Source organism: Heyndrickxia ginsengihumi (assembly GCF_011008565.1).
Classification (GTDB): Bacteria; Bacillota; Bacilli; order Bacillales; family Bacillaceae_C; genus Weizmannia; species Weizmannia ginsengihumi.
Map to the genome: position 1 here is coordinate 57672 of NZ_JAAIWK010000001.1, position 57671 is coordinate 115342.

52 protein-coding genes, 1 pseudogene and 2 riboswitches (2 of these 55 cut by a window edge) are annotated in these 57671 nt (G+C 37.0%); of the genes and pseudogenes, 11 read left to right on the top strand and 42 right to left on the bottom strand.

Going from position 1 to position 57671, the window contains the following annotated elements; translation table 11 throughout:
• The 6 genes from rho to G4D61_RS00325 all read right to left on the bottom strand — a co-directional run.
• Positions 1–393 carry the beginning of a transcription termination factor Rho gene (rho, locus tag G4D61_RS00300; protein ID WP_025727635.1) on the bottom strand. It extends 888 nt beyond the left edge of the window, so 393 of the gene's 1281 nt are visible here — the first part of the coding sequence; its start codon is at positions 391–393; its stop codon lies beyond the left edge, outside the window.
• Positions 394–822: 429 nt separating this feature from the next.
• Positions 823–1788 (bottom strand): class II fructose-bisphosphatase, encoded by a 966-nt coding sequence (gene glpX, locus G4D61_RS00305; protein WP_025727634.1) that lies wholly within the window; start codon positions 1786–1788, stop codon positions 823–825.
• 153 nt (positions 1789–1941) lie between these two features.
• The gene (gene murA / locus G4D61_RS00310; protein ID WP_025727633.1) at positions 1942–3228 is read right to left on the bottom strand and encodes a UDP-N-acetylglucosamine 1-carboxyvinyltransferase; all 1287 of its coding nucleotides are present in this window, start codon (positions 3226–3228) and stop codon (positions 1942–1944) included.
• A gap of 187 nt (positions 3229–3415) precedes the next feature.
• The gene (fsa, locus tag G4D61_RS00315) at positions 3416–4060 is read right to left on the bottom strand and encodes a fructose-6-phosphate aldolase (RefSeq protein WP_025727632.1); all 645 of its coding nucleotides are present in this window, start codon (positions 4058–4060) and stop codon (positions 3416–3418) included.
• A 311-nt stretch (positions 4061–4371) separates the two neighbouring features.
• Positions 4372–5229: a class II fructose-bisphosphate aldolase gene (locus G4D61_RS00320; RefSeq protein WP_025727631.1), complete on the bottom strand. Its 858-nt coding sequence runs from the start codon at positions 5227–5229 to the stop codon at positions 4372–4374.
• Between the two features lie 201 nt (positions 5230–5430).
• A complete protein-coding gene (locus G4D61_RS00325) occupies positions 5431–5805 on the bottom strand; it encodes a response regulator (protein WP_025727630.1) in 375 nt (124 codons plus the stop codon).
• 263 nt (positions 5806–6068) lie between these two features.
• Here G4D61_RS00325 and G4D61_RS00330 point away from each other — a divergent pair, with 263 nt between their 5' ends.
• Positions 6069–6590 (top strand): DUF2529 domain-containing protein, encoded by a 522-nt coding sequence (locus G4D61_RS00330; RefSeq protein ID WP_035352666.1) that lies wholly within the window; start codon positions 6069–6071, stop codon positions 6588–6590.
• A 258-nt stretch (positions 6591–6848) separates the two neighbouring features.
• The gene (locus G4D61_RS00335; RefSeq protein WP_163172978.1) at positions 6849–8108 is read left to right on the top strand and encodes a glycosyl hydrolase family 18 protein; all 1260 of its coding nucleotides are present in this window, start codon (positions 6849–6851) and stop codon (positions 8106–8108) included.
• Positions 8109–8163: 55 nt separating this feature from the next.
• Here G4D61_RS00335 and pyrG read toward each other — a convergent pair whose 3' ends face one another.
• The 10 genes from pyrG to G4D61_RS00385 form a co-directional block, all read right to left on the bottom strand.
• Positions 8164–9765 carry a CTP synthase gene (gene pyrG / locus G4D61_RS00340; protein WP_025727627.1) on the bottom strand — a complete coding sequence of 534 codons (1602 nt, stop codon included), beginning with the start codon at positions 9763–9765 and terminating at the stop codon, positions 8164–8166.
• 243 nt (positions 9766–10008) lie between these two features.
• Positions 10009–10575, bottom strand: coding sequence for a DNA-directed RNA polymerase subunit delta (gene rpoE / locus G4D61_RS00345; RefSeq protein ID WP_163173069.1), 567 nt, complete (start codon positions 10573–10575; stop codon positions 10009–10011).
• Positions 10576–11300: 725 nt separating this feature from the next.
• Positions 11301–12440, bottom strand: coding sequence for an acyl-CoA dehydrogenase (locus G4D61_RS00350; RefSeq protein ID WP_035352669.1), 1140 nt, complete (start codon positions 12438–12440; stop codon positions 11301–11303).
• Between the two features lie 27 nt (positions 12441–12467).
• Entirely contained in the window at positions 12468–13586 is a 1119-nt protein-coding gene (locus tag G4D61_RS00355; protein WP_163172980.1) for an acyl-CoA dehydrogenase family protein, read from the bottom strand.
• 23 nt (positions 13587–13609) lie between these two features.
• Positions 13610–14461 (bottom strand): 3-hydroxybutyryl-CoA dehydrogenase, encoded by an 852-nt coding sequence (locus G4D61_RS00360; protein WP_025727624.1) that lies wholly within the window; start codon positions 14459–14461, stop codon positions 13610–13612.
• Positions 14462–14471: 10 nt separating this feature from the next.
• Positions 14472–15650 carry an acetyl-CoA C-acetyltransferase gene (locus G4D61_RS00365; RefSeq protein WP_163172982.1) on the bottom strand — a complete coding sequence of 393 codons (1179 nt, stop codon included), beginning with the start codon at positions 15648–15650 and terminating at the stop codon, positions 14472–14474.
• Between the two features lie 307 nt (positions 15651–15957).
• Positions 15958–18063 (bottom strand): 4Fe-4S dicluster domain-containing protein, encoded by a 2106-nt coding sequence (locus G4D61_RS00370; RefSeq protein ID WP_163172984.1) that lies wholly within the window; start codon positions 18061–18063, stop codon positions 15958–15960.
• Positions 18064–18321: 258 nt separating this feature from the next.
• The gene (locus tag G4D61_RS00375; RefSeq protein ID WP_205603167.1) at positions 18322–19680 is read right to left on the bottom strand and encodes an ABC transporter ATP-binding protein; all 1359 of its coding nucleotides are present in this window, start codon (positions 19678–19680) and stop codon (positions 18322–18324) included.
• Between the two features lie 8 nt (positions 19681–19688).
• Positions 19689–20729, bottom strand: coding sequence for a FecCD family ABC transporter permease (locus G4D61_RS00380; protein ID WP_025727620.1), 1041 nt, complete (start codon positions 20727–20729; stop codon positions 19689–19691).
• Entirely contained in the window at positions 20695–21639 is a 945-nt protein-coding gene (locus tag G4D61_RS00385; protein WP_163172986.1) for an ABC transporter substrate-binding protein, read from the bottom strand. The genes G4D61_RS00380 and G4D61_RS00385 overlap by 35 nt, the downstream gene beginning before the upstream one ends.
• 102 nt (positions 21640–21741) lie before the next feature.
• Positions 21742–21921, bottom strand: a riboswitch (cobalamin riboswitch).
• Positions 21922–22185: 264 nt separating this feature from the next.
• Between G4D61_RS00385 and cls the strand changes: the two genes are divergently transcribed.
• Entirely contained in the window at positions 22186–23382 is a 1197-nt protein-coding gene (cls, locus tag G4D61_RS00390) for a cardiolipin synthase (protein ID WP_163172988.1), read from the top strand.
• A 158-nt stretch (positions 23383–23540) separates the two neighbouring features.
• Here cls and argS read toward each other — a convergent pair whose 3' ends face one another.
• The 4 genes from argS to speE form a co-directional block, all read right to left on the bottom strand.
• Entirely contained in the window at positions 23541–25211 is a 1671-nt protein-coding gene (argS, locus tag G4D61_RS00395) for an arginine--tRNA ligase (protein WP_025727617.1), read from the bottom strand.
• Entirely contained in the window at positions 25208–25648 is a 441-nt protein-coding gene (locus G4D61_RS00400; RefSeq protein ID WP_025727616.1) for a YwiB family protein, read from the bottom strand. Before G4D61_RS00400 ends, argS begins: the two co-directional genes overlap by 4 nt.
• A 179-nt stretch (positions 25649–25827) precedes the next feature.
• The gene (gene speB, locus G4D61_RS00405; protein ID WP_025727615.1) at positions 25828–26700 is read right to left on the bottom strand and encodes an agmatinase; all 873 of its coding nucleotides are present in this window, start codon (positions 26698–26700) and stop codon (positions 25828–25830) included.
• 21 nt (positions 26701–26721) lie between these two features.
• Positions 26722–27552 carry a spermidine synthase gene (speE, locus tag G4D61_RS00410; protein WP_025727614.1) on the bottom strand — a complete coding sequence of 277 codons (831 nt, stop codon included), beginning with the start codon at positions 27550–27552 and terminating at the stop codon, positions 26722–26724.
• 355 nt (positions 27553–27907) lie between these two features.
• On the opposite strand from speE, the gene G4D61_RS00415 reads away from it, so the two are divergent.
• Positions 27908–29965, top strand: a complete 2058-nt coding sequence (locus G4D61_RS00415) for a transglycosylase domain-containing protein (RefSeq protein ID WP_025727613.1) — start codon at positions 27908–27910, stop codon at positions 29963–29965.
• 250 nt (positions 29966–30215) lie between these two features.
• On the opposite strand, the gene G4D61_RS00420 is transcribed toward G4D61_RS00415, so the two are convergent.
• The 5 genes from G4D61_RS00420 to G4D61_RS00440 all read right to left on the bottom strand — a co-directional run bounded on the left by G4D61_RS00420 (position 30216) and on the right by G4D61_RS00440 (position 36966).
• On the bottom strand, positions 30216–31370 hold the full coding sequence (locus G4D61_RS00420; protein ID WP_025727612.1) for a mannitol-1-phosphate 5-dehydrogenase: 1155 nt from the start codon (positions 31368–31370) through the stop codon (positions 30216–30218).
• A gap of 7 nt (positions 31371–31377) precedes the next feature.
• Positions 31378–33465, bottom strand: coding sequence for a BglG family transcription antiterminator (locus G4D61_RS00425; RefSeq protein ID WP_025727611.1), 2088 nt, complete (start codon positions 33463–33465; stop codon positions 31378–31380).
• Between the two features lie 94 nt (positions 33466–33559).
• Complete coding sequence (locus tag G4D61_RS00430) at positions 33560–35473, bottom strand: PTS mannitol transporter subunit IICBA (protein WP_025727610.1); 1914 nt, start codon at positions 35471–35473, stop codon at positions 33560–33562.
• Between the two features lie 292 nt (positions 35474–35765).
• A complete protein-coding gene (locus G4D61_RS00435) occupies positions 35766–36284 on the bottom strand; it encodes a YwhD family protein (protein WP_025727609.1) in 519 nt (172 codons plus the stop codon).
• Between the two features lie 19 nt (positions 36285–36303).
• On the bottom strand, positions 36304–36966 hold the full coding sequence (locus G4D61_RS00440) for a site-2 protease family protein (protein WP_367613755.1): 663 nt from the start codon (positions 36964–36966) through the stop codon (positions 36304–36306).
• 154 nt (positions 36967–37120) lie between these two features.
• Here G4D61_RS00440 and thmT point away from each other — a divergent pair, with 154 nt between their 5' ends.
• On the top strand, positions 37121–37306 hold the full coding sequence (gene thmT, locus G4D61_RS00445; RefSeq protein ID WP_025727607.1) for a 2-hydroxymuconate tautomerase: 186 nt from the start codon (positions 37121–37123) through the stop codon (positions 37304–37306).
• 29 nt (positions 37307–37335) lie between these two features.
• Here thmT and G4D61_RS00450 read toward each other — a convergent pair whose 3' ends face one another.
• Both G4D61_RS00450 and G4D61_RS00455 read right to left on the bottom strand, forming a co-directional pair.
• On the bottom strand, positions 37336–37848 hold the full coding sequence (locus G4D61_RS00450; protein WP_025727606.1) for a YwgA family protein: 513 nt from the start codon (positions 37846–37848) through the stop codon (positions 37336–37338).
• Positions 37849–37869: 21 nt separating this feature from the next.
• Complete coding sequence (locus G4D61_RS00455) at positions 37870–39171, bottom strand: HD domain-containing protein (protein WP_025727605.1); 1302 nt, start codon at positions 39169–39171, stop codon at positions 37870–37872.
• A 186-nt stretch (positions 39172–39357) separates the two neighbouring features.
• Here G4D61_RS00455 and G4D61_RS00460 point away from each other — a divergent pair, with 186 nt between their 5' ends.
• Positions 39358–40098, top strand: a complete 741-nt coding sequence (locus tag G4D61_RS00460) for an RsfA family transcriptional regulator (RefSeq protein WP_025727604.1) — start codon at positions 39358–39360, stop codon at positions 40096–40098.
• Between the two features lie 176 nt (positions 40099–40274).
• Here the strand turns inward: G4D61_RS00460 and G4D61_RS00465 are convergent, their stop codons facing one another.
• The 3 genes from G4D61_RS00465 to pta all read right to left on the bottom strand — a co-directional run bounded on the left by G4D61_RS00465 (position 40275) and on the right by pta (position 43705).
• On the bottom strand, positions 40275–41612 hold the full coding sequence (locus tag G4D61_RS00465; RefSeq protein ID WP_035352687.1) for a TrkH family potassium uptake protein: 1338 nt from the start codon (positions 41610–41612) through the stop codon (positions 40275–40277).
• 69 nt (positions 41613–41681) lie between these two features.
• Complete coding sequence (gene lipL / locus G4D61_RS00470) at positions 41682–42521, bottom strand: octanoyl-[GcvH]:protein N-octanoyltransferase (protein WP_025727602.1); 840 nt, start codon at positions 42519–42521, stop codon at positions 41682–41684.
• Between the two features lie 212 nt (positions 42522–42733).
• Positions 42734–43705: a phosphate acetyltransferase gene (gene pta / locus G4D61_RS00475; protein WP_025727601.1), complete on the bottom strand. Its 972-nt coding sequence runs from the start codon at positions 43703–43705 to the stop codon at positions 42734–42736.
• A gap of 297 nt (positions 43706–44002) precedes the next feature.
• Here pta and hemQ point away from each other — a divergent pair, with 297 nt between their 5' ends.
• Both hemQ and gerQ read left to right on the top strand, forming a co-directional pair.
• Positions 44003–44761, top strand: a complete 759-nt coding sequence (gene hemQ / locus G4D61_RS00480; RefSeq protein WP_163172990.1) for a hydrogen peroxide-dependent heme synthase — start codon at positions 44003–44005, stop codon at positions 44759–44761.
• 166 nt (positions 44762–44927) lie between these two features.
• A complete protein-coding gene (gerQ, locus tag G4D61_RS00485; protein ID WP_025727599.1) occupies positions 44928–45377 on the top strand; it encodes a spore coat protein GerQ in 450 nt (149 codons plus the stop codon).
• A gap of 228 nt (positions 45378–45605) precedes the next feature.
• On the opposite strand, the gene G4D61_RS00490 is transcribed toward gerQ, so the two are convergent.
• The 8 genes from G4D61_RS00490 to G4D61_RS00525 all read right to left on the bottom strand — a co-directional run bounded on the left by G4D61_RS00490 (position 45606) and on the right by G4D61_RS00525 (position 52344).
• The gene (locus tag G4D61_RS00490; protein ID WP_025727598.1) at positions 45606–45977 is read right to left on the bottom strand and encodes a DUF423 domain-containing protein; all 372 of its coding nucleotides are present in this window, start codon (positions 45975–45977) and stop codon (positions 45606–45608) included.
• Between the two features lie 65 nt (positions 45978–46042).
• Entirely contained in the window at positions 46043–46327 is a 285-nt protein-coding gene (locus G4D61_RS00495; RefSeq protein ID WP_035352693.1) for a YwdI family protein, read from the bottom strand.
• Between the two features lie 252 nt (positions 46328–46579).
• Positions 46580–47578, bottom strand: a complete 999-nt coding sequence (locus G4D61_RS00500) for an ABC transporter substrate-binding protein (RefSeq protein ID WP_035352695.1) — start codon at positions 47576–47578, stop codon at positions 46580–46582.
• 17 nt (positions 47579–47595) lie between these two features.
• Positions 47596–48366: an ABC transporter permease gene (locus G4D61_RS00505; RefSeq protein WP_035348391.1), complete on the bottom strand. Its 771-nt coding sequence runs from the start codon at positions 48364–48366 to the stop codon at positions 47596–47598.
• Entirely contained in the window at positions 48353–49126 is a 774-nt protein-coding gene (locus G4D61_RS00510; RefSeq protein WP_051476249.1) for an ABC transporter ATP-binding protein, read from the bottom strand. Before G4D61_RS00510 ends, G4D61_RS00505 begins: the two co-directional genes overlap by 14 nt.
• Positions 49110–49781 (bottom strand): thiaminase II, encoded by a 672-nt coding sequence (tenA, locus tag G4D61_RS00515; RefSeq protein ID WP_025727593.1) that lies wholly within the window; start codon positions 49779–49781, stop codon positions 49110–49112. Before tenA ends, G4D61_RS00510 begins: the two co-directional genes overlap by 17 nt.
• 2 nt (positions 49782–49783) lie before the next feature.
• A complete protein-coding gene (locus tag G4D61_RS00520; RefSeq protein ID WP_371316448.1) occupies positions 49784–51070 on the bottom strand; it encodes an acetylornithine deacetylase in 1287 nt (428 codons plus the stop codon).
• 262 nt (positions 51071–51332) lie between these two features.
• Positions 51333–51436: riboswitch (TPP riboswitch) on the bottom strand.
• A gap of 227 nt (positions 51437–51663) precedes the next feature.
• A complete protein-coding gene (locus tag G4D61_RS00525) occupies positions 51664–52344 on the bottom strand; it encodes a uracil-DNA glycosylase (RefSeq protein WP_035352744.1) in 681 nt (226 codons plus the stop codon).
• A gap of 188 nt (positions 52345–52532) precedes the next feature.
• On the opposite strand from G4D61_RS00525, the gene pdxK reads away from it, so the two are divergent.
• The 3 genes from pdxK to bshB2 all read left to right on the top strand — a co-directional run bounded on the left by pdxK (position 52533) and on the right by bshB2 (position 54527).
• Complete coding sequence (gene pdxK / locus G4D61_RS00530; protein ID WP_163172992.1) at positions 52533–53357, top strand: pyridoxine/pyridoxal/pyridoxamine kinase; 825 nt, start codon at positions 52533–52535, stop codon at positions 53355–53357.
• Between the two features lie 130 nt (positions 53358–53487).
• Positions 53488–53826: a YojF family protein gene (locus G4D61_RS00535; RefSeq protein ID WP_422723619.1), complete on the top strand. Its 339-nt coding sequence runs from the start codon at positions 53488–53490 to the stop codon at positions 53824–53826.
• 17 nt (positions 53827–53843) lie between these two features.
• On the top strand, positions 53844–54527 hold the full coding sequence (gene bshB2, locus G4D61_RS00540) for a bacillithiol biosynthesis deacetylase BshB2 (protein WP_025727588.1): 684 nt from the start codon (positions 53844–53846) through the stop codon (positions 54525–54527).
• Positions 54528–54731: 204 nt separating this feature from the next.
• Here bshB2 and ltrA read toward each other — a convergent pair.
• From ltrA to recQ, 4 genes and pseudogenes are all read right to left on the bottom strand, one after another.
• Positions 54732–55866, bottom strand: a pseudogene (gene ltrA / locus G4D61_RS00545) (group II intron reverse transcriptase/maturase); the annotation flags it as partial.
• Positions 55865–56323, bottom strand: a complete 459-nt coding sequence (locus tag G4D61_RS18650; RefSeq protein ID WP_496196985.1) for a helix-turn-helix domain-containing protein — start codon at positions 56321–56323, stop codon at positions 55865–55867. The pseudogene ltrA and the gene G4D61_RS18650, both read right to left, overlap by 2 nt.
• Positions 56324–56648: 325 nt before the next feature.
• The gene (locus G4D61_RS00550) at positions 56649–57530 is read right to left on the bottom strand and encodes a Cof-type HAD-IIB family hydrolase (RefSeq protein WP_025727462.1); all 882 of its coding nucleotides are present in this window, start codon (positions 57528–57530) and stop codon (positions 56649–56651) included.
• 42 nt (positions 57531–57572) lie between these two features.
• Positions 57573–57671 carry the 3' end of a DNA helicase RecQ gene (gene recQ / locus G4D61_RS00555; protein ID WP_035352699.1) on the bottom strand. Its footprint extends 2043 nt past the window's final position, so the window shows 99 of its 2142 coding nt (coding positions 2044–2142); its start codon lies beyond the right edge, outside the window; it ends in the stop codon at positions 57573–57575.

Genomic DNA, 57671 nt, shown 5'->3' on the forward strand with positions numbered 1-57671 from the left:
TTCCTTTGCCGTTTCTGGATTATCACCATTGACAGCTTCAACATGTAATAGTCCGTAATAACGTTCATTTTCTTTTGGAGGACGAACCTTTCCTGAAACTTTATCACCATTCCGTAAATCAAACCGGCGGATTTGCGAGGCAGATATGTAAATATCTTCTGAGCTTGGCGAATAATTAATTGGTCTTAAGAAACCAAATCCCTCAGATTGAATGATCTCAAGTACACCTTCCATAAAAAAATAACCTTCTTGTTCTGCACGCGCTTTTAAGATCGCAAAGATTAATTCCTTTTTCGTGAGTTTGCTATAATACGAAATTTTAAACTCTCTTGCCAACGCATATAGCTCTTTTAATGTCATATTTTCTAAACTCGAAATTGATACACCTTCCATAAATACACCACACTTTTCAATTTTCCACACTAAAACATAAAATTAATTAATAAAATAAAAAGAGTTTTTTAACGTTTTCAAAACTTATTTTTTTATTGGCAAGATAGCATTCTCACGGTATTTCTTCAGAGTAGGCATAACAAGAAAATCGCTGCTACAAAGGGGAAGCACTTGTAGCATCATTATCTAAGGAGCCGCACATGATACGCGGAATCAAAGTGAAGAAAAAATAATGAATGTCAAACTATTATATTGGTCCATTTAAACCATATTTATTTTAACTCTATTATAATAAAAGAATCAATACAAAAAATGGAAGGATGCACATAAATTTGTTTAAATTTCACAAAAAATAAACAAATTTATGTGCATGTGCAGAAGGATGTGAATTTTAATCCATTCCATATTATTTAATGAACTAGAATGATTCTACGCTTTTATAACAAGGTTTGGTTTCTTTTTCAAACTATGCTGGCCTTCTACGAAGCGCACAGTTCCTGATTTGGCACGCATAACAAGTGAATGAGTTGACCCATGTGAACCTTTAAATTGCACCCCACGCAATAGTTCACCATCGGTTACACCTGTAGCTGCAAATATTGCATCATCGCCCGACACTAGATCATCCATCATTAAGATTTTATCAATATCCAACCCCATTTGCAGACATCGATTAAATTCTTCATCGCTTTGCGGTAAAAGTTTTCCTTGGATTTCACCACCAAGACATTTTAAGGCAACAGCAGCTAAAACCCCTTCTGGCGCTCCCCCTGATCCAAATAAAATATCAACACCCGTATGATCGAAAGCAGTATTAATGGCTGCTGCTACATCGCCATCATTAATTAGTTTTATTCGCACTCCTGCTTCACGAAGTTGAGAAATAATTTCTGCATGCCGCGGGCGATTTAAAACCGTTGCTACAACATCTTCAATATCTTTGTTTTTTGCCTTCGCAACAGCTTTTAGATTATCAATAATTGGCGCTTCAACATTTACTTGTCCTACTGCTTCAGGACCTACTGCAATTTTCTCCATATACATATCTGGCGCATGGAGTAAGTGCCCATGATCTGCAACCGCAAGAACACTGAGCGCATTCCAGCCCCCGCTAGCCAAAATATTCGTTCCTTCTAACGGGTCAACTGCAATGTCTACACGCGGTCCGAAACCATTTCCTAATTTTTCCCCAATATATAACATCGGAGCCTCATCCATTTCGCCTTCTCCAATTACAACAGTGCCTTTCATAGGAATTGTATCGAAGACATCACGCATTGCAGATGTTGCAGCATCGTCCGCTTCATCCTTTTTACCTCGCCCCATCCATCTAGCAGAGGCAAGGGCTGCTGCTTCCGTCACACGAACTAGCTCCATTGATAAACTTCTCTCCATTTTTATTCCCCCAGATTAAAATCATTTTCATAATTAGTATAGCACAATTCATTTATGTTGTAACACAATAAAAGAAAATTATTTATTGTGTTACTCTAATGTCTGGAAGAATTCAATATTAAGAAGTTCAAAATGTGCAATCTCTTCAGGCTATTATGAGCTCTCTAAATGTTCTATTTCCGACTGTGATAAGTTTTCCCGCCAAATTGTCGCACCTAAACCATTTAGTTTTTCCACAAGACAACTATAGCCACGGTCTATATGTTCAACACCTGTCACCTCAGTGATTCCTTCAGCCATTAACCCCGCAATAACGAGGGCGGCGCCAGCACGTAAGTCGGTCGCTTTTACTTTGGCGCCTTGTAAAGAGACTGGTCCGTTGACAATCGCTGAACGGCCTTCAACCTTGATGTCAGCATTCATTCTTCTTAACTCATCTATATGTTTAAAACGTGCAGAATAAATCGTATCCGTCACAACTGACGACCCTTCTGCTCTTGTTAACAGCGTTGTAAAAGGCTGTTGGAGATCAGTTGGAAATCCAGGATATACAAGTGTTTTAATATCAACTGCCTTTAATCCTTCCGCTTTGCCAATAAACATTTGTTCATCACCAGCATCAATTGGCACACCCATCTCTCTTAACTTAGCCGTTAAAGATTCCAAATGATGTGGAATGACATTGTCAATCGTCACCCCTTCTCCAACTGCTGCTGCTAAAATCATATAGGTACCCGCCTCAATCCTATCTGGGATAATCGTATGCCTACAACCATTTAGGTGATCAACGCCCTCTATTCTAATAATATCTGTACCGGCACCTTTTATTTTTGCACCCATATTATTTAAAAGAGTAGCGACATCAATAATTTCTGGTTCTTTAGCCGCATTCTCAATAATCGTTTTTCCTTTTGCACGCACAGCCGCCAACATAATATTAATCGTTGCACCAACACTTACAACATCTAAATAAATTCTTGCACCATGCAGCTCATCAGCACGTAGATAGATAGCACCTTGCTCATTTGTAATTTTAGCTCCTAAAGCTTCAAAGCCTTTAATATGCTGATCAATTGGTCTTGGTCCTAAATAGCAGCCTCCCGGTAAACCAATCACCGCTTTTTTAAAGCGTCCAAGCATTGCTCCCATTAGATAATAAGAGGCTCTTAACTTTTTAACTCTACCATTTGGAAGTGGCATTGAAATCATATGGCGTGGATCGACCGTCATGTCACCATCATGAGTAGTAACAGTACCTCCAATTTCTTCAAGCAATGCCTTTAACGTCTCTACGTCGGAAATGTCGGGTAAACCTTCTATTGTTACAGGAGATTCAGCCAGGATCGTAGCAGGAATGAGAGCAACTGCACTATTTTTTGCTCCACTCACTTTAATCGTTCCTTTAAGAGGATAGCCTCCTGCAATTTTAAGCTTATCCATTTTTAACTCCCTTCCTTAGTCTGATTATGGGAAAGTATTCCAATCAATAAAAAGATACTCTGATAAAGTTAGTATAAACTACTTTTCGAAAAACATGTAATCATTTTTATCTTATCCCATAATGGTCCATTTCCATAAGTAGGTTTTAGCCACAAATTGGATTTAATCGCAATCAAACTTAAGGAGATTATTGTTGTCTACCTTCCCAATCCTTCAAAAATTGAGCAATCCCTTTGTCTGTCAGTGGATGTTGAAATAATTGCTGGATTACTTTGTAAGGAACAGTTGCAATATGTGCCCCTGCTAATGCAGCTTGTGTAACGTGTTGTGGATGGCGAATCGAAGCTGCAATGATTTCTGTTTCAATTTGATGAATCGAAAAAATTTCAGCAATTTCAGAGATAAGATGAATACCATCAGTACCAATATCGTCTAAACGTCCTAAAAACGGTGATACATATGAAGCTCCTGCTCTAGCAGCAAGCAATGCTTGATTTGCACTAAAAATGAGGGTTACATTTGTTTTTATTCCTTCTTTTGAAAAGATATTTACTGCTTTTAATCCATCAGGCGTCATCGGTACTTTAATTGTTATATTTGGAGCAATTTTGGCAAGTTCTCTTCCTTCACTAACCATGCCATCTACTTCTGTTGAGATAACTTCAGCACTGACAGACCCAGGAATAATATTCGTAATCTCTTTAAGGCGATCATGGAAAGAAACATTCTCTTTAGCAACTAGTGAAGGATTTGTTGTAACTCCCGATAAAATTCCTAATGCATTCGCTTCTTTAATTTCTTCAAAGTTTGCAGTATCAATAAAAAATTTCATGTGTATTCCCTCTCCTTAAGTATCTAGTATATGTATCTGTTTCCCTATCAAATATATCACGATATTTAAATAAATGCGAAAAAAGGATATTTTTCAAAAATAGAAAACGATATCTTATATTATTAGACATCTCCACCAGCATTTCCTTCTCATAAAGGGACTTTTAAAAGAACAAAAAGAATACAATTGTTTAACATACGACTGAGGTGACTTCAGTATGAAACATGTCCATAGTAAATGCTTTATAATCGATAAAGCAGCAAAAAGCCCAAAGCAGTTGCTTTGGACTTTTCAAATATAAAGATAATATATTAAGCTTTTTGTGTTGAACCGAATTCTTTGATTTTGCCAATAACAGTTTCTTTAATTGTTTCGCGAGCAGGTCCTAAGTATTTACGTGGATCGTATACATCAGGATTTGCAGCTAATACTTCACGAACTGTTTTAGCAGAAGCAATTTGGTTTTCAGTGTTAACGTTGATTTTAGCAGTTCCTAAAGAAATCGCTTTTTTAATGTCTTCAGTTGGGATACCAGTACCACCGTGAAGTACTAAAGGCATTCCTGTAATAGCGCTGATTTCTTCCATTTCTTTAAAACCAAGATTTGGTTCACCGTGGTAAGGACCATGTACAGAACCAAGTGCAGGAGCTAATGCATCAATTTTTGTAGCGTCAACAAGTTTTTTACATTCTTGTGGATCAGCATAAATGATACCTTCTCCTACAACATCGTCTTCTTGTCCACCAACAGTACCTAATTCAGCTTCAACAGAAACTCCTTTTGAATGTGCATATTCAACAACTTTTGAAGTAATTTCAACATTTTCTTCAAAAGGATGGTGAGAAGCATCGATCATAACAGAAGTGAAACCTGCATCAATCGCTTTTTTACAGCTTTCGAAGCTTGAACCATGATCCAAATGTATAGCAACTGGAACAGTAATATTATAATCTTCCATTAATCCTTCAACCATTTTTACAACAGTTTTAAATCCACCAATATAACGTCCAGCACCTTCAGAAACACCAAGAATAACAGGTGATTGTTCTTCTTGAGCAGCTTGTAGGATAGCTTGAGTGTATTCAAGGTTGTTGATGTTGAATTGACCTACTGCGTATTTACCTTCTTTTGCTTTGTTTAGCATATCAGTCATAGAAACTAAAGGCATTGTTGTTTTTCCTCCTTAATCATGAGCCAAAAAAATTGTTACAAAGAGAGCTCTATTTATATAATAAACAATCTTCTTGACTTCATACAAGTTTAATTACATGATTACCCTCATTTATGATAACAAACAAAGCAACTTTTTACCAATGAACATTATGCGTCTAAAAAAAGAAATAAAATTTTCAAAATTTGCAAATTATTATTAATCCGCTTTCATTAGAAGGCTTTCCTTCACAGCTTTACGAATATCATCAATATCAAAAGGTTTGGCAAAATGGGTAAGGGCGCCCAATTTTTTCGTTTCTTCAATCATATCTAATTCACCGTACGCTGTCATAATGATGACTCGAATATCAGAATGAATCTTTTTCATTCGTTTTAAAATTTCAATACCGTCCATACCTGGGATTTTCATATCGAGCAGTACAAGATCAAACGTATATTTCTTTACCAATTCTAAAGCTTGCACTCCATTAGCTGCCTGAAATGTTTCATAACCTTCTTTTTGTAGAACTTCTGTTAGCAAAATACGAATACCAAACTGATCATCAACAATAAGAATTTTTTCTTTACTCATGTTTTTCCCCCACTTTTTACATATAACCCTAAATTATGTATATTAAAAACAATATGTAATCTCTTCATTTAGTATGTTTATAAGACTTCTATTATGATCACAATTTTTCCTGCTTTTTTACGAGGAATTTGAAATGTGTAGATTCAGCCTAGCTTCATATATAATATTACTATATTGTCGTATATATAGATTGTTATCATTATAAAATTTACTGTTTAAAATGCCAATTGTTTTTTATAGCTATAAAAAAAGGAGTTTGAATGATGCTAAAAATGTTTTCAACACAACTGACAGGCCTTTTCAATCGAATCAATGAAAAAGAAGCATTTTCTATAGAAGATGGTGCTCGTTTATTAGCCCAAGCTACCGTTGGAGAGGGAACAATTTATATAAAAGGGTTTAAAGAGATGCAGGCCGTCACCGCTTTAGCCTTTGAAGGTCCAGAGCCATTAGCTGGCAGTAAAATACTCGATCAGCAAGATGAACTATTAGAAACAGATCGGGCACTTATTATCACGCGCTTTTCAAATGACCCAGAAGCAATTTTACTAGCCAAAAAGCTAGTTGAACAAGGAACTCCTTTCGTCGCCATCTCTGGGAAAGTACAAACTGATGAAGAAGATCTATCATCACTTGCAGACGTACATATCCATTCAGGTGTATTGAAGGGATTAATCCCCGGAGAGGATTTTGAACGTGTAGGATTTGCCTCATCAATGGCGGCGACATATATTTATTACGGATTAAAATTTACAATTGACGAGATCCTTGCAGATTACCGTTAATATCCATAAGGCTATTCGATTAAACCTTCTGAATCGAATAGCCTTACTATTATTTTATATAAATATCATTAATACTAAATCAATCCCTTTATGTCATGTTGCCCCTATTCGTTACATAAATGTCCTCTTAAAGATTCCTGTTGTTTCCTCATATATTTACCATCCTTCCCGTAATGAATACTTACAAAGTATTAGCATATACATGATCTAAGTGTCTGTTATCAATGTTTAAAAGAAATGTTAAAGGGAGTGCTAAATTTGTTTATTTATACGGTCCAACCTGGTGATTCCCTTTACCGCATTGGGCAAAAATACAGAATTTCGATTGACCAACTCCGACTTGTTAATGGTTTAAACGAAACGAATATAGTTCCCGGACAAGCGATTTTAATCCCGCTGGTGAACTACACTGTTCAACCCGGTGACAGTTTATTTACGATTGCAAATATGGCTAACGTGTCAGTGCAAAACTTACAGGCGGCAAATCCAGCTATTAAAGAAAACCTTCTGCAGCCCGGGACAACTCTCCGTATCCCTAATATTTCAAACTATAATGCCACTTCACTAGGCTACTACACATTAAGAAGCCCTGAACTCGATCAAGCATTAATCCAAGATTTTTCCCCTTATATTACTTATGTTGCTCTTTTTGAATATCATATGACTAGCAATGGGGAACTAAATGCTGTGAATGATTTACCTGCTATTGAAGCTGCTTGGCGTAGTAGAGTTGCCCCTCTTGTTACAATTACTAATTTAACAGAAACAGGCTTTAGTTCAGAACTAACAAATAAAGTATTAAACAATCCGATAGTAAGAAATCGTCTTATTAATAACATTGTTCATCTCGTTTCATCGAGAGGATATATCGGTGTAAATATTGATTTGGAGGGTAATTTGACTAAAGATCGCGACATCTTTTCAGGTTTTCTAAGGAGTCTGCGTGATCGTTTAAAACCTAGAGGATACCGACTAACAATTGCTGTTCCTCCAAAAACAAATGAAAATGTGCCATGGCTAAGAGGGTACGATTACGGTGCTATTGGTTCCGTTGTAGATTTCATGTTTATTATGGCGTATGACTTCCATCATAGTACGAGTGAGCCTGGACCTGTTGCCCCATTAAACGATGTAAAGAATACCGTTCAATTTGCGCTGAGCCGTGTGTCACGGAAAAAAATTATACTTGGACTCCCTCTTTACGGTTATAATTGGACACTTCCTTATCAATCTAATGCCGTTTACCCTGGTATTTCAAATCAGGACGCTATACAACTTGCAATGAGATATCAAGTTCCTATCCAATACTCAAAAACGTTTGAATCCCCATTTTTCCGCTATGTAGATGAACAAGGGGCACAGCATGTCGTATGGTTTGAAGATTCGCGGAGCATCAGTAAAAAATTACAACTGATTCAACAGTATAGGCTTGAAGGTGTCGGGGCATGGCAGCTTACTCTCGGGTTTTCACAAGGACCTTGGCTGTTAACAAACTATTTTCATATTAAAAAAACGTAAAAGCAACAAAAAAGGAACTTCCGCCAATAAAACGGAAGCTCCTTTTGCTGTTTAATTAATTACTTGTTTTAATTGTGGCTTCAATAAACCCTTGGAACAACGGTTGTGGACGTGTAGGTCTTGATGTGAATTCAGGATGGAACTGTGATGCTACAAACCAAGGATGGTCTTTCAATTCAATAATTTCAATTAAACGACCATCTGGGCTTGTACCAGAAAATACAAAGCCTGCATGTTCCATTTCTTCACGGTATTGATTGTTAAATTCATAACGATGACGATGACGCTCATAAATAATTTCATCTTGATAAGCATCATATGCTTTAGAATCTTTGGAAATTCTGCATGGATATAATCCAAGTCTTAACGTACCACCTAAGTCCTCGATTTCTTTTTGTTCAGGTAATAAATCAATAATTGGATATTTTGTATCTGGATTAATTTCCGCCGAATGGGCACCTTTTAAACCAAGAACATTGCGGGCATATTCAATTGAAGCCAATTGCATACCTAAGCAAATACCAAGGAATGGCACTTTATTTTCACGTGCATATTGAATTGCTAAAATCTTCCCTTCTACCCCGCGATCACCAAAACCGCCTGGAACTAAAATTCCATCAGCATCTTTTAGTAAATCTTTTACATTCTCTTCATTGACATGTTCAGCATTAATCCAATCTATATCAATGTCAGCATCAAAATGATAGCCGGCATGTTTTAATGCTTCTACTACAGAAAGATATGCATCTTGCAATTCAACATATTTTCCAACAAGAGCAATTTTCACTTTTTTAGATAAGTGACGGACAACATCGACCAATTGTTTCCATTCTGACATATCGGCTTCAGGACATTGTAATTTCAAATGGTCACATACAAGCTGATCTAATTTCTGTTCTTGGAGGGCAAGTGGAATAGCATATAATGTATCAGCATCAGCACATTCAATAACTTCATTAGAATTTATATCGCAAAATAATGCAATTTTATCTTTCATATCCTGAGAAATTGGCATTTCAGTACGAACAACAATGACATTCGGCTGAATTCCTAAACTGCGCAACTCTTTAACACTATGCTGTGTTGGTTTAGTTTTCATTTCTCCTGACGCTTTTAAATATGGGATTAACGTACAATGGATGTACATAACATTGTCCACGCCAACATCTTTTTTAATTTGACGGATTGCTTCTAAAAATGGCAATGATTCAATGTCCCCTACAGTTCCGCCAATTTCAGTAATTACAACATCTGCATTCGTAACTTTGCCAGCACGAAACACTCGTTCTTTAATTTCGTTTGTAATATGGGGGATAACTTGAACTGTTCCACCAAGATATTCTCCGCGGCGTTCTTTACGCAATACCTCTGAGTATACTTTTCCCGTTGTCACACTGCTATGTTTTGATAAGTTAATATCAATAAAACGTTCATAGTGACCTAAATCTAAATCCGTTTCAGCACCATCATCTGTTACGAATACTTCACCATGTTGATATGGGCTCATTGTTCCTGGGTCAACATTTATATATGGGTCAAATTTTTGAATTGTAATAGTTAATCCTCGGTTTTTCAATAAACGTCCTAATGATGCAGCAGTTATTCCTTTTCCGAGTGAAGAAACGACTCCACCCGTAACAAAAATATATTTCGTCACCTATTGGTCCCTCCTGTTATTTTACACTAGTGTTTACTATCTAAATAAAGATCATTCATTTATGATCTTGGATTCCAAACTCTTAGATGCTAAATAATCCAAAGAAAAACACCTAACATCTTATAAAAACAAAAAGCCCCTCTTACAAAATAAATTTGTAAGGGGAGCATTTATTACTATATTCCGTCCTTTTTAAAGGAGCCCAAATAACATACTACATGTGTCGATGTTAGAAGTCAAGACTTAATCCTTGTCCCTTTCTTCGAGATTTGCATCTGCCTCTTCTTCTTCATCATCTTCATCAGAAAGATCGTATTCGTCTTCCGCAATTAAGTCATCATCTTCGAAGTCTTCATCTTCATCGATATCATCAAAATCTTCATCTTCGATATCATCTTCATCTTCGTCGATAAAATCATCATCTTCGTCTATTTCATCAATTTCATCAAAATCTAAATCTTCTTCAAAATCATCATCAAAGTCATCATCTTCATCAACAACTTTTACCTTTTTCTTCTTCACTTTTGTCGTATGGGTAACTTCTTCATCAATTTGATCAACTGGGTACCAAGTTCGTAATCCCCACATATTATCGCCTAAATTAAGAAAGCTTCCATCCACATTCATGTCTGTATAAAATTGAACCATCTTTTTGCGTTTCTCTTCTTCAGATAGGTCCAGAAGATTACTAATTTCATTTACTAAATCGTGAAAGTCCATCGTTTGTTTTTTTTCTTCTAATAGTTCTTGAGCAAGCTCAATAAAAGACATTTCACTTAATTCTTCTTTTGATAATTGTTTTAAACTCAACGCTCGCACTTCCTTTCTGATATTAAACCCTGCATAGAAAACTAAATGGCGATCATCGTTTCTCGCCACCTTTAAAATCCTTACATAAAATTATAGAAACATATTAAAATGAGGCCAAAAACATATTTACCATTATAAACAAAATAAGGACATTTATGCTAGACCAGTTACTCTTTCTTTTTGTTTGCCATTTTCACCTTTATTTTTTTCCTTCGAATTCGGAATTTATGAGGGACCATGATCCGATAGGAGATATAAAATAACCAAAAAGAAAGAATAATTAAAGGGATGGCACCGAGATCTTTATTATATAAAAAGTAGCCAACATAACTGTATACCAGAAGACCGGTGCATATAAGTATTACTTTTATGAACGACAATCATTCCACATCCCTAAATTAAATATGTGATGCCATAGCCATTTTTCATCACCACATAATATTCCCTTTTGAATACATAACAATTTCCATGTTCATTTTACAACTATCCCATACTTTCGTACAATATATTCTTTCCAAACTTTACGTAAATTTTAAGTGTAGAATTGATATTTATACGTTAAACGAAAAAAAGATGTTAAAAAGAAACATCATTTCCAAACAAAATATGTATACAAAGGTCATCATCAATTCAATATACTAACTCATAAAGTACAACTCGTATATTGCCTAGATGATAGACCTGCAAAAACTCATTCTGTTACCTTTTATCGTAGATAAATGCTTTTATTTTGCCAATGCCCTTGCAATGACCATCCTTTGAATCTCCTGTGTACCTTCATAAATTTGTGTGATTTTCGCATCCCGCATAAAGCGTTCAACAGGATAATCTTTCGTATAACCATACCCGCCAAAAATCTGAACTGCTTCCGTTGTAACCTTCATCGCTGCATCCCCTGCAAATAATTTCGACATTGCTGATTCTTTACTATATGGAAGTCCGTTCGATTCAAGCCAAGCAGCTTGATATGTTAATAATCGTGCTGCTTCAACTAATGTGGCCATATCTGCTAATTTAAATGAGATACCTTGATTCGCGATAATCGGTTTTCCAAATTGATGACGTTCTTTTGCATATGCAGTAGCAGCATCTAATGCACCTTGAGCAATTCCAACTGCTTGGGCCGCAATTCCGTTACGACCGCCATCAAGTGTCATCATAGCAATTTTAAAACCTTCCCCTTCATTTCCTAATATATTTTCTTTTGGAATTTTACATTGATCAAAAATAATTTCAGTAGTTGGCGAGGAACGAATGCCCATCTTCTTTTCTTTCTTTCCTATTAAAAAACCCGGAAAGTCTTTTTCAACAATAAAGGCAGTTGTCCCTTTATGTTTATTTGCTGGATCTGTTAAGGCAAATACGACATAAATGTCTGCCTCTCCACCGTTTGTAATAAAGATTTTTGATCCATTTAAAATATAGTAATCTCCTTCAAGACGTGCCGTTGTTTTCATTGCGCCGGCATCCGAACCTGATCCTGATTCAGTAAGGCCATATGCACCCAATTTTTCCCCTTTTGCAAGTGGTGTTAAATATTTACGCTTTTGTTCTTCACTTCCAAATTTAAATAGCGGCCAGCTTGCTAATGATGTATGTGCTGACAGTGTAACACCCGTGGAAGCACAAAATCGTGACAATTCTTCTACTGCAATACAGTATGCAAGAAAATCGCTCCCAATACCGCCGTACATTTCTGGCCAAGGAATTCCTGTTAACCCTAATTCAGCCATATGTTCAAAAATGCTGCGGTCAAACTTTTCCTCTTCATCTCGCTTACTAGCCGTCGGGGCAATTTCAGCCTCAGCAAAATCATGTACCATTTTTCTAATCATTTCATGTTCTTCACTCAAATGAAAATCCATATCTATCCCCCTAATCGATTTATTAACTTACAATTGCTTACTAATGACTATTTTTTGTATTTCACTTGTTCCTTCGTAAATTTGTGTAATTTTGGCATCGCGAAAATAACGCTCAGCGCCGGATTCCTCAGTATAACCATACTCTCCCAACAGTTCAACCACATCACTGGCAACATCGACTGCTGTTTGTGAAGCAAATAACTTCGCCATCGCTGCCTCCTGCCTACAACTTAATCCCCTTTTTCGCATATCACTTGCTCTATAGACTAATAATTTCGCTGCTTCAATTTTCGTTGCCATTTCTGCAAGCGTAAAATAAGTGTTTTGCAGATTTGATGTTGATTTGGCAACGGAATGCTGTTGATTGACATATTGCAGTGCAGCTGCAAATGCACCTTCTGCGATCCCTAAAGCTTGAGCGGCTATGCCGATGCGCCCGGCCTCTAAATTAGCCATTGCAATACTGAATCCTTCACCTTCCTCGCCTAAACGATTTTCACTTGGTATTTTCATATGATCAAACATTAATTGAACCGTCCTTGAGCCATGCAGCCCCATCTTTTTTTCATCTTTTCCAAAGATTAATCCCGGCGTCCCCTTCTCAACAATGAAAGCAGTTATCCCTCTATCAGCTAATGTGGCAAAAGCAATATACGTATCAGCTTCACCACCATTTGTCACAAACATTTTTGAACCATTTAAAATATAATGTTCTCCATCTTTTGTAGCCTTCGTCCTTATATGTCTTGCATCCGATCCTGCGTTTTCTTCAGTTAAACAAAAAGCACCTAAATATTTCCCACTTGCAAGCTTCGGTAAATATTTATCTTTCTGTTTTTCCGTTCCAAAATACAAAATTGGGTTTGTACCAACAGATGAGTGAACAGATAGAATGACACCTAATGCGGGGCTTATTTTTGATATTTCATGAACCATCATTATATATGACGTAAAATCTAACCCTTGACCGCCGTATTTCTTCGGAACAGTCAATCCCATAAATCCGCATTTCCCCATCTTTTTCAAAATATCGCTCGGAAACCATCCCGTTTCCATCTTCCAAACTTGTGGGGTGATTTCGTTCATAGCAAAATCCTGAACCTTCTTTTTCAGCAAGACTTCTTCTTTTGTGAATTGTAGGTTCATCGCTGCCTCCCATTGTTGCTCATTTATTCATAACAGTAAAAACCTCTTCCTGTTTTTTTACCAAGCCGACCTGCATGAACGTATTGTTTAAGAAGCGGGCACGGTCTATATTTATCATCACCAAAACCTTCATGGAGTGTTTCCATGATATATAAACATGTATCAAGCCCGATAAAATCGGCTAATGTTAATGGTCCCATCGGGTGATTCATTCCTAATGTCATGACACGATCAATTGCTTCCTTTGAAGCAATTCCTTCATAGAGAGCAAAAATCGCTTCATTAATCATTGTCATCAATATTCGATTCGATATAAATCCTGGGAAATCTTTTACTTCCACTGGCGTTTTACCAATTTCCTGTACAACTTCCATCGACGTTCGGTAAACAAAATCACTTGTTTCAAGGCCGCGAATCATTTCCACTAACTTCATAACTGGGACAGGATTCATAAAATGCATCCCAATTACTTGCTCAGGCCGCTTCGTAACTGCAGCCATTTCAGTAATAGATAATGATGAAGTATTTGAGGCCAATATAGCATCTTTTACAGCATATTGGTCAATTCTCTTAAAAATATCTTTCTTTATTTCCATATTTTCAGTTGCGGCTTCGATCACAAGATCGGCTTGTTCAACATCCTCGACATGAATCGAAGGTACAAAATTTAATAGAATAGATGCCGCTTGTTCTTTCGTTAATTTATTTTTGTCCACTTGATGAAATAAGCGAACTTTAATACGTTCAATACTTTTTTCTACAAGCTCTTGTTTTATATCATTGATTAGCACTTTATATCCTGCTTGGGCAAAAACTTGAGCGATTCCAGATCCCATCTGTCCCGCTCCTATTACCATTACAGATTTAATCGTCATCAAATTCCTCCTATTCCACTTCAATCATAATTGCATCACCTTGGCCACCACCTGAACAAATTGCAGCGATTCCAAGTCCACCACCACGACGTTTTAATTCATAAGCAAGTGTTAAAATAATTCTCGATCCACTCGCGCCGATCGGATGTCCAAGCGCAACTGCTCCTCCGTTCACATTAACTCTCTCGACATCTAGACTAGAAAGTATATTACTTACTAATGCCACTGCTGCAAAAGCTTCGTTAATTTCAAATAAGTCAATATCAGCAGCAGTTTTTCCAGTTTCCTTTAGCAGTCTATTAATCACAAGTCCTGGCGTCTGCGGAAAATCCTTTGCTTGTACTGCGATAGCAGTATGAGCAACAACTGTCGCTAATGGTTTTTTTCCTTCTTTTCGCGCACATTCTTCGCTCATTAAAACAAGTGCCGCAGCGCCATCATTTACCCCCGGGGCATTTCCTGCTGTAATAGTTCCATCGCTCTCAAAAACAGGTCGTAATTTTTTTAATGCTTCAATGTTCGTATCATTCCGTGGTGGTTCATCTCGATCAACAATGATTGGATCACCTTTCCTGCTCGGGACTTTAACCGGAACAATTTCCTCTGCAAATTTCCCTGTTTCTATGGCTTTAACCGCTCTTTGATGACTTCTTAACGCCCACTCATCCTGCGATTGCCTTGTAACCTTATATTCTTTTGCAGTTTCATTACCGTACGTACCCATATGCACACCTGAAAATGCACAAGTCAGCCCATCATGTATCATCATATCTTTTAATAAACCGTCTCCCATTTTTAATCCGGTCCGCGCTTTTGGTACTATATATGGAGCATTTGACATTGACTCCATTCCTCCAGCGACGATTATTTTAGCATCACCTGAGCGAATAATTTGATCTGCCATAGTTACACTTCTCATACCAGAAGCACAAACTTTATTAATCGTCTCTGTCTTCACATCCCACGGAATACCCGCTTCTCTTGCTGCTTGCCGCGACGGCAATTGACCTTGTCCACCTTGTAGTACATTTCCAATGATTACTTCGTCCACGTTCTCAGGATGGACACCAGCACGTTGCAAAGCCTCTTTAATTGCGACACCGCCTAGCTGTCCTGCTGTTAATGTACTTAAACTTCCACCGAATTTACCAAACGGGGTCCGGGCACCATCCACAATGACTGTTCTCATTTTCAAGCTCTCCCTTCACAAAAGTAAGCGATTCCATTTTTGTAGACTCTTTTTTAAAAAATTGTTGTTTTTAAAGCAATACCATTTACTTGACTGATCCATTACGAGGATGATTGGAGCGGAAATTGCGAAACCCCTGCGAGAATAGCTGGATAGACGGAACAATATAGGAGTATACACAGAGGATGCGCAACATCTTGAAACAAAAACCAACTCCTTTTTAATAAAAAAATATAAAAATAGGTCCGTTCTTAATCTAGATTACAATTTATATAGAGCAGACCCATTGTTCATAAAAACAAGCGTTTTAAGCAATCCCTTCCTCCCCGCATACTGCTTTTTCTAAAATTTCAGCTACATCATACGTTTTAACTTGGTCTTCAACTTCTTTTGCCTTCGTTCCGTCTGACAGCATCGTCAAACAATATGGACAGCCAGAACTAATGATGGTTGGATTCACAGCAAGTGCTTGCTCCGTTCGGGCAATATTGATTCGATTTCCTGTATCCTCTTCCATCCACATTAATCCGCCGCCCGCTCCACAGCACATTGCGGACTCGCGATTGCGCTTCATTTCTACCAGTTTCACACCTGGAATTGCCTTTAATATTTCCCGAGGAGGGTCATAAACGTTATTATATCTTCCTAGATAACAAGAATCATGGAAAGTAATCGTCTCATTTACAGCATATTTAGGCTGCAAGCGTCCTTCTTTTAATAGCTGGTATAACACTTCTGTATGATGATAAACTTCACCCTCAAAACCAAAATCGGGATACTCCTTTTTAAAACTATTGTATGCATGGGGATCAATTGTTACGATTTTTTTTACCGCAGATTTCTCAAACTCTGCGATGTTTTGGGATGCAAGTTCCTGAAATAAAAATTCATTTCCTAGTCTACGGGCTGTATCCCCGGAATTTTTCTCTTTATTGCCCAAAATTGCGAATGTAACCCCTGCCTCATTTAATAATTTTGCAAAAGACAAGGCAATTTTTTGACTGCGATTATCATAGGACCCCATTGATCCTACCCAAAATAAATATTCGAATGATTCATCAGCCTTTTTCATTTCTTTGACAGTTGGAGCTTTCACATCATCACGTACATCACGCCATTGTTCCCGCTCTTTTCTGTTCAATCCCCAAGGATTTCCTTGACGTTCTATATTTTGCATTGCCCTTTGTGCATCAGCATTCATCTTTCCTTCGGTCAAGACGAGATAACGCCTAAGGTCGATAATTTTTTCAACATGTTCATTCATAACGGGACATTGATCTTCACAATTTCTGCAAGTCGTACATGCCCAAATTTCTTCCTCTGTAATGACATCACCAATTAAGCTAGGTTGATATGATAAAGCTGCTGCAGCTTCATCGTGACCTTTATTCGCACTTGCTAACGCTAACTGGTTTCCTTTTGTCTTAGAAAAGGCAATAGCCGGGACCCACGGTTGTTTAGATGTTACCGCAGCACCATAATTTGTTAAATGGTCCCGCAGCTTGATCATTAAATCCATCGGAGATAATAACTTTCCTGTTCCCGTTGCTGGACACATATTCGTACATCGTCCACATTCTACACATGCATATAAGTCGACGAGTTGTAATTGTGTAAAATCATCTATTTTTCCAACACCGAAGCTTTCTTGTGTCTCATCTTCAAAATCAATTGCTTTAAGTTTTCCAACGCCATCTAAACGATTTAAATAAACATTTGCTGGCCCTGCAATTAAATGGGCATGCTTTGATTGCGGGACATAGACGAGAAATGATAACAGAAATATTAAATGAAGCCACCAAGCAATATAAAATAAAACTGCTGCAGCTGCAGGACCCATCCAACCAAAAGTTAAGCTTAATGCTGATGCGATTGGCTCTGTCCACGATGATTCTTCTTGATGCCAAATAAGGTCCATCCCACTTCCGGCAAGGACAGAGACCATTAGTCCTCCTATAAAAATTAACACAAGCCCAGCTTTAAATCCCCTTTTTAAACGTACGAGTTTTTCAATATAGCGACGATAAAACGCCCAACACACTGCCACTAAAATCATAACTGTTACAAGTTCTTGAAAAAAAGTAAATCCGGCATAGAGCGTTCCCAATGGCAAATGTGATCCAGGAGCTAATCCTTTCCAAATAAAATTAATTGCACCAAATTGCACCAGTATAAAGCCATAAAACATCATAACGTGAATTGCACCGCTTTTTTTATCTTTTAATAATTTCTTTTGGCCAAAAACAAGAGTCCATATTTTTCCTAAGCGTTCTCTAACCCGATGATCAAATTCAGTTTTTTTTCCTAGTTTGATATATTGGATTCTTGTTTTGACAACATAAACAAACAAGGAGACTGCGTAAACGGTTACAATAAGAAACGCAATCCAATTCACCAAAAGTAATATATGCATCTGATACACTCCCCTCATTCATATAAATATTCCGACTATTGCTTATGTATTATTATATAATGAATGAGCATTCAGTCAATATTTTTCTTCCATCTTCTTTTACATGTATCTTATTACCTATTATTTGTTCAAAACAAAGGCTGTTTCGCACTCTTCCTTCTATTTATCAAAAGGGATAGTTCATTTTCGCTTTCTGCGGGAAGTTAGTGGCGCACAAATAAAAAGATCTCGGTAGTTCATAAAAAAATGACACCGAGATCATTCTTGATTTAGTAACTGTTCTGTACAATCGCAGACATGTTGATCAATGATGTTGTATAGTTCTTCAGAATCTATTTGTATTCCTTGTTGTGTTGCCGCTATAGAAATCGAACATCTCTGCTGCGAAGCAGGCAAATGATGTTCAAACAGTATCCGCGTTTTTGCCTCTGTTGCTGCTACAATTCCATGAATATAAGCATCATCCGATATTTTTCCATTTACAAATATCCATATATGAATGGCGTCTCTTTTTGTACCTGTAATCATGAAAAAAACAGATGATTCACCCAAGTTTACATACCTGTAAATTTTGTTTCGATCCTGATTTTGCTGCCTCATGATAATGGTCTTTTTCATATCAACTGGAGAATAGTCTGAAAAAGATTGAGCCCCTTCTTCATTCATAAACATATTAACAAATGTTTGATACCAGCCAATTGCTGCACCCTTTATGGATGACATTGTTCTTAACGGAATTGGTGCCAGTACAATGAGACGATCATGATATTCGACAACAGCTTTTTCACTAATAATCGTTTCATGTTCATCCTCTTCAATGCTAGGAATTAAAAGCATTTGATTTTTCGCAATGGTTGGATGAGCTTGTCTTATAATATCTGTTTGATAAACCTGTTGAATATCTGATTGGATAAGTACTTCATCTGTTAAACCTATTTTTTTCGCCGTCCCTTTATGCACAAGAAGAAGGCGGTCACAGTATAATGCGGCAAGATTTAAATCATGGAAAACCGCAATCACAGTCAATCCTTGCATTTTGGTCATTTGTTTTAACCTATCAAGCAAGTCCTTTTGATGTGAAAGATCTAAGTGGTTAGTTGGCTCATCTAATAGTAGAATATCAGGCTGCTGCGCCAATGCCTGTGCTAAATAAACGCGTTGTCTTTCCCCTCCTGATAAATATTGTATGAGTTGCTGTTCAAATTGCTGCACCCCTGTTTTTTTCATTGCCGCTTGAACAGCTTTTTCATCTTCTTTGCTCCATGACTGAAACCATCCTTTTTGATGCGCATATCTCCCTAGTGCGACTGTCTCCTTCACAGTATAAGAAAATACTTCAGAAAAGTGCTGTGGTAAAACAGCTATTATTTGGGCTAATTTTTTTACAGATATATCTGCTAAACGACAATTCTTAACAAAAATCTCTCCTTGATGAAGAGGCAACATTCGGCTAATAAGCTTTAATAATGTCGTTTTCCCACTTCCATTTGGTCCAATTACGCCAAAAAACTCACCTTTTTTTACACTAAAACTAATATCATGCAAAATATTCTTTGATTGATAACCAGCGGAGACATTTTCGACTTTTAATATTTCTTCTTTATCCTCAGTCAGCATTCTCCCCCCTATCTCCGTCTTTTCAATAAGATCATTGCAAATACCGGTGCACCTAACAATGCAGTGATGACACCAATTGGTAGTTCAGACGGTTCAATAATTGTCCGTGAAATTAAATCTGCCAATATAAGAAACCCTGCGCCAAAGCATGCAGATAATGGCAATAGATGAATATGATTTGCTCTCCATAACAATCGAACAAAATGAGGAATCACAAGACCAACAAAGCCAATCGTACCTGAAACAGCAACAGCTGCACCCGTTAATAACGAACCGGCAATTAAAATGATCATCTTTCTTCGCGCAACGTTTACGCCAGTATACTGTGCCTGATCTTCTCCAAACGAGATAGCATTTAACTCTTTTACATTTGCAAACAAAAGAACTGAGCCAATAATAAAAAAAGGAACAATAATCCATACGTAGCTCCAACCACGCATTGACACACTTCCAAGAAGCCAGCCGATAATTTGTCTCAGTTCATTACCAGTTAAGGCGATCATGAGCGAAAGCAATGCGCTTAGGAAAGAGCTCGTAATAATCCCTGTCAATATGATCGTTTCTACTTTCATCGAGCTTTCAATTTTTTTCGCTAACAATAGTACGAAAAAAATGGTAAGAAATGAGGCACCGATGCTTAGAACCGGCAAAGTAAATAAACCGATAAATGATAGATGAAAGAAAAGGGTGCACACTGCTCCAACAGAGGCACCCGATGATACACCTAATGTGTATGGGTCAGCAAGGGGATTACGCAGCAATCCTTGGAAAGCTGCCCCTGCAATTGCTAAAGAGGCACCGACAAGCCCCGCCAATACAACTCTCGGCATTCTAACCATTAACACAATATCGGTATTTGTTGGGTCAATACTTGTAAAGGAAACCCTTATAACTTTATATAAAACCACATTTATAACTTCTTGAAACGGTATATACACTGTTCCAAGAGAAACTCCTAATAAAAGGGCAATCACTACGAATAAAATTGCACTAACATACGCAAAGGAAATCGACTTATTTGAATGCATCTGGATATACAGCCTTTGCAAGTTGCTCCACTCCGTTTATAATTCTTGGACCTGTCCGATTGACAAGATCAGGATCAACTTCAAATACCTGTTTATTTTTAATAGCATTCATTTGCTGCCATCCTTTTCTCTCCAATACTTGCTGAGGTGCATTTTTTGTACTATCTCCGTATGTAGTAATGATGACATCAGGATTTAATTTAATAACTTCCTCTTCATTAAGTTTAGGCCAGTTATTTTCTGTTACAGCATTTTTAGCATGAATCGTTTTTAGCATTTGATCCATAAAAGTATGTTTGCCTGCTGCATAAATATCCGGACTAGGCGAAATTTCAATATAAACCGTTTTTTCATTTTTAACGGAGGCTGTTTTCTCTTTTATTACTGCCAATTGTTGTTGCATCTTTTTCACAACATTTGCGGCTTTTTCACTTGTCCCTGTAGCCTTTCCAACCATTTTAATCGATTGATATACTTGATCGAAATTTGTGGCATCGTTGACAACCAATACTTTTATTCCATTGGACTGTAACTGCTGAATCGCTTCTGGGGAAGTAAGGGCAACGTTAGCTAACACTAGATCCGGTTTCAGCGCAATAACTTTTTCAACGTTTATTTGCGTTCCACCAATTTTCGTTTTCTTTTTCACATCTTTTGGATAATCATCAGAATCAGAGACACCAATTATTTCTTTGCCAAGACCAAGTTTATAGGCAATTTCCGTATTACTTGGAACTAACGAAACAATTCTTTTAGGTGTTTGTTTAATTGTAACGTTATCCCCTGAACCATCCTTTATTGTGACGGGAAATGCCGTTTTTTCTGTTTTCTGTGACTGTGCTGAATGCTTAGTATCTCCGTTGCTTGAACATCCTGCTAGCATACCAATGATAAGCATTAGCAAACTAACTACAACATAAACTTTCTTCATCTATAGTCCCTCCTTATAAAAAAATCTCCTATCAATAGGAGAAAGTGATTATAAGAGATGACAAGCTTTTTCTCTTACACCACCTTCCTATCCTCGTAGGATTTTTGGTGCACGAATACGGCAGGTATCCTGGCTTATGATCATCATTCACTGGCACCCAATTAAGCAGTATTTAATCCAGCAAACTCCCATTTACAGTGGCGGGACCGCGTTGGCTTTTCACCAAACTTCCCCTTCAAGGAACTGTCTAGCAACAATTCCACCGAATTCATTATTATTTGAAATTATAGAACGCCATTATTATAGCAGTATTTCATATGATTGACTATATTTCAACAACTGTTTATTCTTCAAAAATCTAAACTACACAATTACCGGCAATGCTTGAATATGTATTGTTAGCTAGCCAATGGGGAGGAGCGTCGTAACCAACTATTTCCCCTCGAAAAATAATACTAATAAAGTACTCTAAAATAGAGAATTGCTATAACAATGACATTATTGGTTACACTATCATTAAATCTAAAAAAGAGAGTTGATTGAGGTATGATAATCTTCTGGATCATCTTAATCATTGCAGCATTAGCCTTTCTCATTGTTCTTGATTATCAATTAGGGAAGAAATATCACGAAAAAAAAGACACACTGAAAAAATATCCTCTCCGTTCTGGTGATATAACTATATTCACTGGGGGCGATGATCTATTTCCAAGTTATTTTTCTGACATTGAAAATGCTCACAGTAGCATCCATATACTCTTTTTTATTGTGAAGGATGACGCGATTAGCCATAAGTTTTTTGAGCTATTAGAGAAAAAAGCGCGTGCTGGCGTTGACGTCAGATTATTATTAGACTGGATCGGAGGACACCATGTTTCGAAAAACTGTATAAAATCATTAAAACGTGCTGGTGTGCAAGTTATATTTAGTCATCGGCTAAAATTTCCATTTACCTTTTACTCTCTGCAGCAAAGAAATCATCGCAAAATTACCGTCATTGATGAAGAGGTCGGATATATTGGAGGATTTAATATCGGCAAAGAATATTTAAACCAAAATCCATCTCTATCTCCATGGCGTGATTATCATTTACGTATTAGTGGAGATAGCGTCCACGATTTACAATATGAATTTTCAATAAACTGGTATGAAGAAAGCGGTCATCAGCTTGATCTTGCAACTCCCGAATTACAGTCCGAGAGCGGAAATGTAAAACATCAATTCCTTTCGACAGGAGGGACTGATTTAGAAAAAATGATTGGCGATTGGATTGATCAAGCGCATTCTGATATTAAAATTGGCACTCCCTATTTTATCCCGACGGAGAACATTCACCGTAAGCTTATTGCGGCAATCAAACGCGGAGTTCGTATTACAGTTTTAGTACCGAAAAAACCAGATCATATGTTAGTAAAAGAAGCGTCATTTTGTTATTTCCGCGATTTACTTCGACATGGGGTCAATATTTATCAATATAGCACTGGATTTTATCACGCCAAAATAATCGTCATTGATCATAAACTTTGTATGATTGGGACAGCAAATTTTGACCGCCGCAGCTTTTTATTAAATGATGAGATCAGCTGTTTGATTTATGACGAAACATTTATCAAAAAAGCATTAACGATCTTCACATATGACCTTCAACACGGAAACTTGCTTACTAAAGAAGACTTGTACCATCTAGATTTGGTTACTAAAGTAAAGGAATGGAGTGCGCGGGCTGTTTCGAACTTTTTATAAGCCACCTCTTTTCAAAAAAGTTCTTTTTAAAATAGCTATTGTTTCACTTAACCCCCGCATTCTTAAATGGAGCGGAAAATCAACTTTTACCAAATGGCCTCTATAAAAAAAGGAAGGTCTAGTCTCAATCTTCTGAGATAGACCTTCTTTTTTGATTGTTACATTTTTTCTGGTGCTGATACACCGATCAACATCAAAGCATTTTTCAGTGTAATTTGAACAGATTTAATTAATGCTAAGCGGGCTTTCGTTGTATTTACATTTTCCGGATCAAGTACCTTTACTGCGTTATAAAAACTATGGAATGTCGAAGCTAAATCATTAATATAATTTGTAATCCGATGAGGAATTCTCTTCTCCGCAGCATCAGCAATCACCTGTGGAAACTCTCCTAATTTTTTCAGTAAATCAAATTCTTTTTCTGCCTGAATGGTATTAAGCTGGGCTTTGTCATCAAATGGCAATCCCTGTTCCTCAGCTTGTCTTAAAATACTGCAAATACGGGCATGTGCATATTGAGCATAATAAACAGGATTTTCATTTGATTCAGATACAGCTAAGTCTAAATCAAAGTCCAAATGTGTATCCGAACTGCGCATTGCAAAGAAATAGCGAGTTGCATCAAGGCCAACTTCTTCAATGAGATCGCGCATTGTAACAGCTTTTCCTGTCCGTTTACTCATTTTCATTTTTTCTCCATTTTTAAACAAATGAACAAGCTGGATAATTTCAACCTCTAATTTTTCCGGATTATATCCTAATGCTTCCATCGCTGCCTTCATACGCGGAATATAGCCATGGTGATCGGCGCCCCAAATGTTAATCAGCGTTTGAAATCCGCGGTCAAACTTATCTTTATGATAAGCAATATCTGGTGTTAAATACGTATATGATCCATCATTTTTAATAAGTACGCGGTCTTTATCGTCCCCAAAGGTTGTTGATCGGAACCATGTTGCTCCATCTTTCTCGTATACATGACCCTTTTCATTTAATAATTTAAGCATTTCGTCAATCTTGCCGCTTTCGTATAATGATGTTTCTGAATACCAAACATCAAAAGGAACACGGAAGTTTTCCAAGTCTTTTTTCAATTTCTCCATTTCATAATCCAACCCATATTGGCGGAAAAATTGATAACGTTCTTTTTCATCACTTTCAACAAATTTATTACCGAATTCTGCTGCTAATTTTTTTCCTAATTCAATAATATCAGAACCTTGATATCCATCTTCCGGCATTTCTTTTTCAATACCAAGTGCCTGAAAATAACGAGCCTCAACAGACAAAGCTAAATTATGAATTTGATTTCCAGCATCATTAATATAATATTCCCGGCTTACTTCATATCCTGCCTTGTCCAAAATATTGCACAAAGAGTCTCCTACTGCCGCACCTCGAGCATGTCCTAGGTGAAGGTCTCCAGTCGGGTTTGCAGAAACAAACTCAACTTGGACCTTTTCCCCTTGTCCAGCATTTGAACGCCCGTAATCATCCCCTTGCTCTAAAATAACAGGGATCAATTTTGTTAAATAGGCATTATTCATATAAAAGTTAATAAAACCAGGACCCGCAATTTCTACTTTTTCAATAGACGCTTTAGAGTGGTCCAGTTGCTCGATCATTGCCTCTGCAATCATACGCGGAGCTTTCTTTGCTATCCTTGTCAGTTGCATAGCAATATTTGTAGCATAGTCACCATGTGCCTTATCTTTAGGTTTTTCCAAAATGACGGCGGGTACTTGATCTTCAGTAACAAAACCCGTTTTTACTACTGCTTGCTTAATTTCTTCTTTCAGCGCTTCTTGAATTTGTTCTACAATATTCATGTAATATCATGTGCCTCCTCATATTTTATCGTCATATTATATGTACCGACTGTCTTAGCCTGCATATGAAGCTCATATTTCAAAGAGATCGCTCCGTTATTCTCCCTCATTTGTTGATGACAAATTTCTTTTGCTTTTGTTTGCAATAAAAATGTGCCGAACTGGCTTTCATAAGATCCGTTTCTTTGTTCATTTGTCTGAAGGGAAAGCCGCATCTTTAATGCACCGCTTCGCAAAATAAGTGCACCATCCTCAGCTATTTTAATAATCGTATGTACAGTTCCTTCCTCTAATACTTCATCATACTTTAAAAAAGCCGCATTTCCTTTTTCGTAATAGCGACCAAATAAAATGAGCTCTATTGTCTCATGTTCTTCTTGCTGAATTTCTGTTTTTAAATGAATCTTTACAGGATAAGATTGGACTTCCACTGCCATATGGCTCACATCCTTTGCTCATGACTTTATCATGACATGGAAAAGACGAGCATTTCGGCTCAACCAATGTTTATTTTTAACCATTATAACCTTTTTATTATAAAAATAAAAAGAGTGAAAAGCAATGTTAAAAGGGTCAAACACCATTATACAATATGGTATTTGACCCTTCGTCATTCTTATTTCACCCAGCCTAGGAGCATTTCTCTTACTAATTTACTTGCAGTGTTAGCCGTTTGCTCAGAGTGATCATAAATTGGTGCAACTTCAACTAAGTCGCAGCCAACTACTTTGACATCTGCATGTGCAATTTCATGAATGGAAGCTAACAATTCTTTCGAAGTAATTCCGCCAGCATCAACCGTACCTGTACCAGGAGCAAAAGCAGGATCCAATACATCAATATCAATCGTTACATAAACTGGACGCCCGCTTAATGTAGGTAGGATTTTTTTCAACGGTTCTAATACTTCAAATTTGGAAATATGCATACCGTTTGCTTTTGCCCATTCAAATTCCTCTTTCATACCAGAGCGGATACCAAATGAGTATACGTTATTAGGCTTTATTAATTCTGCAACTTTTCTAATTGGAGTTGAGTGAGAAAGCGGCTCCCCTTCATATTCCGTACGTAAATCTGTATGCGCATCAAAATGTATGACAGCCAAATCTGAATATTTGCTGTACATCGCCTTAATGACTGGCCATGAAACAAGATGCTCTCCGCCTAGTCCAAATGGGAATTTTCCATCCTTTAACAATGTATGAATATAGTCTTCGATCATCTCGATGCTTCTTTGCGGATTTCCAAATGGCAATGGAATATCACCAGCATCAAAAAATTTCACTTCATCAAGTTCTCGATCTAAATACGGGCTGTATTCTTCTAATCCAATTGAAACTTCACGAATACGAGTAGGGCCAAATCTTGATCCTGGACGATAACTTACAGTCCAATCCATTGGCATACCGTAAATCACTACTTGGCTTTCCTCATAATTTGGATGACTTCCAATAAATACATTCCCTGAATATGCCTCATCAAACCTCATATATAACTTCTCCTTACCTTCTTATTTAATTAGATCCTGCACAAATTTAGGAAGCACAAACGAAGCTTTATGGAGCTCCTTTGTGTAATATTTCGTTTCAATTTCATGGAAACGTTCTTCATTTACTTCTAGTGGATCATATTTTTTTGAACCAATTGTAAATGTCCACATACCGCTTGGATATGTTGGAACATTTGCTGTATATAATCTCGTAATTGGAAAAATTTCTTTAACGTCCCGCTGTACTTCACGGATCAAGTCTGCTTTAAACCATGGATTATCAGTTTGTGCAACAAAGATGCCATCTTCTTTCAATGCTTTTGCTATCCCGGCATAGAAACCTTTCGTAAATAAATTGACTGCCGGACCTACCGGTTCAGTAGAATCAACCATGATCACATCATATTGGTTTTCGCTCGTTGCAATATGCATAAAACCATCATCCACTTTCACTTCAACACGCTCATTGTCTAATTCTCCAGCAATTTCTGGCAAATACTTTTTAGAGTACTCAATTACTTTACCATCAATTTCAACAAGCGTTGCTTTTTTCACACTCGGGTGCTTTAGCACTTCACGAATAACACCGCCGTCACCACCGCCAACCACTAATACTTGTTCTGGATTAGGATGTGTAAAAAGCGGTACATGTGACATCATCTCGTGATAAACGAACTCATCTTTTATTGATGTCATCACCATACCGTCCAAAAGCAGCATATTCCCCCACTCTGCGGTCTCAACCATATCTAGCTTTTGAAATTCAGTTTGTTCAGTATGTAAAGTTTTGTTTACTTTCATAGTAATTCCAAAATCTTTTGTTTGATGTTCAGTAAACCAAAGTCCTGCCATAATGTTTCCTCCTTGAAAAAAATCCTTTTATTTTATCAATTTTAACCCGAGTTTAAAAAAAGAACGAACAAACATGTTTCATTGTAAATTGTTGAGAAAGACCCTTTTCAATAAAGCTAGAGCTTTCATGTCATCAAACTAAAATCGTAAATGGAGATTCCTCCTAAGAATCTTTCTATAGTATTTCTACCTTATTTAAATACATACAAACATGAGAAAAAGTATAGTAGATTCTCGACAAAATGCAAGAATTTTTTTGCTGCGGGTCTATTTTTTCCCAATTGATGTTTAAAATGACTTTCATTTTTTCATACTAAATGGATGAAGAGTTTTTTAGAAATGAGGTGCCGATTAAATGGACGCTCTTCCAAACCCGAAAATCGTGAAAGCCAAAAGAGGATTCCGTCTATTCTTCTTAGCTTTTTTCGCTCTTATCCTCTTCATATCTTTCTGCTTTCTTGCACTATATATTTATGCCAAGATTATCGGACCCCCGCCACTTGCAGTTCCACAGTCAACTCTATACTATTCAAGTGACGGTAAAGTAATTGGTGAAAGTAATAGTGGACAGGAACGATATTGGGTGGATTTCAATGATATTTCCCAGGATATGATTGACGCAACCGTGTCCATAGAAGATCGAAACTTTTATAAACATCACGGTTTTGATTATAAGCGATTAGCTGGTGCCGTACTAGCAGATATTAAGGCAGGCGGAAGAGTTCAAGGTGCGAGTACCATTACTCAGCAATATGCACGGAATTTATTTCTCACGCTTGATAAAACATGGGAAAGAAAAGTAAAGGAAGCATTTTACACCATTCGCCTGGAAATGAATTATAGTAAAAATGACATTTTACAAGGTTATTTGAATACGATTAATTACGGTCATGGCGCATATGGTATACAAGCTGCTAGTGAATATTATTTTGGTAAAAGCGCACGGCATCTTACTTTAGCAGAAGCTGCGATGCTTGCAGGGATACCAAAAGGACCGAGCATCTATTCTCCAATGATCTCATATAAAAAGGCAAAAGAAAGACAAGAAATTGTATTACATTCCATGGTGGAAAATGGGTATATCACAAAAAAACAAGCAGAACAAGCAAGCCAGGAGAAGCTTACTCTTGTTGGTAAACATAAAAATGAAGATATTCATATTGCCCCTTACTTCCAAGATGTTGTAAAGCAACAATTAAAGGAAAAGTTAGGTTTTGATGACCGAACAATTGCATTAGGTGGATTACGGGTATACACCACTTTAAATACGAAACAACAAAAAATTGCCGAGAAGACGGTTAAAGAAACGATTCCTGCTGATTCAAGCATTCAGCTTGGCTTTGTAGCAATGAATCCAAAAAACGGATATGTCACTGCACTAGTTGGCGGCAGAAATTATAAAGACAGTCCCTTCAATCGGGTTGTGCAGGCTGCTAGACAACCGGGATCAACAATTAAACCGATATTATATTACGCTGCCCTCAATCATGGCTTCACTCCAACGACCATGATGAAGAGTGCGCCTACTACTTTCCGTGTTAATAATGGCCAAACAGTATATAAGCCTCATAACTTTAATAGCCAATATGCTAATAAAAAAATTACGATGCTTGAGGCACTTGCTGTCTCAGATAATATTTACGCTGTAAAGACGCATCTATTTCTAGGTGAAAACACATTAGTCAAGGAAGCTAAGCAGTTTGGTATTACAACAAAGATGGAAAAAGTACCTTCTCTTGCACTTGGAACTTCGAACGTCCACGTCATTGATATGGTGCATGCATATAGTTTATTAGACAATAACGGAAAAGGAAATGATCCTGTCTATATAACAAAAGTCGAGGACTATAAAGGGGACGTATTATACCAAGCAAATCAACAGCAAAAACAAATATTGAAGCCAAATGTTGCCTTTGTTACATCACAAATGATGACCGGAATGTTTGATAAACGTTTAAATGGTTATGCAACTGTTACCGGCTCGTCCATCGTTAATCAAATTACACGTCCATATGCAGGAAAATCCGGTTCAACAAACACAGATAGTTGGATGATTGGGTTCTCACCGCAGCTCGTATCAGGAGTATGGGTTGGCTACGACAATGGAAAAGAGTTAACATTAGCGGCTGACAAGCTTTACGCCAAAAAAATCTGGGTAAAATTCATGGAACAATCACTTGCGAATAAACCGATTGAAGAATTTACCCCGCCTAAAGGTGTTGTAGGTGCCGCAATCGATCCAACTACTGGCAAACTTGCAACAGAACAGTGTCCAATATCAAGACTTACTTATTTCGTTTCTGGAACAGAACCAACCGATACGTGTACAACACATTCACCAAACAGCAAAACGAAAGATCAATCGAAGGATAAGCATGAATCACTGTTTCACAAATTACTTAAATGGCTATAAACAAATGGGCCTTCTTCGTAAAACCGTTTCTTGTACAATAAAAAAGGTCAAACACCCCTTTATCTCTTACTATAGAGAATTGGGATGCTTGACCTTTTTATTTTTAGTTTTTTTCTAAAGATTGTTGTTTTTAAAGGAAGCTGACTCCCGTTCAAGAGTGCTCGTTTTCCTCGCACCTTTCACACCAATCAACCCCAAAATCTTTATTTCTTTAATTAAAAAACAACAAAGTTTACAAAAATAGCATTCATTATTTATTATAATCAGCTTTTAATTGATTGTACTGGGCAATAATTTCTTTCGTAATATCATTGCTTGCATCAAGATGGCTTACTTCTTTAAGAGCATATTCTACACCATGTTCAGCAATCATGTTTTGTAATTCTACAGCTTCCGCATCTTCTTTTACATCGAATAATAGGCATGCTGCAATGGCATTTGCAAGGTTTTTATAAGATAAACCTAATTTATTAGCTTCCACTAATGGTTTAACTAAACGGTCTTCAGGTCCTAATTTACGAATTGGTGAACGACCTACACGAGTAACATCGTCATGTAAATGTTTATTTTGGAAACGTCCTAAAATCTTTTGAATGTATTTTTGATGTTCTGCTGCATCTAAGCCATAGCGTTTGATTAAATATGCACCAGTTTCTTCAATTGTTGCTTTTACACGTTCATAAACAGCTGAATCATTTAAAGTCTCATCAATTGTTTGTTTTCCTGCAAGATAACCAAAGTATGCTGTAACAGCATGTCCAGTATTTACTGTAAACAGTTTACGTTCAATATAAGGAGCTAAATCCTTAACTGTCGTCATACCTTCAACTGCAGGAACATCTTCAGTTGTTTCTACAATCCATTCATGATATGGCTCAACTAAAACATCTAAAGAATTTTTATTATCTTGAATTGGAACAATACGATCTACTGCAGAATTAAAGAAGTAAACAACGCCTTCCATTTTTGCTTTTGTTTCTTCATCAAGCGCATTTAAAATATGTCCTTTTAAAATATCTGTTGCTGAAATTTGATTTTCACATGCAATGACATAAACTTTCTCTTGATTTGCAGCAATTTTTGCTTTTAATCCTTTTGCAATTAAAGGTGCGATGCGTGGTAAAATATTCGGACCAATTGCAGTTGTCACATATGTTGCCTCTGCAATTGCTTGGATTACTTCATTTTCCTGCGTCATATTGTTTAAACCAGAAACATTATGAATTTCTGTTACGGTTTGATTATCCTCTGCTGTTTTTACATTATATGCTTGATCTTCGTTTAATTTTGAAATAATTTGATCTGCAATATCTACAAATGTAACATGGTATCCAGATTGTGAGAATAAAGCACCAATAAAACCTCTACCAATATTTCCAGCTCCAAAATGAACTACTTTTTTCATAACTTGGTCATTCCTTTACAAATTTATTTTGAAGAAAGTTCAAAAATGTCTCTTCTAATTTTGAACGAATCATACTTTCGTTCGCTGAGGAAAAGATCATTAAAGACTCCCTGTCTTCAACAATGGTTGTACTAACAATACTAATGATCTCCAATTCAAGCTGATTTAATGACTCAGGTGCCAGTAGTAACAGTAAATTATGAATATCCATTTGTTTCCCATCCATTCCCTTGACTTTATAGGGATTTTTTAAATGGGCGATATGAAAGACCATCTCTTGAATCCCTTCATGCCGGCAATGATAAAAAGCCAAATGGGTATTTGGAATACCTAACCCACCCTTTGACTCACGATGAAGGAGTTGATGGTATACACCTTCAACATCTGTTACGAATCCTTGTTTAGCACACTCCAAAATCATTGCTTTCATGCAGTCCTCATAAGTAGAACTATCTTTTTCACGATAAACAGAAAAATTCCGCAGTAATGTTCGAATACATTTTTGCGATATTTCCAAGTCATTCATAAATTCTTGAAGAGATACATTAGACTTATTTTGTTTTGGCTTTTTAACTTCCGGAGTATTACTTGTAATTCTTGTAAAATCTTTAATATGCTTTCCTAAATAACGATTAATAGCCTCAATATCATGTTCATAAAGAAGCGGATTCACATATACGTACTCAATACTCCTTAAAGGCAACTGTACAGTTGAAATGATAATTTGATATTGTTTTAAATCTAACGTCTGCATATCCTTAATTGATGCAATATCGATCGAGGAAATCTCGCCAACCTCTTTTTTTATCCTACTCGCAAGCATCTTTGAAGTCCCAATTCCAGTAGGACAAACAACTAATGCACGAATTCGGATCTCTTCCTTTCTAAGTTCAAGGGCAGAACCAAAATGAAGTACAACATAGGCAACTTCATCATCCGGAAAAGAGATGCCCTTAAATTCCTTAGCAAGGCTATTGCTAACAGCCATAAATAGCAATGGATATTTCTTCTTAATTTCATCCGTTAATGGATTAAAGGTACTCATGTTTTGCCTTACTCTAAAGATAGATGGTTCCATATGCGCCATAAGTCCTTGAAATAAAGAAAAGTCTGATGTCAGGTCAATATTCATTTGATGAGAAACGTCTTGAATCACTCTCTTTAATGAACGACCGATTAGCACACTATCGTAGTAAGCGGATTCTGCTTCTTTTAATTTTGACCCTTTTAAGACTGCTGCTAGAAATGCCATTTCAACATCCCCTATAACAATAGAGAATGTTTCCAATACTTTCCCGCTTAATGCCTTAATAGCTGAAAACTCTTCGCTTTCCTTTAATGACTGCAAATCAACTTCATCTGCCTGCAGGCGGAAGTCGCTTTCAATCCTTTGCAAGGAAACACATGTCTGTACTAAAAAACCGATGTAATCACTATCTGCTAATTTTGAATGAATGCCACTAATTGTTGAACTTACAATTTCATCGATCCCCTGCAAATATTCTTTTTTAAAGTAAAACAATATTTGTTCTGAATCTATAGCTTCATTTGAAATTAACAGTAAATTTTCAATCAATTCCTCATTAAAGTAGGTCAAAAAAAAGCTTGCTAACGCTTTTCGTTTTGACGATTCTGATCCAATAATTTCAACACCAATTCCTCTTTTTCTCACAAGTTGAATGCCAAAATTGCTAACCCAGTCTGCCAAATCATCTAAATATGTTCCTAATGTCGTAATTGAAACCCCTAAAGCTTTTGCTAATGGCGCTAATTTAAGCGGTCCATTTGCCCCGAGCAACTTAATGAGACTAAGAAGTTTTCTTTCCTCTACGGATAAATCAACAGGCTTAATTTTGATCAATTCTTGAATTAACCGATAAATATTTTGATCTGCACCCACAATAGATAGTCCATTATCTACAGATTTTGCAATTTTTAAATCAAATTTTTCAACGATCTTTTCTACGTTCTTCAAATCTCGCTGAATCGTTCTGACACTCACATGTAAAAAAGTAGCAATCGATAGTTCCGTATGTTTTCCGCTCTTTTTAATTAAAAACTCTAAAATGGCTTTCTCTCTTGCTGTAATAAACATTGAATATCAACTCTTTTCAGTCGAGGAATGGAAAACAAACTGTTTACATAAATAGGAATAGAAAGATGTGAAACACATCTTTCTACTCTTTTTATTATTCAAAAGAAGATCCGATAATTTCCATAATTTCATCCACGGATTTTGCAGTTGCCATTTTTTCTACATTTTCCATTTCAGCACATGTAACAGCAATCGCAGATAGGATTTCTAAATGTCCGCCATCTTTTCCAGCAATACCGAAAATTAAACGAACTTTTTCACCATCAAAGTCTACACCATCTGGTACTTGAATAATTGTCACACCAGATTCTAGAACTTGTGTTTTGGCTTCTTCCGTTCCGTGTGGAATTGCCACATCATTACCCATATAAGTTGAAGTTAATTGATCACGTGCGATCATTGCTTCAATGTAAGATTCTTGTACATAACCGCCTTTGTACAATACCTGACCAGCAAAGCGAATTGCTTCTTCTTTTGAAGAGAAGTGTTGATTCAAGAAAATATTTTCAGGTTTTAAGACTTTTTTGTCCATTTCTTTATCTGAAGATACTTCTTCTACATTTTCTTCACTAACTGATTCTACATGATTTCCTTTTAATTGATCAACTAAACGGTCATACTCAGGACTTGCCAAGAAGTTATCAACAGAAATATGGTACGCACTTGGTACTTTTTTCATAGCACGTGGTGTAAGTTCTTCTTGTGTAATAACAACTTGTGCATTATCAGGAAGATTACTGATAGCTGTATTCGTAACTTTTACACCTAATCCAGCTTGTTTCATTTTCTTTCTCAAGATAGATGCACCCATTGCACTTGAACCCATACCGGCATCACATGCAAAAATAACATGATCAACAGTTGCAGGATCCAATTTGCCTTTGTTTGCATTTGCAGTTAGCATGCCTGCAACACTACTTTTCTTACCTTTCATTTCTTGCATCTTTTTAGAAGCTTCTTCTAAGTCTTCTTCTTTATTTTTACCAGTTTTCAAAATGAAAGAAGAAACAATGAATGAAACAATTGCTGCAACAAGTACGCCACAAATATTTGCAATATATGCACTAGAACTATGTGGTGTTACTGCTAACACTGCAATGATACTTCCTGGTGATGCTGGTGATACTAGTCCACCATGTAATGTAATGAAAGTGAATACTCCACTCATTCCACCTAGAATAGCAGCGATGAATAATAGTGGACGCATTAGAATATAAGGGAAATAAATTTCATGAATACCACCGATAAATTGAATAAGTGCTGCCCCTGGTGCAGATTGTTTTGCTGTACCTTTACCAAAGATACTATATGCTAATAAAATACCAAATCCTGGACCTGGGTTTGCTTCAAGTAAGAATAGAACTGATCTTCCGTGTTCCTTCGCCTGCTCTAATCCAATCGGTGATAATACACCGTGGTTAATAGCGTTATTTAAGAACAATACTTTTGCTGGTTCAATAAAGATGCTTGTTAATGGAAGAATTCCTAAGTGAATCATCCAGTCTACACCTTTTACTAACCAACCTGTAACAACATCAACTGCTGGTCCAACTACTAAGAAAGAAAGAATTGCTAAAATTCCGCCAAGAATACCTGCTGAAAAGTTATTAATCAGCATTTCGAAACCAGCTTTAATTTTTCCTTCGATCATTTTGTCGAATTTTTTAATAACATAACCGCCTAAAGGACCCATGATCATAGCCCCAAGGAACATTGGGATATCAGATCCGACGATAACCCCCATCGTAGCAATTGCTCCGACTACTCCTCCACGATGGTCATGTACAATTTTACCACCTGTATAACCAATTAATAGTGGGAGTAAATATGTGACCATTGGCGTAACCAATGTTGCGAGTTTTGCATTTGGTGCCCAACCTGTTGGGATAAATAATGCTGTAATAAGTCCCCAAGCGATAAAAGCTCCGATGTTTGGTAAAACCATTGAACTTAAAAAGTTACCGAATTTTTGAATAGCAACTTTTACGCCTTTATTTTCTTGACTCATTACATTCACATCCTTTCTAAATTTAGCTTGCTTATTCATATTAGAATATATAACGCTTTCACACAATAATTACTATTACTAACTTTGTCGTTCACATCTTCGACAAAACTTAAATAACTTGTCGATATTTGTAGAATCTCCTTTAAATCATAGATTATTATGTCAGACGAAAGCGAAAAAAAAAAAACACCTTGTTGATTCCAACCAGGAATAACGAGATGTTTATCTTTTCCTATCAACTTGTCCTTATTCAGACTCAAACGATGGAAAAACGAGGGGCAGGATAAAAAAATTACTCTTTTGAACGCAATGCCTTCTTTAGTTCCTCGCTTGATAGGTTCCACATATTTTCATCGTGTCCTTTTAAAAAGTCTGCCAATATTTTCTTTGAACGATCATCCATATGATCTACAATAATATGACGTTTCATTGATTTATCGAGTCTATTAACATGTTCAGGCAGTGACTTATATCCTCTGCGCTTCTCTTTATTAACAATCATTTCACATGCAGTAACTCCTGCATAGTACGATCCTTCTTCCTTGCGTTCAATCGTAACCCACACAAGCCAATAAGGTTTTGCCCCTTCTTCAGGTACTTCATCGCGATTTGGGGAAAATTTCACCCGCTTCTCTACTGCACTGCGGGCATGCATTGCCCCAATATCTACAAATGCTTCTCCTTCATTAATGTCAATAATGACAGGTGAAACATTCTCTAAACTTAACGCCCCTACTCCAAAACCACGGTGGCCATCTGTAGGCGCATTTTTAATGATATTAAAATCTATTTTTTTCTTCTGCTCAGTCATGTTTTTTCCCTCCAATTATCTAACTAAAAATCGAAACGATGGTATGAAAGCTTTCAGTTATAAACGGAATAACAATACTCATAAGAGGTGAAATCGTATATTGATCAACTGGTGTTACCAAAATAATTAAAAATACTAAAATACTATATTGTTCATAATGGGTCATTTTCGCCCGAAAAGATGGTGTCACTAAGTCTTCAATAATCCGGTAGCCATCAAGCGGCGGAAGCGGCAATAAGTTAAAAACAAATAGAACAAGATTTAATGAAATGAAATAGCTGAAAAACTTTGAGATAAACCAAGGGAGACTAGCCCCAAGTCCTGTCGTTACGAGTATATACATAACAATATAACCGATAAACGCAAGTAGAAAATTGCTGACAGGCCCCATTAATGAAACAAGGACCCCGGCTAATCTAGGATTTTTAAAATGGTAGCGATTCACTGGGACAGGACGTGCCCAACCAAAGCCAGCAACTAAAATTAAAATTGCTCCAAATGGATCAATATGCTGTGCAGGATTTAAAGTTAATCTTCCTTCTTTTTTCGCTGTATGATCACCAAATATATATGCTGTATACGCATGCGCAAATTCATGTACTGTAAAAGCAATAATTAAAACCGCCGCCACAATCGGTATATCCATTAACGGATATGCTAAAAAACGTTGTAAAGATTCCACAATGAGTCCCCTTTTATATCTATTTTATTTTCATTACTATACAAAATTCAAATCATTTATTCACGAAATAAACAATTGAAGAAGCTTGCACAAAAATACGAAAAAAATTACAATTTTATATGGGATTAATATTTTGAAAAAGGAGTCGACTTCTATGCCGTATGTAACTGTTAAAATGTTAGAAGGCCGTACAGATGAACAAAAAAAAGCATTAGTTGAAAAAGTAACAGAAGCTGTCAGTGAAACTGTTAACGCACCAAAAGAAAACATTACCGTCTTTATTGAAGAAATGAGTAAAAATCACTACGGTGTTGCTGGCGTTCGTAAAAGTGATGAATAATTAAGTTTAGCTTGCAGAACTAGCTAAACTTATATTGCTCGCTTAGCTAGTTCTTGCAGTTCTTCAATATAACGATATGCTTGTTCAATTTCATCCTCTGTATAACGCTGCTTCGCTTTTAACGTAAAAATCTTCTCTTTTACTTCTTCTTTTGGTAGATGATAGAAATACATCACTGTTGATGTTAACTCTAGAAAACGTGCATTTTGTTGGTTCATATTGACTAGGCAATCTTTCAATCCTGCCATGCTTTGCTCATACATTTGCAAAAATTCATTTCCATCCTTCGTAATGCTATATCGATACTGCATATATCCGCCTTTTTTTTCTTTTACTTCTTGTACAAACCCGAGATTTGTCAGCTCTTCTATCTTTAATGTCAGCTCTTCTGAATAGGGACCGTAAAAATGAAAATGAAATTTTTCTTGAAATGGAAATGATAACTTCTTCGCAATATAAATCATCTTTTGCAATTTCTTCCGTCCGATAACTTCCCCCGAAGCAGCAAGGGCTCCTATTAATTTCACATGATCTTCTAACAAAAACATTCATCTCCTGACTAACTAAAAACGTTCTAATAGTTCAACGATTTGCTTTTTCTTTTCCGCATGTGTCGTTTCATCTTTTATTAGATCAAACGGGAAATATAATTTATGATCCGTACGGCGTTTTCCAGAAATAGCATCCACTATGTCTGATTCTCTCGACAATTCCTTTAGTTCACCATTTCCCATCAATAAATTGATCGGCAAGCGTTCCTCTTCCTCACCAGGTCTGTAGAAATCATATGGTAAATCTGAGGAGGAATCTAACACTAAATAATAGTTAGGATCAATTCCAACTTCCTGAAATAATTTTTCTAGCTGATTATGAATTTTAAATTCTTTTGCAGGATCGAATTCCACATATTTAAAGAAGTTACGATTGATAAAACGAGTACATAAATCTTGTAATATCTCATCATTTTCTTCTTGCCATACTTCAATGTAGTATAGAATAATGTGCTCGTCTAATTTTAAATAGTCTTGTAAAGTAAGTTCATCTTCAAATAACGAATAAAAATGAACAGGCTGATATTTAAATTCATAATACGCATCATGCAGTTCTTTCGCCCGATGCAATATTTTTGTTAAAATGACCTCTGCACTTCTTGTCACAGGATGGAAATATACTTGCCAATACATTTGATAGCGACTCATAATATAATCTTCAACGGCATGCATTCCGCTATATTTAAAAACAGCTTGATCCTCATGAGGGCGAATGACACGCAGCAATCGTTCAATATCAAAATGTCCATAACTCACGCCTGTAAAATAGGCATCTCGAAGCAAATAGTCCATCCTATCCGCATCTAACTGACTCGAAATCAAACTCGTTACTAATTTATTTTCATACGTTTTTGCAATGACTTCTGCAACTTTTTTTGGAAAGTTTCTACTAACTTTCCTTAATACTGAGTTGACTTCTGTATCACCTAAAATAATTTGTTGTGTAAACTCCTCGTGATCTAAATTAAAGACCTTTTCAAAGGAATGTGAAAACGGCCCGTGTCCTAAATCATGTAACAATGCTGCACAAAGAGATAACATCCGGTCTTTCTCGTTCCAATTCGGTCTTCCTTTAAAAATATCATCTGTAATCCTTCTAACAATTTCATACACACCGAGAGAGTGACCAAAACGACTATGTTCAGCACCATGAAATGTAAAATAGGTCGTTCCTAACTGTCTAATACGTCGTAAACGTTGAAACTCCTTTGTTCCAATTAAATCCCAAATCACCTGGTCTCTAACATGTATATAACGATGAACAGGGTCTTTAAATACTTTTTCCTCGCTCAATTTTAGTTTGGAATAATCCATAGTTTACCCTCTTCCTTTAGATCGTAATTCTATTATAACGATAACAAAAAAAGAAAAAAAGCATGAATCTCCCGTTATCGTTCCTTAAAAATCTATTATTTTTTTACCATATTGGTATAAAAAAACAGTTTTTTGTCCATTCTTCATACTACAAAGCAAAAATTATTTATTAGGGGGCTTTTAACCATGAAATTACGTCAAGATGCGTGGAGTGAAGAAGATGATTTATTACTAGCAGAAACTGTGTTACGCCATGTTCGCGAGGGCAGCACACAATTAAACGCTTTTGAAGAAGTAGGCGACAAACTGAATCGAACATCTGCAGCATGCGGTTTCCGCTGGAATGCTGTCGTTCGTCATAATTATGAACAAGCTCTTCAACTAGCAAAAAAACAACGTAAACAGCGACAACGTTTACTGGGTAAAGAACAAGGCGGCAAAAAGAAATTACTCTATCAACCACCTATGCCAACTTTAGAGGAAGTAGGTGAAATGCCAGTAATTGATTCAACCACAGTAGATGCAGCATCAGAAGTGTTGAATACAGCTGACCCTATTGCGCAAAATGATGAATCTTCTTTGGACACAACTTATGATACTCCGAAATTAGAAAGCGGCGAAATGAATTTAATTAAGGTTATTCGTTATTTGCAATACTTAAATAATACTCAATTTCAATCAACAATACTAAAAAGTGAGAATGCAAGATTAAAGCATGAAAATAGTGAGCTAAAACGAAGAATAGATGAACTTGAGAAACAAGTAAAAGATCTTGAACAAAACTCCGTCACAATGCAGGAAGACTATGAAACATTAATGCAAATCATGAATCGGGCACGGAAGCTTGTTGCCTTTAATGAAGAAGATGGCAATGCAACGAAATTCAAAATGGATAGAAATGGGAATTTAGAGAAATTAGCAGAGTAATGCATCCTTCACAGGTGAACCATTAGGTATAGTCAACTCTTTTCAGATCGTTCTCCTGTTATCTTAAAAGTGCTGTAATGCGGTGTTATTAACAATGAAAAAGTTCACAATTCCTCAAAATGAAAATAGAAACTTTTGCTAAGGATATCCCATTCAGTTAGGATATCCTCTTTTCTTTATCCAATCATAATTTTACCTTCAGGATAGCGAATAGGATCTGGACTATGTTTAAGAGCTAGTGCAAATGCTAGTGTCAGCGGACCGACTCTTCCGATAAACATCGTTAACATAATTAAAATTTTTCCAAATACAGATAGATGCGGTGTTAAATTCATTGATAAACCTACAGTCGCAAAAGCTGAAGTAGCTTCAAACAAGAATTCCAAAAAGCGGTCTCCACCTTCACTAATTGATAAAAGGAAAGTAACAACCATTACAATGCCTAGCCCGCTTACCGTAACCGTCAATGCTCTATATATGACATCATGTTTCAAACTTTGCTTAAATAGTACAATTTCACTTTTCCCGCGATACTGTGACCAAACCGCTCCTAATAAAACTGCTAATGTAGTCGTTTTAATACCACCCCCTGTTGAACCAGAAGACGCACCGATAAACATAAGCAAAATGATGAAAAATAGAGTCGATGGTCGTAAATCTGTAATATTTAACGTATTTGATCCTGCCGTTCTTGGAGCAACTGATTGATAAAATGAGGCGAGAATTTTCCCCATTGGAGATAACCTTTCGAGCGTCCTTCCATTGTGCATTTCCAGTAAAAAAATCATCATTGTGCCAAATATGATCAGAAATGCTGAAGTAAATAACACGATCTTTGTATGTAAAAACAATTTTTTTCGCTTTCGATATTCAAAAAGATCATCCATAACAAAAAAGCCAAGCCCGCCAAGGATAATCAATGCGGAAACAACTAATGTAATTGTCGGATCATTGACATAATCAGTTAAACTTTTAAAATGACCTATAATGTCAAAACCAGCGTTATTAAAATTGGAAATTGCATGAAAGAACCCAAACCATATGGCTCTGCCAATTGGCATATCCATAGCAAAACGAATGGATAAAATGACCCCTCCAACAAATTCAATCACAAACGTAAAAACCAATATTCTTTTAACAAGCCTGACAATTCCCTCTAACGTCAAACTATTAAATGATTCTTGGAGAATAAGTCTTTCCCGCAATGAAATTTTCTTTCCCAAGAGGAACGAAAGCAAAGTGGCAAAACTCATAAACCCAAGACCACCTATTTGGATCAGGCATAAAATAACAACTTGACCAAAATAAGTAAAAGTAGTTCCTGTATCTACAACGACAAGCCCTGTAACACATGTCGCCGATGTTGCAGTAAACAAAGCGTTTATGAGCGGTAGGCCGTTTCCATCTTTTGTAGATATCGGCAATGTTAATAGCAAGGTACCTATTAAAATAGTGATTGCAAAACCAATGACTAAAATTTTAGACGGGTTTAACAAACTGCGTTTTCTTTTCATATTTTTCTACCCTTTTTAGTATAGTATTTACGAATTTATAGAACTTGATTTCCAATCAACTAATGAATATTAACGTACTGAAAATTTCTCATTGCGTACGATCATTCTTTCATAATACTTCTCATACCAGACTAGTTCTTCGTCGTGAAGTGATTGCGAATAGATGTCCCTTCCTAATTGCTTAAGCACTTTGAACACACGGAGCATTACTTCTTGGATGGACAAACTATCACCTAGTAATTCTGACAACGATGCCATCACTTCTGGGTGTACATTTGGATATTGAAACTTAGTCTCTATTCCTTTTTTAGATTTCTCATAAAACTGCTGAATCATTCTTGCTCTATCTGATCCGCTCCCTGTTACACATAGATAGATCTGGACCGCTACCCCTTTACGAACTCGTCTTTGCGAAATACCTGCAAATTTTTTTCCATTAATACTCAAATCATAGCTTCCGGGACAATACGAACCAATGATTTCCCGTGCTTCTATATCGACTGGATAATCGGAAAACAATAGCTGAATAAACTTCCACATCGCTTCATAGCCCCGATGGATATCTAATCCCTTTTCAGTATCGGGAATAATAAGAGATAAATTTAATACCCCTTCATCCAAGACGACAGCGAGCCCACCAGAATTTCGTACAATATATTGATAGCCCATTTCATTTAAATAACGTAAACCGTCATCTAGAAATGGAAGTTTCGTATCTTGGATGCCTAAGGAAATTGTTTGATGATGAACCCATGCACGAGCAGTAGCAGGAGAATATTGCCGACCAACTGAAGTACATAATGTATCATCAATTGCAAATGATTGCATTGCTTGAAACATCGGACCGAGGCTGGACTGATCTATCACTCTCCACGCTGGTTGTTTTAATAATGAGAGAATTGGATCCATGTCAGGCTCCTTTCTTTATCAATTTTCGCATATTATCTCATATGATAGCACGTATATTTTTGCGCTACCAGTAGTTGCCGCATATACAGTCATGTTATAAAAAACGTTTTCCAAACGATAGATCATTACATTGATTTGATAGATGCACAAAAAAGAGGCTGCATTGCAGGCAGCCACACTGTTTCCTTACTTCCATGAGTTATTTATAGAGATTATAAACTTTGTACTGCAGTAATAATTGCCAGTTTATATACGTCTTCGGCACTACAGCCGCGGGATAAATCATTTACAGGTGCGTTTAATCCTTGAAGGATTGGACCTACTGCTTCAAAGCCACCTAATCTTTGGGCAATTTTATAACCGATATTGCCAGCTTCAAGGCTTGGAAATATAAACACATTTGCATCCCCTTGAATGACAGAATTAGGCGCCTTTTTCGCTGCGACAGAAGGAACAAATGCTGCATCGAACTGAAACTCCCCATCCAATATAAGCTCAGGCATAGATGCTTTTGCGATTTCTATTGCTTTTGTTACTTTTTCAGTCTCGGCCGATTGTGCAGATCCCTTCGTGGAAAAACTTAACATCGCCACTTTCGGCTCAATATTAAACATTTTTGCTGTATGTGCGCTTTCAATTGCAATTTCAGCTAAATCTTGGCTGTCAGGCGCAATATTAATGGCACAGTCCGCAAATACATATTTTTCATCATTCCGCACCATAATAAAAACACCCGACGTCTTTTTTACCCCTTGTTTTGTCTTAATGATTTGTAAAGCTGGGCGAACAGTATCCGCTGTTGAATGAGCAGCACCACTAACTAATCCGCTTGCCCTTTTTGTGTAAACGAGCATTGTTCCAAAATAATTGACATCTTTTAATATTTCCCTTGCCTCTTCCAGGCTCGTTTTCCCTTTTCGGCGCTCTACAAATTTTTCAACGAGTTGTTCCATTTCTTCATATGTATTTGGATCAAAAATATCAATACCTTCTAACGAGACGTGCAGTTCATTTGCCTGATCTTGAATGGCATTGACATCGCCAATTAATATCGGCTTCAATATCTGCTCATTTGCAAGCCGGCTAGCAGCGGTTAAAATTCTTTCATCTAATCCTTCAGGAAAGACAACCGCTTTCATTTTTCTTTGTATTTTTTGCTTCAATACTGTAAAAAGATCACTCATTGTAAAACACCCCCACCTTTATTAACCTTTGTTCTAATTTTAGAATACTATTTTCCCTTTAAATTTCAAGGTGTAAAATTGCGAACAATACGTATTTTTAAATAAATTTCCGGAAATGATTTTATTGATCATCACCTTAACATTTTTTTAAAGTTCTCATATGACGACGTAGAATAATATTACTCACTAACCTGATTTAAAATATGTCTATTTTGTAACAAGCCTTCTTATCATTTTTTTGTCAGTTGGAGCTATGCTATAGTAATGCTAGATGAACAAAATTTGGAGGGATTTTTAATGAGTGAAGCAGCAGAAACGTTAGATGGTTGGTACTCACTACATGATTTCCGTTCTCTTGACTGGCCAAGATGGAAAACTCTTTCTAGTGATGAACGAGAAAAGGCAATTTTTGAGTTCCAACAATTGCTTGATAGATTAAATGAAATCCAAGAAAGTGGAAACGGTGCTAATGCACTATATACAATTGTTGGGCAAAAGGCAGATTTTGTGCTATGGACATTACGTCCTACATTAGATGATATCCAAGAACTTGAAACAGAATTTAATAAATTAACAATTGCTGATTATACAATTCCTGCTTATTCATATGTAGCAGTTGTTGAGTTAAGCAACTATGTGAATGGAGGAAAAGCTGGCGAAGATGCATACGAAAATCCTTACGTTAAAGCTCGCCTTTATCCTACACTTCCAAAATCTAAATATTTCTGTTTCTACCCTATGGACAAGCGTCGTCAAGGAAATGATAACTGGTACATGCTCTCTATGGAAGAACGCCGTGAACTAATGAAAAGCCATGGTTTGATTGGCCGAAGCTATGCAGGCAAAATTAAGCAATATATTTTAGGGTCTACAGGGCTTGATGATTACGAGTGGGGAGTGGCATTATTATCCGACGATGCCCTTCAATTTAAAAAGATTGTATATGAAATGCGTTTTGACGAGGTAAGTGCCCGTTACGGCGATTTTGGATCTTTCTTTGTTGGTACACTATTGGATGAAAAAAAACTTCGTTCTTTCTTACATGTGAACAATTAATTGGCAGCCCTTATTGAAACTTCGGTAAGTATATCCATGCTTATCGAAGTTTTTTTATATGCTTTTTTGGTAGGCATATCTTCATTTTTGAAAACATACAAATAAATGTAGTGAAAACATACTTAAACATTCATCTTGAAATATTAATCATGTAGGAGGGACTCAATTGTCAACAAATTATACACAACCCGTATACGGATATCCTTATTATCGCCAAACGACACAGCCAAATTATGGTGGAGGTTATTATCAACAACAATACCAAATGCCTTTTCCTCAGCAAACAACAACACCGACACAAAACTTACCTGGTCAACTTCCACTAGAACAATCTTATATTGAAAATATATTAAGGCTAAATAAAGGAAAATTAGTGACGTTATATGCTACATTTGAGAATAATCGTGAGTGGAATGCAAAAGTATTTAAAGGAATCATTGAGGCCGCTGGACGTGACCACGTCATTTTAAGTAATCCAGAAACAGGGGAACGTTATTTAATTCCAATGGTTTATGTTGACTATGTGACATTCTCAGAAGAAATTGAATATGAATACCCTTATGGGGCAGCTCCTAGTACACAGCAATTAGCAACATACCCACCAAGAGGTGAATAAGTATAAAAGCAGAAACTTAGTCAGCAGCAAGGGGCTAATGATTAAGATACGAACAACTTATCAGCGCTGGTGCATGTATAGTTGTACTCCTTTAAAAAAGTCTGACACCGTATACGCAAATAACTTTTTCACCATGTTATGCGCTATACATGTCAGACTTTTTAAAGGTTCTATTTTAATACTTTTACGCAGTATATCGCCCAAAGCGAGGCACAATGTATACGCTATTTAGAAAAATTTTACTGCTGCCGTTCCTAATAGTATCCATGCGATTAAGAAAGCTACGCCACCAATTGGTGTGATTGCGCCTAATATATTGATTTTCGTTAAAGATAATACGTACAAGCTTCCCGAAAAGATAACAATCCCTAAAAACATTAGCCATCCAGACCAGTTTAACAATGATGAAGATTTTACATTACCAGCAATAATACCGATTAAAATTAATCCTAACGCATGATACATCTCATAACGAACACCTGTTTCCCATATATCTAAATACTTTTGTTCCATTTTTCCTTGCAAACCATGGGCTCCGAATGCTCCGAGAGCAACAGATAGAAAAGCGCAGATAGCACCAAGCAACACAAATATTTTCATATGATCGACACCTCGAACTTTTTTCTTTTTATTTCGTATTCTTTTTAATTGTAGGAAACATCTCACTAAAAATCAAAAAGAGAGTCTCCATTTGCCCCATCATCTGTTTGAATTGGTTTCGGTTGGGCAACCGTTTCAATTGGCTTTGATAAAATTTGAAGTTCAGCATGTTGTTTACTCCAATTTGCTTGTGGAGTTTCTCCTGCACCGCCCTCATCCTCTACAATCATTTCACATAAAGTTTTAATTGCATATACATGTTGACGTACATGTTCTTCATCTTGAGAATGCTTTGCCTTTATCATTTCTTGTTCCATTTTATCTAATAATTGTTGAATAGAAATCGTCATTATTTGATCTCCTTCATATATGGTTAACTATCATTTTAACATAAAGAGCATAAAAGCTCATGAAAACGGTATAATTTTTCCGCGAGCCTTTCTAATATTGTCTATTTATGGAATATTCAGTTGTCACTGTTTCTCTCTAAACTCTATCATTTTGAACAAATCGACAGATTCTCATAATATTTACTCGCTTTAACACAAAAATCCGACATGTTTCACGTGGAACATGTCGGATTTTCCTGCTTTCAACCTTCTTCAATCTAAATTCACATAAGCACTTTTCGTATCAATCTTCGACTTTAACAATTTTTGTTGGTATAACCAGTCCCCGACCTTTTTCCATGTGTTTGCGTCTTGGTAACCAAACGGCTGTTTCTTCGCATCCATCAATGGCAAAAGAATGTTCAAGCTTTTTGTTTCAACTTGCTTATCTAATGGTGCAGATTTTTCTTCATGTTTTAATAATATATTTAGACTCTGCTTCGGATGATTTTTTACATATTGTTGTCCTTTTGACGCCGCTGCCATAAATTTTTTATACATATCTTTCTTTTGTTTTAACGCTTTTTCGCTGGCAACAAAAACGAGTTCATAATAGTCAGGAACACCATATTCTGTTGGGCTGAATGCCTTCATCGGATGTCCTTCTTTTTCCAATAGAAGCTCTTCATGATTGATATAGCCGCCAATAAGTCCATTCGTTTTATTTCTGGCCATTGCCGGAATTAAATCCCAGCCAACATCGACCATCTTTACTTTTTTAGGATTTCCACCATCAGATTTCACCATCGTGTCGACAATCGCTTCATCTAAAGGAACCGATGGATAACCCACTGTTTTACCTGCTAAATCTTTTGGTGATTGAACAGAGCCTTTCGCTGGAACCATTAAAGTGTTAAGCGGATGGCGTACAATAGCAGCAAATGACTGTACTGGAATATGTTGGCCGCGTGCTACTAACACTTCTGGCTGGTAGCTTAAAGCAATATCAATTTGATTTGCGGCAACCATTTTTAACGGATCATTCGTATCCGCAGGCATTTTAATATCTACATCTAAGCCTTGTTCTTTAAAATATCCCTTTTCCTTCGCTACATAAAGAAAGGAATGTACTGCATTCGGATACCAGTCAAGCATAATTGTAACCTTTTGTAATTTATGATTCCCCGTTGACTGACTATGTTGATTCCCACCGCTGCATCCAGTAAGAATAAGCAGCATTGAACAAAGCATCATCACTAGTAATCTCTTCATCAGTTTTCCCCCTATTATTATCGAAATCTTTTTTTTAATATTTGCTTTTCTAGCAAATGGATTAATAAAAACAATAGAATGCCTAGTAGAGAAAGCAAAAAGACAGCAGCAAATAGAGCATCCGCCTGCATTGTTCCAGACATTCTTCTACTGAAATAACCTAAGCCGGCACTGGCACCAAGCCACTCACCTATCGTTGCCCCAACAACGCAATAAACAACAGACATTTTCAAACCAGATAACATGTTTGGCAAAGCAATTGGAATTTGAATTTTTTTAAAAATATCCCAGCGATTTGCTCCCATTGTTAACAATAATTCGCGATATTCTTCATTCGTAGATTTTAATCCGTCGTATGTACTAATTGCGATTGGAAAAAATGCCGTTAATATTGTAACAGCAACTTTGCTCCAAATAGAATAGCCGAACCACATCATAAAAATTGGTGAAATAGCAATCAATGGAACTGTTTGCGATATAACAAGAAGAGGATAGCATATTTTTTCGACTGTTTTCGAAAAATGCATAGCAGTACCTAGTAATACACCACCGAGAACAGAACAAACAAATCCTATCAATACTTCCTCAAGCGTGACTGGTAAGTGTACTGCAAATAACAACTGTTGATTGTCTATAAGCGCCGTCCAAATAGCAGAAGGTGCAGGTAAAATAAAAGAAGGAATAACATTTTTTTGAACTACAACCTGCCAGATCATAAGCACTATAATGATAAAAAGTATAAATAAACCATATTGTTGAAACCATTTTTTTAGTTTATGTTTTATCATGAATCAAACACTCCAAATTTTTTCTCAACTCGATAAACTCTTGTTGATAAACGATTTCCGATCTTCTTGGCCTTGGCAAGTCCACATGCACTTCTTGAATCTTTTGGCTTTCTCCGCTTGGCAATAAATAAATTCTGTCGCTCAATAAAATCGCTTCTTCTAAATCATGTGTAATAAACAACACAGTTTTTTGCAGCTCACCCCATAACTCAAGCAACCACTTATGCATATTCCGTTTTGTTAAAGCATCAAGGGCGCCAAATGGCTCGTCTAACAATATTAACTCTCTTCCTGCAATAATCGTCCTTAAAAAAGCAACACGCTGCCTCATACCTCCGGATAGCTCGTGTGGATAAGCATGTTCATATGAAGTTAAGCCGAAACGTGATAACCACTCTTTAATCTCTGACATTTTCTTTTGCTTTGGGACTTTAGAAATCTCTAAAGGCAATAAAACATTCTCAAGCACTGTTTTCCATGGCAGCAGTAAATCTTTTTGCGGCATATACCCTACCGTTCCTAAGCGATTCACAATTCTTTCACCGTTAAGTTGAATATCACCTGAATTTTGCTCCAGCAAACCAGCAATTAAACGAAAAAGGGTACTTTTACCTGAACCGCTTGCACCAATAATAGAGACAAATTCTCCAGTATTAACATGCATACTAAGCTTATTGAAAATTGCCGTCTTCCCCCGGCCATGCTGAAAGGAGAATGTAAGATCATGTATAGATAAAATATTATTAGACAGGCCAATCATCTCCCTTATACACCATATTCCAAAACATATATTCATATCGGGAGGTAGTGAGGAAATGCTGCTCTAGCTCCTGCAGCTCTCGCTTCGGTTTTCCTTCTGTTAGTTTGTCTAGTAAGTCAATAAGCCAAGTCGCTAATGAACCGAATTCTTCAGAGGAATACATACGAATCCATTCCCCATATAACGGATGCTCGTCTGAACCCGGATAGTTCGCAACAAGCATTTTTCCAATTTCCCAATAACTCCACATACAAGGTAATAATGCCGAAACCAACTCCGCTAAAGAGCCATTCTGTGCAACTGTCAACATATAACGTGTGTATGCTAAATTAATTGGTGTTGCTCTAGTTGCAACAAGTTGTTCATTCGTAATACTAAACTTTGCAGCATATTGGCGATGTAATTCCATTTCTCCATGCAACGTTTCATTAAGTAATTTTGCAAAAGCCCCCATCGTCTCTAAATCAGTTGCTTTAGCTGAAGCAAATGCAAACAATTTAGCGTAATCGATTAGAAAGATATAGTCCTGCTTCATATATCGAATGAAGTATTCAACAGAAAGATTACCTGCACCCAAGCCATTAATAAAAGGATGATGATGCGTTTTCTCCCATATTTCTTGGACATTATCATACAGTAATTGTGAAAATTTCATAGCTACTCCCCCTTTTTCGTATTACACCATTGAACAATAAACAGAGCCAACACTTTTGTGAAGTTTACTAATTGCTGGATATCTAATTTTTCATTGACAGCATGAGCGTCCTCTAATTTACCCGGCCCAAAAATAACAGCAGGAATATTTGCCTTTCCAAACCAGCCGCCATCTGTAACCGATGTTGACATTTCAATTGTTGGCGTTTCAGTCAATAGATGTTCATACACATTGATGAGACTGCGCGTCCCTGGGTGATCAGCATCAATTTCCAAAGATGGGAATATTTCACCTCGATCTTCAATCATTGATTTCCCACCCCAAACAAATTTCGGAGGATTATCTTTTAACCATGGATCCGCTGATGCTACTGCGTAAAGATGCTGTTCTATTTCTTTTACTATCTCTTCGTAATCTTCATTCGGATAGAAATGAACAGTAATCCATAAAGCACAGCGATCTGCGACGAAAGCCGCATGTCTTCCCCCTTCAATGACAGCTGGATTAATGGTGTTTGTTCCAGGAGGGAATCCTTCATAACTTTTAGTTACTGCCCAGTGACGCTCCAACTCTTGCAATCCAGCAATGATTTTCATCATTTTTTCTATCGCACTTGCACCTTTCATTCCACCGCCAGCATGAATCATTTTCCCACGTATTCCATCATGATAAATATCTTTGCTTTCTATTATGATCCAACCAGTAATGACCCCGCCTTGTCCTTGAATATGTAAATCACTTGTGTCCGTAACGACGGCAAAATCAGCTGTATATCCTCTTTCTATACAAGCTAAAGTCCCCGCTTCTCCTACCTCTTCTCCGATCACAGACTGAAATTGCAAATCTCCATGAAGTGTTACTCCAAGCTCCTGCAGAACTTTCATTGCAATCAGCGCTCCAGCTATTCCGCCCTTCATATCTGCTACTCCACGTCCATAAATATAGGAACCTTGCTGCTGTGCAACAAAAGGAGGAGACATCCACTCTTGTTCATCTCCAATTTCAGCAACATCAACATGGCCATTAATAATTAAACTATTATAATGCTCAGGAGACTTTCCACGTAAAAGACCAACCACATTTGGATCATTAGGGTATACGAACCATTTATCTGTCTGAAAATTCATGCGTTCTAAATAACCCTGAATAAAGTGCTGTATATCATTTGTATTTCGTGCAGGTGGGCTTACTGTTCGGAATCGCACAAGTTCTTTTAATAAATCTAGCAGCTCCTCTTTTCTAGACTCTATTTCAATCGAAATTCTCTCTTCAAGCTCGTTCGTCAGCACGTCTATCTCCCCTTCCTTTCATGTAAGTTCTGCCTCCTTCAAACCTGCTAGTAAAGTTGCAAACAGAGTTTTGTAATAGATTGAACAAAACTCATTCCATCTAACAATATAACGTTACGAGTAATGAGTCGGCCCGCAATGTGCCCCTTTTGCTGAATGATTATTTTCCATAGTATTCAAATTTCATAACAAAAGAAAAAACCTGCTCATTTCCAGAGAAAAGAGCAGGTTTGAAATCGCATCATCCGTCATTATACATGACACAAATATCCATTCATCTTCCCTCCGCTGGTATAATCCAGTTCAGGTTCAAAGGGTTTAGAACATACTGTTCAATCTCAGCCAAAGGCTCCCCTAGTGAAATTCAATATTCAATTCAAAATTTACTTAAAAGTATAGCATATATTCAGGAATAGTAAAGATATTCAACTACAGCAACTTGTTGATATAAATTACATTTTTTGGTTTGGGTGATTTCCGCTTCAAAGATTTGACTTTCACGAGACCTCAGCTATGGCTGTGCAGCCCGCATGGACGCACTGATCCCGCAGAAGGTCACTTCGATCTATTCGTAATAGTAACATTACAAGCATTTAAATCGTTTCAGGGAGTTCCCAATCTATTTCCTTTTCACCTAGCGTTGTTAAAATCCGGTTTACTTTTGAGAATGGCCGACTGCCAAAGAAGCCGCGATTGGCAGATAACGGACTTGGATGAGGAGAAGTAATCACATAATGGCGGTTCGTGTCGATTAAATTCAATTTACTTTGAGCAGGCCTCCCCCAAAGTAAAAAAATAACCGGTGTCTCTTTCTGATTAATTTTTCTAATCACTTCATCAGTAAAGATTTCCCATCCCATCCCTCGGTGGGAATGAGCTTCTCCTTCCCTCACTGTTAAAACGGTGTTTAGTAGCATAACACCTTGTTGCGCCCAACTTTTCAAATATCCATGCTGCGGGATCTTACACCCTATATCATCATACAATTCTTTAAAAATATTTCGCAATGAAGGAGGCAAGGGAACTCCAGGTTGAACAGAAAAACTTAGCCCGTGCGCTTGATTCGGTCCATGATAAGGATCTTGCCCTAATAGCAGTACTTTCACATTACTATAGTCCGTAAAGTGAAAAGCATTAAAAATATTATACATATTAGGATAAACGGTTTTTGTTGCATATTCTCTCTTTAAAAACTCTCTTAGTTTTAAATAGTAGGGTTTTTGAAATTCAGCTTCTAGTAATGGCCCCCAATCATTTTTCAAAACAACTGTCATGCTGATCATAGTCCTTTCTATCTTTCAAAACACATATTTCATACATTTTCGAACCTTTGAAGCGAAATTCTCTTATATGTATATTGCATACTATCATTGTTCGTCTGTCAACTAATTGTATTTTTTCTTGTAGTAAGATATTCTAAAAAGTGCAATGCCAATATTGTTACCTTAAGGAGATGTGCGTTATGAGTTTAAAGAAAACATTTACACTTGCTGGTTCGGACTCAAGTGGTGGTGCTGGACTTCAAGCTGATTTGAAAACATTTCAGGAACTTGGCGTCTATGGAATGTCAGCCATTACATCTATTGTTGCTATGGATCCAAAAAATAACTGGCATCATAACGTATTTCCAATTGATGTAAAAACAGTTGAGCCACAATTAGAGACGATTCTTTCAGTTGGAATTGATGCAATGAAAACGGGCATGCTAGGATCTGTTGATATTATTGAGCTAGCTGCACGGAAAATAGATGAATACAACCTCAGTAAAGTAGTCATTGATCCTGTTATGGTATGTAAAGGTGAAGATGAAGTGCTTCAACCTGAAAATACAGATGCTATGCGTGAATTATTATTACCACGTGCAACCGTTGTTACACCAAACCTTTTTGAAGCATGGCAATTAGCACAGACTAGTCCAATTAAAACAATTGACGATATGAAAGAAGCAGCAGTCAAAATTCATGAATTAGGTGCTAAAAATGTTGTCATTAAAGGCGGAAAGCAGCTTCAACACGAAAAGGCTGTTGACTTGTTCTATAATGGTCAAAGCTTCCGCCTGCTTGAATCAGATAAAGTTGATACAACTTATAACCATGGCGCTGGCTGCACATTTGCTGCAGCAATTACTGCCCAACTTGCAAAAGGCAATACTGTCGAAGCTGCTGTTATTGTTGCAAAAGACTTTGTCCATGCCGCTATCGAGCACGGTTTTAAATTAAATCAATTCGTTGGTCCTGTTATGCATGGGGCTTATACACGTTTTGTTTCAAAAGAACAGTTATCTTAATTTCTTGTAACAAACCTTATTAGGGTCAGACATCCATTTTGTGTCTGACCTTTCATCTTTCATTTTGGCAGTTTTTTACCCTTTTTTGTATAATGAAATCAATAGGAGAGGAGGTTTTCTTGTGGAGCCTATAAAACGATTAGAAGTTCAAAAGCTAATTGACCAATTTGCCAATCAAGAGCTGTATCTACATTTAGAGACAACTAATGGAGCATATGCCTCACATGTAAATGAGTCTTTTTTTTCAGCAGGAGCATATATCCGCAATGCAAAAGTTTCTTATGAACACGGAAAACTTGCTGGAGATGGCCCGTATAGAATCGGTTTAAAGATGGAATTCGGCTGGATCTATGCAGAAGGACTCACCCATTTTGAGGTAGATGAATTAGGCCGCCTATTATTTGCCGGCCATGGTTATGATGGAAAGCTCGCTGTAGCTTTAGAGCTAAGTAAAACACCGTTCGAATAAGGAAGGAGCTGAATATAATGGACAAAGAACGTCAAGTTTTAGTTATTTTCCCCCACCCAGATGACGAGGCCTTCGGAGTATCCGGAACAATTTCCACTCATATTAAACAAGGCACCCCTGTTACCTATGCTTGTCTTACTTTAGGGGAAATGGGGAGAAACCTTGGAAATCCCCCATTTGCTACTAGGGAATCCCTTCCACATATCCGCAAGAAAGAGCTGCAAGAGGCGGCGGCTGTAATGGGCATCAAAGATTTGCGAATGATGGGATTACGCGATAAAACAGTAGAATTTGAAGATGATACGAAATTGACAAACATGGTAAGTGATCTTATTAAAGAACTTAATCCATCACTTGTTATTACCTTTTATCCAGGGTACTCTGTTCATCCCGACCATGAAGCAACGGGGAGAGCTGTTGTCCGCGCTATTAGACAATTGCCGGTAGAAAAACGTCCAAAGCTACACTGTGTTGCTTTTTCTAACAATCACGAACAAGAAATTGGCCAACCAGATATTATAAATGATGTCAGTGCAGTAAGAGAACAAAAACTAGGTGCAATGAAAGCCCATATTTCACAAACGGGCTGGATGCTAACAGAACGGGAAGAAAAATTAAAAAACGAAGATCCCGAAACGATAAAATGGCTGCAGTACGAACGCTTTTGGTCATATGATTGGGAGAATGATCGCGTGCAATAATAATAATATTCATCTTGTTTCTAATCTATATGATTGTTCACTTCATCATTCATCAAACTAATTTCCGCGGGTAGATGGCAAACTGCTGTAAGATCAAGACCGCCCGCGGAAAGCAACCCCCTGGAGCAGAAGCGAGTAGGAGGGGGTGAATAACCCCCGACCTCTCACACCACCGTACGTACCGTTCGGTATACGGCGGTTCTATTAAGATTGACGTAGAATTTCATAACGATTATATAGACTTCTCAACCCTCGTTTACTCCAATAGGAGTTATCGAGGGTTTTGTGTAGTATTGGGCTTGGGCTACAGGCAATTCTCCAATATTTCTTTCTGGAGTTGCCCCATTCATTCGCTTTGTAATCAGGGACGCCTAAACTAATTAGTTTTCTAACTCTAGTCTTAGACATCTTCCACTGTTTCCATTCGCACATTCTGAACCTTCTTCTTATCCAATCATCGAATTCTTTGAATTTGCTTGGAGTATCATCTAAAGCGGAGTATCCGCACCATCCTGTTAGATAACGGTTTAACATTTCTATTCTTATTTCCAGTGGAATAGGTCTTGACCGCGAAGTAATTTCTCGAATCTTTGTCTTAAAGCGTTTGATGTTTTGTTTAGCAATTCGCACCTTCGTTTCTTTATTCCAAGTAAAGCTGAAACCGAGAAATTTCCGTTTCCACGGGCGGTCTACTGCTGACTTATCCCTGTTCACCCTCAATTTTAGTTTCTGCTCGATAAATGTTGTAATGGATTCCATTACACGTTCTCCTGCTTTTAATGACTTGACATAAATGTTGCAGTCGTCCGCATACCGAACAAACTTATGCCCTCTTACTTCCAATTCTTCATCTAATTTATCAAGAATTATGTTTGAAAGGAGAGGACTGAGAGGTCCCCCTTGCGGAGTGCCTTCCTCCGTTGATTGTCCGACCCCATTAAGCATTACACCTGATTGAAGAGATTTTCGGATTAGTTTGAGAAGTATGCGGTCTTCAACTCTCTTTTTGGCGAATATTCCCATCAATTTGTCATGATTGACCTTATCAAAGAACTTCTCTAAGTCCATATCAATTACCCAGCGGTAACCCTCTTTGATATAACCTTTTGCCTTTCTTATCGCATCATGCGCACTCCTGTTAGCTCGGAACCCATAGCTGTTTTCAGAAAAGGTTGAGGGCTTAACACTTGGGCAATTGCCTGCTGAATGAAACGGCCTGTCACAGTTGGTATGCCTAGGAGCCTTACCCCACCGCTTGGTTTGGGATTTCGACACGGCGAACAGGAGAAGGTTGATAGCTACCTGTTCTCAAAGCTCCCCGAAGGGAATCCCAGTTTTCATAGTTCATTTTTTTCTTGTGTGACAACTTCAATATGTATAGGTTGAACAACAATAGCATTTGATGTTTGCCGCATATCAGATGAACGCTTCATTTCATATTGACGAATGATACCCAACTCTTCAAGGCGTCTGCAGGCCCGTATAGCGGTTCTACGGCTTTTGCCTATTAAATCCCCTATTTGGTTTTTTCGAAGGAAACTGACCCCTGTATATTTCGCGCTATACCTATGTAATAAATCCAATACTGCTAAACATGTTTGATTTAGCTCGTCAGCAAATTGTTTTTTGTAAGCTCGAACCGTTTCATTGAGCTGATTTATGTCATCAAACGTAGACAGATTTTTATATGTTTCTTCACTTGTTATGATAGTGATAGCTTTTTTTTCATTGTCTTGTGGTCTCCTTTTTGGAAACGAAAAGAGCGCTGATCGTCGTTGATTTTCTACGACAAACAGCGCTCTCTACACAATAAGACAATGTTTTCCTCTTGAAAATCCTTTATAGTACATTCTTTCCCTCCATCTATCTGCTTCATTTACTCTGTACCACCTTCGGCAGTAAGGACTTTGTTTTGTGTTGCAAACTCATCCAATGGTACCTAGCCTTATATGAAGTTCGTGTTCCTCAGACCGGAGGTTTGTCGCTCGCTTCCTTCAGATTCCGCGTCACCGCGGACACCATTGCGTTAAGCTAACCACTACTACTGCCTTCATGGCTCGGGACTTTCACCCTAGAAACTGCACCCATGCCGGGCGCACAACAAAAAGGGTCAGACATACGTCAGATCCTTTTCATTTTACTCATTTCTAAAAACGTGTGAATCGCTTTTGCAACACCATCTTCATCATTTCGGGTCGTTTCAAACTTACAAATTTGTTTCACATCTTCTTCTGCATTTCCCATAGCAAAAGAATAACCAACTTTTGTCAACATCGATACATCATTAAAATTATCTCCAATTGCCATTGTATCTTGCAATGAAATCCCCTGCTCATCTAAGAATCGTTCTAGCGCAATCCCTTTTTGCGCAGAAATATGATTAATTTCAATATTACTAAAACCAGATGATGTAACCTTAATATGATCCATTGCACGTTCTAATTTACTTCCAATTTCCTTATAAAGAGCATCATTTTTATCAAAAGCGAGGATTTTATAAAATTTAATAGTTGGGTCCTTAAATACATCTCCAACATCACTAAAATTGCGGATATTTCGAGTAATTCCACGATTTTTAACATGATTGCGTATCTCTTCTTCAGATATTTCAGGATTAGCAGTTTTGAAAATATCGACAAGTATTTCAATGCTGGCTTGATAATCTTCTGTAAGTAAACCTTTATTTGTAAAAAATTCATGATAAATGTTTAATTCATTAAGAAACTTCGACACATTCAAAGCAGTCTCGGGGTTGAGTAAATTCGTATAAACAACCTCTCCTGCTTCATTCCTAACTTCCGCTCCGTTTAAACCAATAACCGGACAGTTGATCCCTACTTCATCCAACACTTCTTTCGCTTCTATATACGATCGTCCTGTTACAATGACAAATTTGATCCCCTCTTCTATAGCTAGCTTGATGGCATCACGATTTGCCGGGCTTATTTTTTGTTTTGAATTTAGTAGAGTACCATCCATATCGGACGCAATACATCTCATCATGATATTTCCACCCTTCTTATTGGTTTCGTTTGTCAAACGACATTACATCTTGCTTACCTTCTTCTCTTGTAAAAATGCTTGAATCATAAAATAAGAAACCTCATCCGGAAGTAATTCTTTAATTGGCGTCAATCTTTCTGT

What these genes read in the sequence shown, in the direction of transcription:
- cls (WP_163172988.1), top strand. Translation starts at nt 22,186, where the DNA reads ATGATAATCTTCTGGATCATCTTAATCATTGCAGCATTAGCCTTTCTC.
- G4D61_RS00370 (WP_163172984.1), bottom strand. Translation starts at nt 18,063, where the DNA reads ATGCATATATTACTTTTGGTGAATTGGATTGCGTTTCTTATTGTAACC.
- G4D61_RS00425 (WP_025727611.1), bottom strand. Translation starts at nt 33,465, where the DNA reads ATGTTTATTACAGCAAGAGAGAAAGCCATTTTAGAGTTTTTAATTAAA.
- G4D61_RS00500 (WP_035352695.1), bottom strand. Translation starts at nt 47,578, where the DNA reads ATGAAGAGATTACTAGTGATGATGCTTTGTTCAATGCTGCTTATTCTT.
- G4D61_RS00455 (WP_025727605.1), bottom strand. Translation starts at nt 39,171, where the DNA reads ATGGATTATTCCAAACTAAAATTGAGCGAGGAAAAAGTATTTAAAGAC.
- G4D61_RS00525 (WP_035352744.1), bottom strand. Translation starts at nt 52,344, where the DNA reads ATGACAGTTGTTTTGAAAAATGATTGGGGGCCATTACTAGAAGCTGAA.
- speE (WP_025727614.1), bottom strand. Translation starts at nt 27,552, where the DNA reads ATGGCAGGACTTTGGTTTACTGAACATCAAACAAAAGATTTTGGAATT.
- G4D61_RS00385 (WP_163172986.1), bottom strand. Translation starts at nt 21,639, where the DNA reads ATGAAGAAAGTTTATGTTGTAGTTAGTTTGCTAATGCTTATCATTGGT.
- pta (WP_025727601.1), bottom strand. Translation starts at nt 43,705, where the DNA reads ATGAGTGATCTTTTTACAGTATTGAAGCAAAAAATACAAAGAAAAATG.
- G4D61_RS00490 (WP_025727598.1), bottom strand. Translation starts at nt 45,977, where the DNA reads ATGAAAATATTTGTGTTGCTTGGTGCTATCTGCGCTTTTCTATCTGTT.
- G4D61_RS00365 (WP_163172982.1), bottom strand. Translation starts at nt 15,650, where the DNA reads ATGAGAACAGTCATTGTGGATGGTGCCCGGACCCCGTTTGGTAAATTC.
- G4D61_RS00435 (WP_025727609.1), bottom strand. Translation starts at nt 36,284, where the DNA reads ATGACTGAGCAGAAGAAAAAAATAGATTTTAATATCATTAAAAATGCG.
- hemQ (WP_163172990.1), top strand. Translation starts at nt 44,003, where the DNA reads ATGAGTGAAGCAGCAGAAACGTTAGATGGTTGGTACTCACTACATGAT.
- G4D61_RS00375 (WP_205603167.1), bottom strand. Translation starts at nt 19,680, where the DNA reads ATGCTGACTGAGGATAAAGAAGAAATATTAAAAGTCGAAAATGTCTCC.
- G4D61_RS00320 (WP_025727631.1), bottom strand. Translation starts at nt 5,229, where the DNA reads ATGCCTTTAGTTTCTATGACTGATATGCTAAACAAAGCAAAAGAAGGT.
- pdxK (WP_163172992.1), top strand. Translation starts at nt 52,533, where the DNA reads ATGAGTTTAAAGAAAACATTTACACTTGCTGGTTCGGACTCAAGTGGT.
- G4D61_RS00360 (WP_025727624.1), bottom strand. Translation starts at nt 14,461, where the DNA reads ATGACGATTAAATCTGTAATGGTAATAGGAGCGGGACAGATGGGATCT.
- G4D61_RS00460 (WP_025727604.1), top strand. Translation starts at nt 39,358, where the DNA reads ATGAAATTACGTCAAGATGCGTGGAGTGAAGAAGATGATTTATTACTA.
- G4D61_RS00465 (WP_035352687.1), bottom strand. Translation starts at nt 41,612, where the DNA reads ATGAAAAGAAAACGCAGTTTGTTAAACCCGTCTAAAATTTTAGTCATT.
- G4D61_RS00505 (WP_035348391.1), bottom strand. Translation starts at nt 48,366, where the DNA reads ATGATAAAACATAAACTAAAAAAATGGTTTCAACAATATGGTTTATTT.
- tenA (WP_025727593.1), bottom strand. Translation starts at nt 49,781, where the DNA reads ATGAAATTTTCACAATTACTGTATGATAATGTCCAAGAAATATGGGAG.
- G4D61_RS00510 (WP_051476249.1), bottom strand. Translation starts at nt 49,126, where the DNA reads ATGATTGGCCTGTCTAATAATATTTTATCTATACATGATCTTACATTC.
- G4D61_RS00400 (WP_025727616.1), bottom strand. Translation starts at nt 25,648, where the DNA reads ATGGCAGTGGAAGTCCAATCTTATCCTGTAAAGATTCATTTAAAAACA.
- G4D61_RS00430 (WP_025727610.1), bottom strand. Translation starts at nt 35,473, where the DNA reads ATGAGTCAAGAAAATAAAGGCGTAAAAGTTGCTATTCAAAAATTCGGT.
- G4D61_RS00330 (WP_035352666.1), top strand. Translation starts at nt 6,069, where the DNA reads ATGCTAAAAATGTTTTCAACACAACTGACAGGCCTTTTCAATCGAATC.
- speB (WP_025727615.1), bottom strand. Translation starts at nt 26,700, where the DNA reads ATGAGGTTTGATGAGGCATATTCAGGGAATGTATTTATTGGAAGTCAT.
- G4D61_RS00325 (WP_025727630.1), bottom strand. Translation starts at nt 5,805, where the DNA reads ATGAGTAAAGAAAAAATTCTTATTGTTGATGATCAGTTTGGTATTCGT.
- G4D61_RS00420 (WP_025727612.1), bottom strand. Translation starts at nt 31,370, where the DNA reads ATGAAAAAAGTAGTTCATTTTGGAGCTGGAAATATTGGTAGAGGTTTT.
- G4D61_RS00350 (WP_035352669.1), bottom strand. Translation starts at nt 12,440, where the DNA reads ATGGATTTTCATTTGAGTGAAGAACATGAAATGATTAGAAAAATGGTA.
- thmT (WP_025727607.1), top strand. Translation starts at nt 37,121, where the DNA reads ATGCCGTATGTAACTGTTAAAATGTTAGAAGGCCGTACAGATGAACAA.
- glpX (WP_025727634.1), bottom strand. Translation starts at nt 1,788, where the DNA reads ATGGAGAGAAGTTTATCAATGGAGCTAGTTCGTGTGACGGAAGCAGCA.
- fsa (WP_025727632.1), bottom strand. Translation starts at nt 4,060, where the DNA reads ATGAAATTTTTTATTGATACTGCAAACTTTGAAGAAATTAAAGAAGCG.
- argS (WP_025727617.1), bottom strand. Translation starts at nt 25,211, where the DNA reads ATGAATATTGTAGAACAAATTCAAGAAGCGCTGAAAGAAGAAATTAAG.
- lipL (WP_025727602.1), bottom strand. Translation starts at nt 42,521, where the DNA reads ATGGATCCAATTCTCTCATTATTAAAACAACCAGCGTGGAGAGTGATA.
- bshB2 (WP_025727588.1), top strand. Translation starts at nt 53,844, where the DNA reads ATGGACAAAGAACGTCAAGTTTTAGTTATTTTCCCCCACCCAGATGAC.
- G4D61_RS00550 (WP_025727462.1), bottom strand. Translation starts at nt 57,530, where the DNA reads ATGATGAGATGTATTGCGTCCGATATGGATGGTACTCTACTAAATTCA.
- murA (WP_025727633.1), bottom strand. Translation starts at nt 3,228, where the DNA reads ATGGATAAGCTTAAAATTGCAGGAGGCTATCCTCTTAAAGGAACGATT.
- G4D61_RS00355 (WP_163172980.1), bottom strand. Translation starts at nt 13,586, where the DNA reads ATGAACCTACAATTCACAAAAGAAGAAGTCTTGCTGAAAAAGAAGGTT.
- G4D61_RS00415 (WP_025727613.1), top strand. Translation starts at nt 27,908, where the DNA reads ATGGACGCTCTTCCAAACCCGAAAATCGTGAAAGCCAAAAGAGGATTC.
- G4D61_RS00495 (WP_035352693.1), bottom strand. Translation starts at nt 46,327, where the DNA reads ATGACGATTTCTATTCAACAATTATTAGATAAAATGGAACAAGAAATG.